This is a genomic window from Achromobacter sp. GQ309 (genome assembly GCF_059759315.1).
In genome coordinates this window covers 1-56,366 of record NZ_JCAXDP010000006.1, presented here as the reverse complement: position 1 = coordinate 56,366, position 56,366 = coordinate 1, and the positions used below count along the sequence as shown (strand labels likewise).

Annotated in this window: 50 protein-coding genes and 1 pseudogene (1 of these 51 running past the window's edge); 23 read left to right on the top strand and 28 right to left on the bottom strand. The window is 64.2% G+C overall.

All coding sequences use genetic code 11. The annotated features are described in order from the left end of the window. The 5 genes in view from AC6CIE_RS19535 to AC6CIE_RS19515 are tightly spaced (at most 15 nt apart) and all read left to right on the top strand, a layout consistent with a single transcriptional unit that may run on beyond the window. On the top strand, positions 1-2,092 hold the 3' portion of the coding sequence (locus tag AC6CIE_RS19535; RefSeq protein ID WP_498093455.1) for a type I restriction endonuclease subunit R. Its footprint begins 707 nt before the window's first position; the window shows 2,092 of its 2,799 coding nt (coding positions 708-2,799); its start codon lies off the left edge, out of view; the stop codon is at positions 2,090-2,092. A gap of 15 nt (positions 2,093-2,107) precedes the next feature. After that, on the top strand, positions 2,108-3,772 hold the full coding sequence (locus AC6CIE_RS19530; RefSeq protein ID WP_498093453.1) for a type I restriction-modification system subunit M: 1,665 nt from the start codon (positions 2,108-2,110) through the stop codon (positions 3,770-3,772). Continuing rightward, positions 3,769-5,364, top strand: coding sequence for a restriction endonuclease subunit S (locus tag AC6CIE_RS19525; protein ID WP_498093451.1), 1,596 nt, complete (start codon positions 3,769-3,771; stop codon positions 5,362-5,364). The genes AC6CIE_RS19530 and AC6CIE_RS19525 overlap by 4 nt, the downstream gene beginning before the upstream one ends. Continuing rightward, the gene (locus AC6CIE_RS19520; RefSeq protein WP_498093449.1) at positions 5,361-7,217 is read left to right on the top strand and encodes a restriction system-associated AAA family ATPase; all 1,857 of its coding nucleotides are present in this window, start codon (positions 5,361-5,363) and stop codon (positions 7,215-7,217) included. The genes AC6CIE_RS19525 and AC6CIE_RS19520 overlap by 4 nt, the downstream gene beginning before the upstream one ends. After that, positions 7,217-8,281, top strand: coding sequence for a hypothetical protein (locus AC6CIE_RS19515; protein WP_498093447.1), 1,065 nt, complete (start codon positions 7,217-7,219; stop codon positions 8,279-8,281). Before AC6CIE_RS19520 ends, AC6CIE_RS19515 begins: the two co-directional genes overlap by 1 nt. 83 nt (positions 8,282-8,364) lie before the next feature. Here the strand turns inward: AC6CIE_RS19515 and AC6CIE_RS19510 are convergent. The 5 genes and pseudogenes from AC6CIE_RS19510 to AC6CIE_RS19490 form a co-directional block, all read right to left on the bottom strand. Beyond that, positions 8,365-9,225: pseudogene (locus AC6CIE_RS19510) on the bottom strand (phage integrase N-terminal domain-containing protein). A 558-nt stretch (positions 9,226-9,783) separates the two neighbouring features. Then, the gene (locus AC6CIE_RS19505; protein WP_498093445.1) at positions 9,784-10,620 is read right to left on the bottom strand and encodes a hypothetical protein; all 837 of its coding nucleotides are present in this window, start codon (positions 10,618-10,620) and stop codon (positions 9,784-9,786) included. A 545-nt stretch (positions 10,621-11,165) separates the two neighbouring features. Beyond that, a complete protein-coding gene (locus AC6CIE_RS19500) occupies positions 11,166-12,221 on the bottom strand; it encodes a PDDEXK nuclease domain-containing protein (protein ID WP_498093804.1) in 1,056 nt (351 codons plus the stop codon). A gap of 447 nt (positions 12,222-12,668) precedes the next feature. Continuing rightward, complete coding sequence (locus AC6CIE_RS19495) at positions 12,669-13,112, bottom strand: MarR family winged helix-turn-helix transcriptional regulator (RefSeq protein WP_280019884.1); 444 nt, start codon at positions 13,110-13,112, stop codon at positions 12,669-12,671. Positions 13,113-13,115: 3 nt separating this feature from the next. Beyond that, the gene (locus tag AC6CIE_RS19490; RefSeq protein WP_239211699.1) at positions 13,116-14,714 is read right to left on the bottom strand and encodes an MDR family MFS transporter; all 1,599 of its coding nucleotides are present in this window, start codon (positions 14,712-14,714) and stop codon (positions 13,116-13,118) included. Positions 14,715-15,126: 412 nt separating this feature from the next. On the opposite strand from AC6CIE_RS19490, the gene AC6CIE_RS19485 reads away from it, so the two are divergent. Both AC6CIE_RS19485 and AC6CIE_RS19480 read left to right on the top strand, forming a co-directional pair. Beyond that, positions 15,127-17,625 (top strand): AsmA family protein, encoded by a 2,499-nt coding sequence (locus AC6CIE_RS19485; RefSeq protein WP_498093443.1) that lies wholly within the window; start codon positions 15,127-15,129, stop codon positions 17,623-17,625. Beyond that, positions 17,622-18,008 (top strand): MOSC N-terminal beta barrel domain-containing protein, encoded by a 387-nt coding sequence (locus AC6CIE_RS19480; protein ID WP_498093441.1) that lies wholly within the window; start codon positions 17,622-17,624, stop codon positions 18,006-18,008. Before AC6CIE_RS19485 ends, AC6CIE_RS19480 begins: the two co-directional genes overlap by 4 nt. Before the next feature lie 19 nt (positions 18,009-18,027). On the opposite strand, the gene AC6CIE_RS19475 is transcribed toward AC6CIE_RS19480, so the two are convergent. The 4 genes from AC6CIE_RS19475 to rsmD all read right to left on the bottom strand — a co-directional run bounded on the left by AC6CIE_RS19475 (position 18,028) and on the right by rsmD (position 20,739). Continuing rightward, the gene (locus AC6CIE_RS19475) at positions 18,028-19,251 is read right to left on the bottom strand and encodes a benzoate/H(+) symporter BenE family transporter (protein ID WP_498093439.1); all 1,224 of its coding nucleotides are present in this window, start codon (positions 19,249-19,251) and stop codon (positions 18,028-18,030) included. Beyond that, positions 19,248-19,499: a YfhL family 4Fe-4S dicluster ferredoxin gene (locus tag AC6CIE_RS19470; RefSeq protein ID WP_006391351.1), complete on the bottom strand. Its 252-nt coding sequence runs from the start codon at positions 19,497-19,499 to the stop codon at positions 19,248-19,250. Before AC6CIE_RS19470 ends, AC6CIE_RS19475 begins: the two co-directional genes overlap by 4 nt. 112 nt (positions 19,500-19,611) lie before the next feature. After that, a complete protein-coding gene (gene coaD / locus AC6CIE_RS19465) occupies positions 19,612-20,115 on the bottom strand; it encodes a pantetheine-phosphate adenylyltransferase (protein ID WP_056325406.1) in 504 nt (167 codons plus the stop codon). A gap of 18 nt (positions 20,116-20,133) precedes the next feature. After that, positions 20,134-20,739 (bottom strand): 16S rRNA (guanine(966)-N(2))-methyltransferase RsmD, encoded by a 606-nt coding sequence (gene rsmD, locus AC6CIE_RS19460; protein ID WP_175122810.1) that lies wholly within the window; start codon positions 20,737-20,739, stop codon positions 20,134-20,136. A 457-nt stretch (positions 20,740-21,196) separates the two neighbouring features. Between rsmD and ftsY the strand changes: the two genes are divergently transcribed. Beyond that, entirely contained in the window at positions 21,197-22,249 is a 1,053-nt protein-coding gene (ftsY, locus tag AC6CIE_RS19455; RefSeq protein ID WP_498093437.1) for a signal recognition particle-docking protein FtsY, read from the top strand. A gap of 210 nt (positions 22,250-22,459) precedes the next feature. Here the strand turns inward: ftsY and AC6CIE_RS19450 are convergent, their stop codons facing one another. From AC6CIE_RS19450 to AC6CIE_RS19410, 9 genes are all read right to left on the bottom strand, one after another. Further along, positions 22,460-24,655: a phosphocholine-specific phospholipase C gene (locus tag AC6CIE_RS19450; RefSeq protein WP_313066815.1), complete on the bottom strand. Its 2,196-nt coding sequence runs from the start codon at positions 24,653-24,655 to the stop codon at positions 22,460-22,462. Positions 24,656-24,701: 46 nt separating this feature from the next. Continuing rightward, the gene (locus AC6CIE_RS19445; protein WP_343737069.1) at positions 24,702-24,899 is read right to left on the bottom strand and encodes a hypothetical protein; all 198 of its coding nucleotides are present in this window, start codon (positions 24,897-24,899) and stop codon (positions 24,702-24,704) included. A gap of 275 nt (positions 24,900-25,174) precedes the next feature. Next, positions 25,175-26,833 (bottom strand): CYTH and CHAD domain-containing protein, encoded by a 1,659-nt coding sequence (locus AC6CIE_RS19440; RefSeq protein WP_498093435.1) that lies wholly within the window; start codon positions 26,831-26,833, stop codon positions 25,175-25,177. A 249-nt stretch (positions 26,834-27,082) separates the two neighbouring features. Further along, positions 27,083-27,907 carry a phosphonate ABC transporter, permease protein PhnE gene (gene phnE, locus AC6CIE_RS19435; protein WP_175122559.1) on the bottom strand — a complete coding sequence of 275 codons (825 nt, stop codon included), beginning with the start codon at positions 27,905-27,907 and terminating at the stop codon, positions 27,083-27,085. Beyond that, positions 27,904-28,791, bottom strand: coding sequence for a phosphonate ABC transporter, permease protein PhnE (phnE, locus tag AC6CIE_RS19430; RefSeq protein WP_498093433.1), 888 nt, complete (start codon positions 28,789-28,791; stop codon positions 27,904-27,906). The genes phnE (AC6CIE_RS19435) and phnE (AC6CIE_RS19430) overlap by 4 nt, the downstream gene beginning before the upstream one ends. Next, positions 28,788-29,558, bottom strand: coding sequence for a phosphonate ABC transporter ATP-binding protein (gene phnC / locus AC6CIE_RS19425; protein WP_175122561.1), 771 nt, complete (start codon positions 29,556-29,558; stop codon positions 28,788-28,790). The genes phnE (AC6CIE_RS19430) and phnC overlap by 4 nt, the downstream gene beginning before the upstream one ends. A 6-nt stretch (positions 29,559-29,564) precedes the next feature. Then, complete coding sequence (gene phnD / locus AC6CIE_RS19420) at positions 29,565-30,563, bottom strand: phosphate/phosphite/phosphonate ABC transporter substrate-binding protein (protein ID WP_056558855.1); 999 nt, start codon at positions 30,561-30,563, stop codon at positions 29,565-29,567. A 147-nt stretch (positions 30,564-30,710) separates the two neighbouring features. Then, positions 30,711-31,526, bottom strand: a complete 816-nt coding sequence (locus tag AC6CIE_RS19415; RefSeq protein WP_105240545.1) for an IclR family transcriptional regulator — start codon at positions 31,524-31,526, stop codon at positions 30,711-30,713. A gap of 20 nt (positions 31,527-31,546) precedes the next feature. Beyond that, on the bottom strand, positions 31,547-32,365 hold the full coding sequence (locus tag AC6CIE_RS19410; RefSeq protein WP_175122562.1) for an HAD-IIB family hydrolase: 819 nt from the start codon (positions 32,363-32,365) through the stop codon (positions 31,547-31,549). Between the two features lie 148 nt (positions 32,366-32,513). Here AC6CIE_RS19410 and ribBA point away from each other — a divergent pair, with 148 nt between their 5' ends. From ribBA to AC6CIE_RS19380, 6 genes are all read left to right on the top strand, one after another. After that, a complete protein-coding gene (gene ribBA, locus AC6CIE_RS19405; protein ID WP_175137536.1) occupies positions 32,514-33,689 on the top strand; it encodes a bifunctional 3,4-dihydroxy-2-butanone-4-phosphate synthase/GTP cyclohydrolase II in 1,176 nt (391 codons plus the stop codon). Between the two features lie 10 nt (positions 33,690-33,699). Then, positions 33,700-34,230, top strand: a complete 531-nt coding sequence (ribH, locus tag AC6CIE_RS19400) for a 6,7-dimethyl-8-ribityllumazine synthase (RefSeq protein ID WP_175122564.1) — start codon at positions 33,700-33,702, stop codon at positions 34,228-34,230. Next, entirely contained in the window at positions 34,199-34,708 is a 510-nt protein-coding gene (nusB, locus tag AC6CIE_RS19395) for a transcription antitermination factor NusB (protein ID WP_175122565.1), read from the top strand. Before ribH ends, nusB begins: the two co-directional genes overlap by 32 nt. Positions 34,709-34,857: 149 nt before the next feature. Further along, a complete protein-coding gene (gene thiL / locus AC6CIE_RS19390; protein WP_498093430.1) occupies positions 34,858-35,823 on the top strand; it encodes a thiamine-phosphate kinase in 966 nt (321 codons plus the stop codon). Positions 35,824-35,886: 63 nt separating this feature from the next. Then, positions 35,887-36,393, top strand: a complete 507-nt coding sequence (locus AC6CIE_RS19385; RefSeq protein WP_498093802.1) for a phosphatidylglycerophosphatase A family protein — start codon at positions 35,887-35,889, stop codon at positions 36,391-36,393. Continuing rightward, positions 36,390-36,956: a CinA family protein gene (locus AC6CIE_RS19380; RefSeq protein WP_498093428.1), complete on the top strand. Its 567-nt coding sequence runs from the start codon at positions 36,390-36,392 to the stop codon at positions 36,954-36,956. Before AC6CIE_RS19385 ends, AC6CIE_RS19380 begins: the two co-directional genes overlap by 4 nt. A gap of 140 nt (positions 36,957-37,096) precedes the next feature. Here AC6CIE_RS19380 and pyrF read toward each other — a convergent pair whose 3' ends face one another. The 3 genes from pyrF to AC6CIE_RS19365 are packed head-to-tail and all read right to left on the bottom strand — an operon-like array spanning position 37,097 to position 39,688. Continuing rightward, a complete protein-coding gene (gene pyrF / locus AC6CIE_RS19375) occupies positions 37,097-37,915 on the bottom strand; it encodes an orotidine-5'-phosphate decarboxylase (protein ID WP_175122568.1) in 819 nt (272 codons plus the stop codon). Positions 37,916-37,920: 5 nt separating this feature from the next. Next, on the bottom strand, positions 37,921-39,240 hold the full coding sequence (locus AC6CIE_RS19370) for an NAD(P)/FAD-dependent oxidoreductase (RefSeq protein WP_343737341.1): 1,320 nt from the start codon (positions 39,238-39,240) through the stop codon (positions 37,921-37,923). A gap of 49 nt (positions 39,241-39,289) precedes the next feature. Continuing rightward, positions 39,290-39,688: a diacylglycerol kinase gene (locus tag AC6CIE_RS19365; RefSeq protein WP_056325453.1), complete on the bottom strand. Its 399-nt coding sequence runs from the start codon at positions 39,686-39,688 to the stop codon at positions 39,290-39,292. A 173-nt stretch (positions 39,689-39,861) separates the two neighbouring features. Between AC6CIE_RS19365 and AC6CIE_RS19360 the strand changes: the two genes are divergently transcribed. The 9 genes from AC6CIE_RS19360 to AC6CIE_RS19320 all read left to right on the top strand — a co-directional run bounded on the left by AC6CIE_RS19360 (position 39,862) and on the right by AC6CIE_RS19320 (position 49,790). Continuing rightward, positions 39,862-40,575 (top strand): FadR/GntR family transcriptional regulator, encoded by a 714-nt coding sequence (locus AC6CIE_RS19360; RefSeq protein WP_175122570.1) that lies wholly within the window; start codon positions 39,862-39,864, stop codon positions 40,573-40,575. Between the two features lie 139 nt (positions 40,576-40,714). Continuing rightward, positions 40,715-41,689, top strand: coding sequence for a sialic acid TRAP transporter substrate-binding protein SiaP (locus AC6CIE_RS19355; protein WP_175122571.1), 975 nt, complete (start codon positions 40,715-40,717; stop codon positions 41,687-41,689). A gap of 130 nt (positions 41,690-41,819) precedes the next feature. Beyond that, complete coding sequence (locus AC6CIE_RS19350; protein ID WP_498093426.1) at positions 41,820-42,446, top strand: TRAP transporter small permease; 627 nt, start codon at positions 41,820-41,822, stop codon at positions 42,444-42,446. Between the two features lie 64 nt (positions 42,447-42,510). Next, positions 42,511-43,920 (top strand): TRAP transporter large permease, encoded by a 1,410-nt coding sequence (locus AC6CIE_RS19345; protein WP_175122573.1) that lies wholly within the window; start codon positions 42,511-42,513, stop codon positions 43,918-43,920. Between the two features lie 12 nt (positions 43,921-43,932). Continuing rightward, a complete protein-coding gene (locus AC6CIE_RS19340; RefSeq protein WP_498093424.1) occupies positions 43,933-44,679 on the top strand; it encodes an SDR family oxidoreductase in 747 nt (248 codons plus the stop codon). A gap of 31 nt (positions 44,680-44,710) precedes the next feature. Then, positions 44,711-45,577: a fumarylacetoacetate hydrolase family protein gene (locus tag AC6CIE_RS19335; protein ID WP_498093422.1), complete on the top strand. Its 867-nt coding sequence runs from the start codon at positions 44,711-44,713 to the stop codon at positions 45,575-45,577. Positions 45,578-45,609: 32 nt separating this feature from the next. Beyond that, entirely contained in the window at positions 45,610-47,145 is a 1,536-nt protein-coding gene (locus tag AC6CIE_RS19330) for a UxaA family hydrolase (protein ID WP_175137541.1), read from the top strand. Positions 47,146-47,204: 59 nt separating this feature from the next. Then, the gene (locus tag AC6CIE_RS19325) at positions 47,205-48,725 is read left to right on the top strand and encodes a mannitol dehydrogenase family protein (protein ID WP_498093420.1); all 1,521 of its coding nucleotides are present in this window, start codon (positions 47,205-47,207) and stop codon (positions 48,723-48,725) included. A gap of 9 nt (positions 48,726-48,734) precedes the next feature. Continuing rightward, on the top strand, positions 48,735-49,790 hold the full coding sequence (locus AC6CIE_RS19320) for an Ldh family oxidoreductase (protein WP_498093418.1): 1,056 nt from the start codon (positions 48,735-48,737) through the stop codon (positions 49,788-49,790). A 23-nt stretch (positions 49,791-49,813) separates the two neighbouring features. Here the strand turns inward: AC6CIE_RS19320 and AC6CIE_RS19315 are convergent, their stop codons facing one another. The 7 genes from AC6CIE_RS19315 to AC6CIE_RS19285 all read right to left on the bottom strand — a co-directional run bounded on the left by AC6CIE_RS19315 (position 49,814) and on the right by AC6CIE_RS19285 (position 56,118). Further along, complete coding sequence (locus AC6CIE_RS19315) at positions 49,814-50,524, bottom strand: ABC transporter ATP-binding protein (RefSeq protein WP_498093416.1); 711 nt, start codon at positions 50,522-50,524, stop codon at positions 49,814-49,816. Then, the gene (locus tag AC6CIE_RS19310) at positions 50,521-51,288 is read right to left on the bottom strand and encodes an ABC transporter ATP-binding protein (RefSeq protein WP_498093414.1); all 768 of its coding nucleotides are present in this window, start codon (positions 51,286-51,288) and stop codon (positions 50,521-50,523) included. The genes AC6CIE_RS19315 and AC6CIE_RS19310 overlap by 4 nt, the downstream gene beginning before the upstream one ends. Next, positions 51,285-52,268 (bottom strand): branched-chain amino acid ABC transporter permease, encoded by a 984-nt coding sequence (locus AC6CIE_RS19305; protein ID WP_498093412.1) that lies wholly within the window; start codon positions 52,266-52,268, stop codon positions 51,285-51,287. The genes AC6CIE_RS19310 and AC6CIE_RS19305 overlap by 4 nt, the downstream gene beginning before the upstream one ends. A 13-nt stretch (positions 52,269-52,281) precedes the next feature. Beyond that, positions 52,282-53,202 carry a branched-chain amino acid ABC transporter permease gene (locus AC6CIE_RS19300; RefSeq protein WP_498093410.1) on the bottom strand — a complete coding sequence of 307 codons (921 nt, stop codon included), beginning with the start codon at positions 53,200-53,202 and terminating at the stop codon, positions 52,282-52,284. A 40-nt stretch (positions 53,203-53,242) separates the two neighbouring features. Next, positions 53,243-54,418, bottom strand: a complete 1,176-nt coding sequence (locus tag AC6CIE_RS19295) for an ABC transporter substrate-binding protein (protein WP_498093408.1) — start codon at positions 54,416-54,418, stop codon at positions 53,243-53,245. A 127-nt stretch (positions 54,419-54,545) separates the two neighbouring features. Further along, on the bottom strand, positions 54,546-55,553 hold the full coding sequence (locus tag AC6CIE_RS19290) for an amidohydrolase family protein (protein WP_498093406.1): 1,008 nt from the start codon (positions 55,551-55,553) through the stop codon (positions 54,546-54,548). 1 nt (position 55,554) lies between these two features. Then, on the bottom strand, positions 55,555-56,118 hold the full coding sequence (locus tag AC6CIE_RS19285; RefSeq protein WP_175122585.1) for a 3-hydroxyanthranilate 3,4-dioxygenase: 564 nt from the start codon (positions 56,116-56,118) through the stop codon (positions 55,555-55,557). Positions 56,119-56,366: the final 248 nt, after the last annotated feature.

The following is a 56,366-nucleotide window of genomic DNA, read 5'->3' as shown; positions in this document are numbered from 1 at the left end:
GCCGCGCTGGCCCAATGTGGGTGAAAAGCTGATCGCGACGGATCGTCGTGTGTATGTTGCCACCTACCCGACGATGCTCAACATTATCCGGGACGAGGCACAGCACCTGTCGCCGCACTTCTTCGATTTCATCGTCGTCGATGAAAGCCATCGCTCCATCTACAACACCTTTGGCGAAGTGCTGGGCTACTTCAAGACCATCACGCTGGGCCTCACGGCCACGCCGACCGACATCATCGACCACAACACCTTCCAGCTTTTTCATTGCGAAGATGGCATTCCCACGTTTGCCTACACCTATGAAGAAGCCGTGAACAACGTGCCGCCCTACCTCTGCAACTTCCAGGTCATGAAGATTCAGACCAAGTTCCAGATGGAGGGCATCAGCAAGCGCACCATTTCGCTGGAAGACCAGAAGAAGCTGATCCTCCAGGGCAAGGAAGTTGAAGACATCAACTTCGAGGGCACTCAGCTTGAAAAGCAGGTGATCAATAAGGGCACCAACACCCTGATCGTCCGCGAGTTCATGGAAGAGGCCATCAAGGACGCCAACGGTGTGCTGCCTGGCAAGACTATCTTCTTTTGCGCCACCAAGGCCCACGCCCGGCGCATGGAAGAAATCTTCGACAAGCTCTACCCGCAACACCACGGTGAGCTGGCCAAGGTGCTGGTGTCAGACGATCCGCGCGTCTACGGCAAAGGTGGCCTGCTCGATCAGTTCACCAACAACGACATGCCTCGCATTGCCATCAGCGTGGACATGCTCGATACCGGCATCGACGTGCGTGAAATCGTCAACCTCGTGTTCGCCAAGCCGGTCTACTCCTACACCAAGTTCTGGCAGATGGTCGGGCGCGGCACACGCCTGCTGGAAACCAGCAAGCCCAAGCCCTGGTGCCTTGAGAAGGATGTGTTCCTGATCCTCGACTGCTGGGACAACTTCGAATACTTCAAGCTCAACCCCAAGGGCAAAGAGCTTAAACCACAGTTGTCGCTCCCGGTGCGGCTGGTGGGCCTGCGCCTCGACAAGATCGAAAAGGCCAATGACGGCGGCCATGCCGACATCGCCACGCGTGAAGTCGCCAAGCTCCGCCTGCAGATTGCCGCGCTACCCAAAGAGTCGGTGGTGATCAAGGAAGCCGCCGCCGCGCTGGCGCGGCTGGACGATGACAACTTCTGGATCAGCCTGAGCCACGACCGGCTGGAGTTCCTCCGTGCTGACATCAAGCCGCTGTTCCGCACTGTGTCCGAGGCCGACTTCAAAGCCATGCGCTTCGAGCGCGACCTGCTGGAGTACTCGCTGGCCGTTTTGAGTGACGAAAAGGAACAAGCCGACACCCTCAAAGAAGGCATCGTCGAGCAGATCGGCGAATTGCCACTCTCGGTCGGCTTCGTCAAGCAGGAAGAGGCCCTGATCCGCGCCGCGCAAACCAGTCACTACTGGGCCAAGGCGGATGAAGACGCCTTCGACGAGCTGATCGCCAAGCTCGGCCCGCTGATGAAATTCCGCGAGCAATCCAGCGGCCAGGAGCAAACCCACCTCGATCTGGCCGATGAACTGCACAAGAAGGAATGGGTGGAGTTCGGCCCACAGCACGAGGCGGTCAGCATCACCCGCTACCGCGAAATGGTGGAAAACCTGATTGCCGAACTCACCGCGCACAACCCGGTGCTGCAGAAGATTAAGAATGGCGAGGCAGTGAGTGGTGAAGAGGCCAACGAACTGGCGGAACTGCTGCACGAAGAACATCCGCACATCACCGAAGACCTGCTGCGTCAGGTCTACAAGAACCGCAAGGCGCGCTTCATCCAGTTCATCCGCCACATCCTGGGTATTGAAGTGCTCAGGAGCTTCCCAGACGAGGTCAGCGCCGCCTTCGACCAATTCATTCGGGCCCACGCCACTCTCAGCAGCCGGCAGATGGAATTCCTCAATCTGCTGAAGGGTTTCATCATCGAGCGCGAAAAGGTGGAGAAGAAGGACCTGATCAATGCCCCCTTCACAGTCATCCATCCACAAGGCATCCGTGGCGTGTTCAGCCCACCAGAAATCAACGCGATCCTGCAACTGACCGAACGGTTGGCAGCCTAAATAGCAGAGCACACCATGCTTCAAAATAATCCCGAACTCAAAAGCAAGATCGACCAGCTCTGGAACAAGTTCTGGAGCGGCGGCATCAGCAACCCGCTCACCGCCATCGAGCAGATCACCTACCTGCTGTTCATGAAGCGGCTGGACGAACTGGATCAAAAGAGACAGGCCGATGCCGAGTGGACCGGCGAGAGATACATCTCCAAGTTTGAAGGCTCCTGGATTCCACCCGAGGAGCGCAACTGGCCTGTGGCGGAACAGCGTCCCATCGACAAACGCACGCTACGCTGGAATGAGTTTAAGCGCATGCAAGCCGAAGAGATGCTGCAGCACGTGCAGGGCAAAGTGTTCCCTTTTCTCAAGGACCTGAACGGTGCCGAATCCAACTTCACCCACCATATGAAGAACGCGGTCTTCGTCATCCCCAAGCCCGCCCTGCTGGTCGAAGCGGTGAAGACCATCGACGAAATCTTTGAGGTGATGGAGAAGGACTCACGGGAAAACGGCCAGGCCTTTCAGGACATCCAGGGCGATGTCTATGAAATGTTGCTGGCAGAAATCGCTACCGCTGGCAAGAATGGCCAGTTCCGTACCCCGCGCCACATCATCAAGCTGATGGCCGAACTGGTGCAGCCCCAACTGGGTCACAAGATCGCCGACCCGGCGTGCGGTACTGGTGGCTTCCTGCTGGGGGCTTATCAGTACATCGTTACACAGTTGGCTATTAACGCCGGTGCCAAGAACCTCAATCCCGATGAAGACGGTTTTATCCGCACCTCAGTCGCTGCAACATTCGATGAAAAGCGTCAATTCGTCCTGCAAGAAAGCCTGTACGGCTACGATATCGATGCCACCATGGTCCGCCTGGGGTTAATGAATCTGATGATGCACGGCATTGACGAGCCGCGCATCGACTACAAGGACACCCTTAGCAAGAGCTACACCGAGGAGGCCGAATACGACATCGTGCTGGCCAACCCGCCCTTCACCGGCAGCATCGATAAGGGTGATATCAACGACAACCTTCAACTGGCCACGACCAAGACCGAGCTGCTGTTTGTTGAGAACATCTATCGCCTTCTCAAGAAGGGCGGCACTGCATGCGTGATCGTGCCGCAGGGCGTTCTGTTCGGCTCTGGCGGGGCATTCAGGACGCTGCGTCAGTTGCTGGTGGAGCGCTGCGACCTCAAGGCCGTCGTCACCCTGCCCAGCGGGGTGTTCAAACCCTATGCCGGGGTCAGCACCGCCATTCTGCTGTTCACCAAGGTCTGGGGGGCGAAGGACAAGTTTGCCAAACCCGCTACCGAACATGTCTGGTTCTACGAAATGGCCACCGATGGCTATTCGCTGGACGACAAGCGCAGCAAGCAGGAAGGCTTTGGCGACCTGCAAGACATCATCGACCAATTCCACGCCCGCGACGCGGCGACCGACACCATCCGCACCGCCAAGTGCTTCATGGTGCCGCGCAGCGAGATTGCCGACGAGAAGAACAACTATGACCTCTCGCTCTCCCGCTACAAGCAGGATGTTTTCGAGGAAGTTAACTACGACGCGCCGGGCGTGATTCTGGATCGGTTGATTCTGGCGGAGGTGGGCGATGTCGATGAAGCGGAACTCGCCAAGGTGCAGAGCGGTATCGTGCGCGAGCTGCTGGACTTGAAGGGGATGGTGGGATGAGGCAGGAAAGGCTGTCCAAGCTTTTGGATATCTCCATTGGCAGAACACCGTCGAGAAACGAGCCGAGCTATTGGGGCAAGGGGCATCGCTGGGTTTCAATTCGCGATTTGGACGCGAAAGTCGTTACAGAGACAAAAGAGCAAATCACGGATCGAGCTGTCACACACGCCCGCTGTAAAGTCGTCAAGAAGGGGACTTTGCTTTTCAGCTTCAAACTAACCATCGGCAAGATGGCATTTGCTGGTTGTGATCTCTTCACAAACGAAGCGATTGCAGCCTTTGCAATCAAAGATGAGAAAGAGCTGCGCCCCGAATTTCTTTACTACGCATTGCAGTCGGCAACCTATGGCGGTTCAAACCAAGCCGTGATGGGCAAGACACTCAATTCAAAATCACTGGCCGAAATTGAGATACCGGTCCCGCCGCTTGACGACCAAATCCGCATTGCCCATCTGCTCAGCAAAGTGGAAGGGCTGATCGCCCAATACAAGCAGCACCTGCAACAACTCGACGACCTGCTCAAGAGTGTGTTTCTGGAGACGTTTGGCGACCCCGTGCGGAATGAGAGGGGGTGGAAGATCGGCTCCCTTGGTTCATATGGCTCGTTCAAGAATGGCCTTAACTTCGGCAAGGGCGAGAGTGGCGTGACTGTTCGCTATCTGGGCGTGGGCGATTTCAAATCCAAGGCGGCGTTAGATGATTTTGATAGCCTCGGATTCATTGAACTCAATGAACCGCCTGCAGAGGACTATTTCCTCCATGACGGCGATCTCCTCTTTGTTCGATCCAATGGAAACAGGGAGCTTGTAGGCCGCTGCATGGCGGTGTATCCCGGGAAGGAGCGAGCGACTTACAGTGGCTTTTGCATTCGGTACCGCATTACTGATGTTTCTCTGCTCGCAGTTTACGTGGCTCACCTTTTCCGCTCCGCAGTATTTCGCCGTGTTCTTTTTTACGGCGGGCAAGGGGCGAACATTCAGAATATCAATCAACAGATTCTTTCTGGCCTACCTATCCCAATTCCAGACGAAGCTCTGCAGAACCAGTTCGCCGCGATCGTCGAAAAGGTCGAAGCCCTCAAATCCCGCTACCGACAAAGCCTCACCGATCTCGAAGCCCTCTTCGGTGCCCTGAGCCAGCAGGCCTTCAAGGGTGAACTGGATTTGTCGCGGGTGGCCGTGCCTGCCGCCCCCATCAAAGGAGAAAGCCCGGTGGCTGCTGCCGGGCATGCGCCCGTCACCACGCAGGTGATTGCACTGCCCGAAACCGATTTACTGCTGCCCGCACTGAAAGACCGCACGCACCTTGCGCCGCTACTGCGTTTCTGGCTGGAGGCTTATCGCGCGCAGTTGGGCAGTGCGGCTTTCTCCCTCGAACGCTTCATCGCCGCCGCGCAAACCCGGCTGGGCAAACAGCACCCGGACCATGATTTCGCACTTAGTGCCGACGACTACGAAGCCATCAAGGCCTGGGTGTTCGATGAAATTAAAAATAGAAAGCTCAAACAAACTCGGGACATAATTTATATTGACGGCAGGCGGCAGTTCGGTAATCAGATATTGTTGCGTGCCAGGAGGCTTGCTCAGCAATGAAGTTGCTACGCCTGAAGATCACTGATCCAATCGGTTTTCGCAGCCTGGCCTGTGGCTTCGAGCATCACTTCCGAACCGAATGGAACTTGCAAAATGAGCTGGCGCAAGCGAATAATTTTGGGCCCTTCGTCTGCGCCGGGCCCAATGGCAGCGGCAAGTCCAACTTGCTCGAAGTGCTGGCGGCGATTTTCTATCATATGGAGTGCATTTATCTAGAAAATCTTCCCGATAGTTTTCGCTACGATGAAGAGCACAGTCCCAATGGCTTTAGAGGAAGCAAAGGCCTGCCTGATGGCTTCGATATTGAGTATCTAACAGAACCACAAGAATATTTTAAAGTAAGAGGCCACGGCAATAAAGCAAGGGTTCTCATCCAAAAGGTGCCCGGCGAATCGCCAAAATGGTGGCTGCTAAATGATGCAGATTCTGATAAGCCCATCGAGATAAAGCTGGGACGCACTGATTTGCGTCGCTTGCTGCCCGATTTTGTGTTGAGTTATTCCTCTGGCGAAAACGAAATCCTCAGCCTGCCCTTCTTCAAGATGCGCTTCGTGCAGTTCGACGAGTACTGGAATGCATTAACTCGGCAACTGAGTTACCCCGGCCACCCGGAGACACGGCTGGTCTACTTGGACAGCGGATTCAGCCAGGCCATCCTACTGTGCAACCTGCTGTTTCAGGACGAGGCCGCACTGCAGCCATTCCGCGAGGATGTGGGTATCGATGCATTACGGGAATTTCGCATAGTTTTACGCCGCAGCATCGAGTTGCGGTCGGACCAATTGGTCGCCCTCGCCAGCGAGGACGAAAACGCGCCCCAGTCGCTGGAGAATATTGTCAAAAACAATCCAGCCCTATATGCCGAAACTGATGAACTGGGCAACACGCGATATCGACTAAATTTGCTACACGCGTTAGAAGCAAATGAAAAACTTCAACAGGAATTGAAATCGGAGCAAAACTCGTCGGTGGCGCAATATCAGAATTTTGATCCTGCGATTACGCGACTTAAACGATGCGCAACGCTAGTTTATGAAGATGAGAGCGCCGACACGCTGGTGCTCGACTACTGGGTGAATGAGGCAACCCGGCAGGCATTCCGCGAGAACTTCGATGGTTCGGCACTGGCGCTGTTCCAGGCATTTCAAGTACTGTTGACGCTCAACCTGTATGCCGTCAGCGATGCTCTGAAGGCTGATCTCTACACCTCGACCAGCCACTACGTCAGCGAGACGGTGCCAACACTGGCATCCGACCAGCGCATCATGCGCTTCAAGTTCGTGCGCTTCACCAAGCAGGGGGTGGCCGAGCCGATGATGCTCAAGGAATTGTCGGACGGTGAGCATCAGTTGCTGCATAGCCTTGGCCTGTGCCTGCTGTTTCGGACGACTAACAGCCTGTTCCTTCTAGATGAGCCAGAAACGCACTTCAATCCCGACTGGCGCGCAAACTTCATCAGCCGCTTGCGCCAGTGCCTGTCGGGCCCGGGTGAATTCGTGCAGGAAATGCTGGTCACCACCCACACACCATTTCTGATCTCCGACAGCAAGCCGGACAAGGTGCTGGTGTTTGCCAAGGACAAAGCCAGCAGTAAGGTCAGTATCAGCCACCCGCCGTACAACACGCTGGGTGCTTCGATCAACAAAATCACACATGAAACTTTCGGTAAGCGCGAAACTATCGGAGGTGGGGCTCAACAAGTGCTGGAGCAACTACTGGCTGACCCTATATCGAAAGCCGACCCCCATGGCCTTGCTCGCAAGATTATGGATACCATGGGCGACTCTGTGGAACGCACGTTAGCCGTGCATGCCTTGCTACAGACGCCAAGAGCCGACAAGGAGCCGGGCTGATGTTATTTCCCTATAAACGGCCTCGTCACCCGATGCGGGCCATGCACGGTTTTGTCACTTATGTCTTTGCCAAGGTCTGGTGCCGTGCGCCAAATGAGGAATACAGCCTCGAACTGTTCAAGGGGTTGCCGCCCCTATATGCCATCATGGATGAATTACGTCGGGCGGATTTGGCTGGCACAGAGAAGGGAGCTGGAGCGTTCTTTTATCGCTACGTCAACCAAATATTCCAAGAGTTCAAACAGCTTAGTCCCGAGGACATCCAGTTTTATCGAAAAATGTTCAGGGACAACAATAATATCCAGGCGCTTTGCGAGGGAAAAAAGGAACCCAGCCGCTACATCGCGGGCACTCAGAATGCACTGATGAAAATGATAGAAGCCTTTTTCAGCAAGCTCTACAGCTGCGGATTCTTTGAGCTGGCAATAGTCAAGGAACACATTAGTGCCGGCTTGAAAGAGCACTACAAGGAATTTGCCTCTCTGAACGACATGCCTTGCTGCCCGTTTTGCGGCCTTTTGCCGATGGATTCCGAATATGACCCAACTCGGGAGGCTTATGATCATTATTTGCCCGCTAGCAAGTATCCATTTAATTCTGTGAATTTAAGAAATCTGGCACCTGCATGCTATAAATGCAACTCGCAAACTAAAGGTGCAAAAGACCCCCTGCAAGACGAAGCTGGGATCAAGAGAAAAGCTTTTTATCCATATGCCGCTGACGGCTATCAAATCCAAGTGTCCGTGCATTTCAAATCAGCTGCTCAGTTCCCGGAAAAGGAGCAGAATATTCGCATTTCTCTAAAATGCGCAGGGTACGATGAGGAAATCGAAACCTGGGATCGGCTTTACAAAATACGCGAGCGTTATACGGCCAAATGCTTGTCTTCTTCCGGTGCGAAATACTGGCTGCAGCGTATACTCGATGAAAATAAAAATTACCAGCAGTTTTCTCAGGATGCTTTAAATAAAGAGCTGGAACAATGTGAGAGCTTTCCTTGGCATGAGAGCAATTTTCTTAAAGGCGCCTTTTTCGCCACCTGCCGACAGGTCGGTATGGTTTGATGGCTTATTCGCTCGCTGACAAGCGGGCGGCTGATTCTAGAGTCGCGAGGTTGGATACAGTGGCAGGTCCGGCAAAGTAAACCTTAACTTCCCAGATATATCGCCGTCACCTTGACTCGCCCGTGCCCAAGTTCGCGACTGATTTGCTGCCGACATGTTGGTCGGTAAGGCGTTGTGATAGGTCGAGTTGTGCCGTGCCAGCACCGCCTGTTGCCGGTGACCTCCACCCCGTCAATGTTTCATATCGCATCTGTGCATACCGATGCCGCAGCCCATGCATGTGGCTTGGACCTGCCGCCTTGCACTGTCCATCGTAGACGCCCGCTGCTGGGTGAAGGTCTTGTCTCCCGGGATCAGTGACCCTGTGCCCGCCAGGCGGTGCACTGCGTGGAGCACGTCGCGTTGCTCGGCGGTGGTGATGGGCACAATGCGTTCACGCCCGCCGTTCCTCCACGATCCTTTGAGGGCAATGTGGTCACCCCGATCCGCATAACTGGGCTGGAACTTGATCGCTTCCTCTCGGCGCAATCCGAAGGAGGCTTGTATCTGAAGGCTCATGCGCACGTGGGGATCGGTGACTCGCTCAAGGTTCACGCCCAGCTCACGGGCCGTGTTGATGTTGGTCACATAGCGGCGCTCGGCCATGCCGAGTTGCGTGTTGTCCGCCGGCAGGATGCCGGCCTTGCCGATCTTCTCGGCCCACCAGCGCAAGTGAGAGAGCCGATTCTTGATGGTTCCGGACGACAAGCCTTCTTCCTGCCAGCGATCCAGCAGCGCCTGGGCATGCTTGCCCTTGAGTGACGACGCCTTCATCTGCCGGAAACGGCCTCGCGCAGTTGCCGCGCGGCCAGCGACAGCGAACGCATCCGGTCGGCCCGTGTGTTGTGACTGCCGTCACGGTTGCGTTGGCAAAGCTGCCGCAGGGTATAGGTCAAGTCGTCCATCTTCCGGCCTCCAAGCAAAGCGCCGTGATGCGTTGTCCTGAAAATCAATGATTAGTGTTGGTGCCAACTCGCTGAGGCGAGATCCCGTGAGGGCAAGGGCATAGTGTTCAGGAGACACCAGAGCCTCGGATGAGGCGTCCGTCTTGCTCCCTGTTGTAAGCCCGGACGGAGGTACAACGAGACTAAAGTTATGCGAACGTGGACGAGTCCTCCTATGACGTGAGTGAGATTAGAAATGCAGCGGGAGCCCTGTGCGTTGCACACAAGGAATTGCTGCAAAAGACTGCGCGCCAGGTGGCGTGATAGGGATGAGTTCAAACAGACGAAGAGGGCTCCGCCCTTGGGTAGGGCCGGTATGCGGTCGGAGCCTGGGCATACCGGGGTGGTTCCGCCCTGACGGGCCAGCGCTTGCAGGAATCTGCGCTGTTGGGGTTGCCGATGTATGAGGCCCATCGGTCTTGGCAACTGCCCGGTCAGTGTAGGGCGGCCATCATCATGTCTGCCGCACGCAATAGGAGTCGGCATGCGCCCGCATTGTTGCTGGCGTGGGCGAGGTCGTCACTGCGCCGCGCAGTGACGACCCATCTCGCGGCAGCATTTGCTAAGCAGAATGCGGCTGCCATCCCCTGGCCTGCATTGCCTGTGCTGCGATGTCCCCAGCGTTCGTCGCGGGGCATTCAACATCTCGCGGATGTTGGCGATGTGCGCCAGGGCGGTTTCACGCGATGCCGGTGGCGCAGTCGGTTCTGGGCGGTGTTCGGTGCGTGGCACCCCAGCAGGCCGATTTGCGGCAGCCTGTGGTGCGGCAGATGTCTCCTTACGACCTGCCCACAAGCGGAACTCGCCCGCAAAGACGCGCTTCACCAAGGCGAAGAAGTAGGCCACGACATTGCGCACGGTGCCGCTTTGGCTGCGTGCCTGCAACTCGTCGAGTACTTCCTGGCGATGCGGTGGCGGCAGCCGCCGCAAGGCGGCCTGCACGTCCCTTTGCTGATCTGCCTGGGCATTGCTCAGGCAGGGCGGCAAGCTCACCGACTGCGATGCCGGATCGCCGTCACCTTCGCGCGCGCGGTACGTACGTTCTTTTCTATACATATACGTCTTATACATACTGCCCTGCTCAGCCGTCATGTGGCGAGCGTGTCCGGTCTGTTGCGGAACAAGCGTGCTGCCAGCGGAATCGCCAGACAATGGCAGTGGGTCGGCTGCCTCGCTTGAACGCAACTGCCCAAGGCTCGCCAGCGGGCTGATGCCCTCGGCAGAGCGCAGCATGCGCAGCACCTGCCAGCCATTGCGCTCCAGCGGCGTGAGGCGAGCATCGAGCATGAGCGAGGCGGGCGTGGTGAACAGGATGTCTTGCCCCAGCGGGTTGGGGCCGGTGTGGTGGTCTGCCATGAGAGTTCTCCAAGGTATGGCCACGGCGGCCCGTTCCCTTGCATCTCATCGCGTACCGTTTCAGGCGTCAGCCAACAATGCGGTCTGCGCCATAACCGTTTTATCCGGCAGGCGCAGCGCTGGCACCCACATCCAGACTGATCTATCATCCCGATAACCCCCTTGGGGGTACAACTGGGGGTACTCCCAGCGATTCCCGCAAAGGCCATGGCCTGATTTCCCCGCGAAACCTAGCATTCACGATACTTTGCCAACCGATCAACGTCTAAACGTTTGTTCAACTTCTGATCTTTCTTCGTACGTTTGGATGTGCTGTTAAGCGCATGGCAGTCGCTCGGGCCGCCCCCGTGCGGGTGCCTCCGAAGTTGGAAATGGGTTGCCGTTGCCCACATCAACCGGGCTGGGCCCAGTCGATCAACTGCGCTGTCGCATGCGATTGGCCCGCCGCGATCTGCGCCGGCACGCCATGGCGCAGCAACTGTTAGGTGCTTAGGTTGGCCTGATAGGTAGTGAGGCCGATGACATCCACCGCGAGGGTCAGCACATCATTCCTCGGCACCATCATCCAGCGGCTTTCCCAGTTCTCGCTCGATCTGTTCGATCGTCGGCAGGCCAGTTTGCAGCTCTTGCGGCAGGGACTCCACCAGCTTGTATTCGGCGATGCCCATTGGCTGCGACTTGTCACCCAGGGCGTACTCGGCCACCACCTTGTTCTTGCTCTTGCACAGCAGCAGGCCAATGCTCGGATTGTCCTGCGCGTGCTTCACCTGCCGATCCACCGCCGTCAGGTAAAAGCCCAATTGCCCCAGGTGTTCGGGCCGGAACTTGCCCGCCTTCAGTTCGATCACCACATAGCAGCGCAGCTTGAGGTGGTAGAACAACAGGTCGATGAAGAACTCCTCGCCACCCACGTCCAGCAACACCTGCCGCCCGACGAAAGCGAAGCCCGCGCCCAACTCCAGCAGGAAATCGGTGACGTGCTGCACCAGCGCCTTTTCGATCTCGTGTTCCTGTGCTTTCTCCCCCAGCCCAAGGAAATCGAAGCGGTACGGGTCTTTCAGCGACTCGATAGCCAGATCGGACTGCGGTGCAGGCAGGCGCTGATCGAAATTGGTGACGGCTTTGCCGGTGCGCTCCAGCAGGCGGGTTTCGATATGGATGTTCAACACGTTGCGCGACCAACCATATTCGATGGCCGCGCGGGCATACGCTAGGCGCTCTGTCGGCGCTTTCAGGCGATCCAGCAATACCAGGTTGTGCCCCCAGGGCAATTGTGCAGCAACCTGCTGCACAATTTCGGCGTCCGGCCAGGCCCCGGCAAACGCCCGCATGTACTTGAGATTGCGCGGCGAGAAGCCTTTCACCTCCGGGAAGGCGGTGCGTAAGTCATGCGCCAACCGATCGATCACCTTGGCTCCCCAACCCTGTTCTGCCTGTCGCGCCAGAATGTCGTGGCCGATTTGCCAGTACAGGCTTACCAGTTCCCGGTTGACCGCCAGCGCCGCACGTTGCTGTGCGGTGTGGATGCGCCCCTTCAGGTCGGCCAGCCAGTCGGCGTAGCCTTGTGGAGCAGGGGTGAGCGAGGTTGGTCTGTCGGCCATCGGCTTTCCATCTTCCGTGTTATCCGTACGTCTCGACTTCTTCATGCGGTAGAACTCCTCAACGAGAAAATTCTACTTCTGACTCCATCGTTTCTACCGGGGGAGTGGCGATTATGAACACTCTCGGGACCGGGCCGGAGACACTTGCAGTATTCGTCCGCGTGTCATCGCCGGTGCTACTGATGTTGATGACTGCCGCCGCATTTTCGCTTGTGCAGCCTTTTTCCGCAGAGAAGAAGAACACGGTACGGTGCGACGCCGCACGACGATTTCGCGCAGTCGGAATGTTCACCGGGGTGGTCACGGTGGCGTCGCTTCTAAGGAATCTAGCGCTTGGCGCTGAAGTGCTCGCGCCCCAGCGATCTGCACGAGGCTTGTCGTCAAGACCTGATAACCAATGGAAGGGACTTATGAATAAAGTGCTGCGCGCCAGGAGGGGGGCGTCCGTCAGGTGTTCCTATCCCCCGCCGCCCTTACAAAATTCTCCTCCAACACACTCAACACCCGATTCAACGTATCCACATCCGCGGCTGACAGCCCTTTAAGCGACTCCTCAAAAAACTGAGCCCGCTTCGGCAATGCCTCATTCACCACCGCCTGCCCGGCAGCCGTCAACGTCGCATTCGTCAGCCTGTTATCGTCCGCATCCACCGCCCGCGAAATCCACCCCAGCTTCTGCATCGCCTGCAACTGCCGCGTCAATGAAGCCGGATCCAGCCGGCAGCGCTCGGCCAGATGCTTTTGCGAGCACTGCCCGTTCTCATGCAGCGCCAGCAATATCCGCCACCGCGGCAACGCGTGACCCACCTTGCTGCTGAAGGCGCTCTGCATCACGCGATACGTTTGGCCCATGTGCTGGATGACTTGAAGGCCTTGTTGTTGTTTGGGCAAAAGCTACTCTCCGACGCCGGCGGGCTCCGGTTTGGATGGCCGGACCAGTTGCACCAGGGGCACGCGCCGCACGCACCAGAGTGCGAAGACGGCGACGGCGAGGGCGATGAGTTGCCCTTCGTGGATGGCGCCCACCAGCGCGATGCGCGCGATTTCGATGAGCGACGTTCCGTCCTGGCCTTGATGGGCCAATTGTGCCAGGAACTCGGTCTGGGCCGCCGGGTTGACCAGCATCTGCGGGTCGTTGAGCTTGGGCAGCCACTGCGCGGAAGCGCCGCGCAGGGTAGATTCGACGCCGCTGAAGTAGCTGTGGCTGACCATGGTGCCGACGACGGCGGTGCCCAGCATGCCGCCGATCATGCGCAGGGATTGCAGCAGCGCCGTGGCGATGCCCAGGTGGCTTCGGCCCGCGGTCTGCTGGGCGAAGACGGTGAGGTTGGGCATGATGAAGCCCATGCCCAGGCCGGCCATCGTCATGTAGGCGCCGATCAGCAAATGCGACGTGTAGCTGTGGGTCGTGACGATGCCCAGGCACGAGAACGCCATGAGGATGAAGCCGGCGTACAGCATGCGGTTGGGATTGCGGATGCGCGTGATGATGCGGCCGTTGACGATGCTGCCGACGGTGATGAACACGACCATGGGCGTGATGAGCAGGCCCGCCTGCTGGGGCGACAGCCCGAAGCCGCCTTGCAGAAGCAGGGGCGCGTAGAAAAGCAGGGAATACATCGTCACGCCGACTAGCAGGGCCAGGGTGAAGAGCATGGCCAGGCCGCGGTTGCGGAACATGTCCAGGGGCAGGAGCGGATGCGGGCAGCGGCGTTCCCACCAGATCAGGGCAGCGAAGGCGGCGATGCTGCCGGCGCCCAGCATCACGAGGGAAGGCGTGAAGCCGTCCTTGGGCAGGAGTTCCACGAGCAGCTGCATGGTCCCCAGCGCCACGGCGATCAAGATCGCACCCTGCCAGTCCAGCCGGACCTTGCCCGGACTCTGGTTGCGCAGGTGCGGCAGGTAGCGGGCGACGAACCACAGGCCCAGGATGCCGATGGGCAGGTTGACGTAGAAGACGGAGCGCCAGCCGTAGTGTTCCGTCAGGGCGCCGCCGAGCGTGGGACCGACCGCATTGGCGATGCCGAAGGCGGCGCTGAGCATGACCTGCCAGCGTAGACGTACGTGGGGATCCGGGAATAGATCGGGAATACAGGCGAAAGCGGTGCCGACGAGCATGCCCCCGCCGATGCCTTGCAGCGCCCGCGCCAGCACCAGTTCGAGCATCGTGTCGGCCGCGCCGCACAGGACCGATGCCAGGGTGAACAGGACGATGGCGGCCACGACGAAAGGTTTGCGGCCGTAGTAGTCGCCCAGCCGCCCGAAGATCGGCACGGTGATGACGGACGTCAGCAGGTAAGACGTCGCTACCCATGCATACAGTTCGAAGCCGCGAAGTTCCGCCACAATGGTGGGCAGCGCGGTGCCCACCACGGTCTGGTCGATAGCGACCAGCATCATCACGAAGCACATGCCCAGCATGGCCAGCAGGGTTTGCCGGAAGGGCAGGATCTGGCCGGGCGAGTGTGGAGAGGTTGGGGCGGGGGCGGTCATTGTTGGACGCATCAATAATTGATCGATCAATTATTCTAGTCCTACAATCCGCCGGTCAGGAAGCCGTCAGCTTGGCCGATCCCGCGGATCGGCCTGATTTGTTACGATAGCGGTTATCTGCACGCTGGGTTACCGGCGTCTTCAGCAGGCCTTCCTCGGTAGCACCTTCCTTTGGCGCCCATGCCGCAGGCTCGGCAGGAGCGAGGACACGCCCTGAAAGGCAAGCCTCTGAATGGCAAGTCCGTCAAGGCAAGTCGGTCCGGGCAAGCCCGGCAAGGCAAGCCAGACAGGCAAGCCCAGGAATGCAGACAGTTCAATAGGCCAGCGGTCTTCCGCCGGCAACGCACCTTCCCCGCGCGTGGCGCGGTGGGCGGTATCAAGGATTTCCAGTCGAGGTACCGACGGGGCAGCAATGAAAACGTGGTTCAAGCGCATTTTGATAGGCCTGGTAGTGTTGGTTGTCGTGGCCGTCGTCGGCCTGGCCATCTTCTTGCTGACATTCGACCCCAACGCGTACAAGTACAAGCTGGAAGAGCTTGTCCAGGAACGCTATCAACGCACGTTGACGATCGACGGCGAGATCGAGCTATCGCTCTTCCCGCGGATCGGCCTGTATGTACAGGGCGTCTCCCTGTCCGAACCCAATAGCACGGACACGTTTGCCTCCATCGAGAGCACGCGCCTTGCCGTGGCCGTGTGGCCGCTGCTGTCCAACAGCTTTGTCGTGGACCACGTTGCCATCAGCGGGCTGAAAGCGCGCGTCGTGCGGGACAAGCAGGGCCAATTCAATTTCAGCAATCTGGTGGGCGGTACGCAGCCGGTCACCGATGCGCCCAGCAATCCGGCCGAAGCCTTGGTGGGCGCGGCCCAGACCGCCGCGCAGGCGATCACCAGCGGCAACATGCCGCCGTCGCGCAACAACATGCAGATCGACATCGCCGGCCTGGACCTGAAGGACGGCGAAGTGCAGATGCAGGACGCGATAACGGGCATGGCGGTCGCGGTGACGCGCATCAACGCCAACACCGGCCGCGTCACGTTCAATCAGCCGTTCGATGTGCGCATGACGGCGCGCGTCGAAGGCGGCTATCCGCGCGTGGATGCCAACCTGACCGGCCAGGCGCTGCTGACGCTGGACCCTTCCGCCAAGCGCTATGCCGCACAGCGGCTGGACCTGCGCATGGATGGCAAGCTGCCCGGCGCCGAGGCCAAGAGCCTGGTGATGCGCGGCAACCTGGCGTTCAACGGCCAGAAGTCCGCGTTGGACGTCGGGGGTTTGGAACTGCTGTTCCAGGGCGACGTGACCGAACCCTCGGTCAAGGCGACCAATGTGGAAGCCAGCGTGGCGATCCCCAAACTGGCGATCGATCCGCACAAGAGCCAACTCCAGATCGAAAAGCTTGCCGTGCGCGCCAAGGGCGGCGTGGTTGATGGCCCATTCGAACTGGCCGTCGATGCGCCGGCGCTCAATATTTCCCCCGCGTCGGCTACCGGCGAGGCCCTGACGGGCCGGGTGCGGATCAGCGGCCTGGATGCCAGCTTCGGTCTGAACGGCATCAGCGGAAACGCCGGCGAACTGGATATCAAGGAAGCCAAGCTGGACAGCACGTCCAAGAAGGGCGACCGTGTGGTGAAGCTGAATTTCGCGTCGCCGCTCAGCCTGAACCTGCTGATGCGCAGCGGCGCCATGTCGGCGCTGCGTGGCGACGTGAACATCACCGATCCTGGCCTGCCCAAGGGCAGCCTGCAGATTCCGGTGATCGGCAGCCTGACGGTGGACCTGCTCAAGGATCAGGCCACCAGCAAGATCAATGCGGTGCTGGAAGGCGGCAAGTTCGACCTCAGCGCCGACATCACGAAACTGACCGACACGCCGCAGATGAAGTTCGCGCTGGTCGTGGACACGCTGGATCTGGACAAGCTTGTTCCGCCCGTGGTGGCCGCGCCGCCCAAGCCGCCCGCGGACGGCAAGAAGGATGACAGCAAGCCCGCGCCGGCCCCGGCCCCCGCCGCACCGGTCGATGACACGATCAACCTGTCGGCGCTGGTCGGCCCCAGCGTCAACGGCACGCTGAAGGTCGGCAAGCTGGTCGTGCGCGGCTTGAAGGCCGACGAAGTCTCGGCCTCGGTCAAGCTGGACAAGGGCAAGCTCGACATCTCCGACCTCGCGGCAGGCCTCTACGGCGGCAAGCTGGCGGGGGCGCTGTCCGTGGACGCGGCGCAGGGCAATCAGATCGCCACCAAGATGACGCTGGCCGGCATCGCGATCGAACCGCTGCTGGTGGATCTGGCCAAGCGCAATGTGCTGAGCGGCACGGGCAACCTGTCGCTGGACCTGAAGACCGGCGGCGCCAACGTCTACGCGATGAAGAGCGGCCTGGGTGGCACGCTGCAATTGAAGCTGCGGGATGGTGCCGTGAAGGGCATCGATCTGACGCAGACGTTGCGCGACCTGAAAGCCCGCTTCTCGCCGGATGCGCAGAACGAAACGGTGGCTGCGGACACGGGCAAGCAGACGCAGTTCTCGGAACTGGACGCGGACTTCGCCATCGCCAAGGGCATTGCCACCGTGAAGCGCCTGAATTTCGTGTCGCCGCTGCTGCGGGTCACGCAGGGCGAGCCGGCCAGCATCGACTTCGTCAAGAGCGAGCTGGATCTGGTGGCGCGCGCGCGGGTCATCAACCCGGCGGCGAATCCCGATGGCAAGGAACTGATCGACCTGAAGGACGTGACCATTCCCGTCCATTTCAAGGGCCCGTTCGACAACCCTTCGTACACGCTGCTCTGGAAGGACGCCATCGGCGGTATTCTGAAGCGCAGCCTGGAGAACAAGCTCAAGGAAGCGGTCTCCGGCAAGGGCAAGAGCGGCGCCGCGGTGGACAAGGCCTTGAAAGGATTGCTGGGCAAATGAGCGCAGAACAGTTCCAGCCGATCGCCGAATGCGGCGTGACGACGCAGGTCCAGGCGGCCGGCTATCACCGCCAGTGGCTGGTGGCCAATGACTCGGGGCAGTGGTTGAACCGCGAGCTGTGCCCCCGCCTGGCCGAGGTGTCGGTGGAATTGCGTTTGGGCTACCTGGTGTTGAAGGCGCCAGGCATGCTGCGCATGGACATCCCGCTGGACGTGATCGAAGACGACGACAGCGTGCGCTACAGCATGATGGTGGGCGAGCAGACCATTGACGTCATTGACGAAGGCGAGCTGGCCGCGGCCTGGATCTCGAACTTCGTACAGGTGCCTTGCCGCATCATGAAGGTGCACCCGGACACGCCCGTGTCCGCCTGGCCGGCCTGAACGCAGCCAGCCCCGGTTTTCAAGCGCCCGCTCGGGCGCGCCTGTATTCGAAAGCGGTGTGAGCCACGAGGCCCGCCGCGAGGCCCCAGAAGGCCGACCCAATCCCCCAGAAACTGAATCCCGACGCGGTCGCAAGCAGCGTGATGAGCGCGGCTTCGCGCCGTTGCGGATTGGCCATGGCGGCGGCCATGCCGCCCATGATGGTGCCCAGCAGCGCCAGTCCGGCCAGCGCCGCCAGCAGCGCGGCGGGCAGCGCCTGGAAGAAGACTGCAACCGCGCCCGCGACGATGCTGAGCGCGACGTAGCTGACGCCGTAGGTGGCGGCGGCGATGTAGCGCTTGCCCGGATCGGGATGCGCTTCGGGTCCGGTGCAGATGGCCGCGCTGATCGCGCCCATGGTGACGCTGTGCGCGCCAAAGGGGGCGGCCACCAGGCCCAGCAGGCCGGTGGCGGCGACCAAGCGCGATGCGGGCGGACGGTAGCCTGCGGCCTGCAGGATGGCCAGGCCGGGCAGGTTCTGCGACGCCATGGCCACGACAAAGAGCGGAATGCCCAGGCTGACCGCGGCCTGCGCGCTGAATGCGGGCGTGGTCCATACGAATTGGGTCAGGCGCCAATCCAGCTGGTCGACCTGCATGAGGCCCATTCCGGCCGCCATGGCCACCGCCACGGCCATCACCACCAGCACCGCGTAACGCGGCGCCCAGCGGCGGCACAGCAGGTAGGCGGCGCACATGGCCAACACCAGCGCGGGCTGCTTGTTGATGTTGCTGAAGATGCCCATGCCGAAATTGAGCAGCACGCCGGCCAGCATGGCGGCGGCGACCTCGCCGGGAATGCGGCGCAGGATGGGATCGATCCAGCCGAACAGCCCGCAGGCCAGCGTCAGGCCGGCTGCCAGCACGAAGGCGCCGACGGCTTCATTGAAGGGGACGCCTGCCAGCGCGGTGACGAGCAGCGCCGCGCCGGGCGTGGACCACGCCATGACCACGGGCAGGCCCGTGCGCAGGCTGTAGAACGCGCCGCCCAGGCCTAGCACCAGACTTAGCGAGCCGATCCACGAGCCGATGCGTGCGGCATCCAGGCCCGCGGCATGACCCGCCTGCACCATCAGCACGGCAGTGCCGCCAAAACTGACCAGGACGGCGACCAGCCCGGCAGCGACCGCGGACGCGGAAATGTCGCGTCGGGCGTGGTGCGGGGAGGGGGAAAGGTTGATGCTGGGCGGCGCCGCGTCGCTCATGCGGCACCGGTCAGGCGGCGGTACTTGGCCATGAGTTGCTCCTGGCCTTCATTCCATTGCGGGTGCAGCTCGATGCACTCCACGGGACAGACCACCTTGCACTGGGGCTCGTCGTGATGGCCGACGCATTCCGTGCACCGGTCGGGGTCGATGACGTAGTAGTCCTCGCCCATGGAGATCGCGTCGTTCGGGCACTGGGGCTCGCAAACGTCGCAATTGATGCATTCTTCGGTGATGGTCAGGGCCATGATGGGCAACGGAAAGGCGATTGGCCCGGCCATTGTAGCGCCGGGCGGCCGGGGCCCGGAAAGCGCGAAAAGGGCGCTTGCGCGCCCCTTCGGGGATGTTGCAGACGGGGCTTCAGCCCGGCCAGGACTGTTCGCGGCGTTCCTTGGCCTTTTCCTGCAGCCAGCGCTCGACCGACGGGAACACGAACTTGCTGACGTCGCCGCCAAGCTGGGCGATTTCGCGGACGATGGTGCCCGAGATGAACTGGTACTGGTCGGACGGCGTCATGAAGAGCGTCTCGACGTCCGGCAGCAGATGGCGGTTCATGCCGGCCATCTGGAATTCGTATTCGAAGTCGGACACGGCGCGCAGCCCGCGCACGATGACGCGCCCATTCTGTTCGCGCACGAAGTCCTTGAGCAGGCCGCCAAAGCTTTGCACTTCCACGTTGGGATAGTGTCCCAGCACTTCGCGCGCGATATCCACGCGCTCGTCGATGCTGAAGAAGGGCTTCTTGTTGCGGCTAGTGGCGATCCCCACCACGACTTTGTCGAAAAGCGTGGCTGCACGGCGAACCAGGTCCTCGTGGCCCCTGGTCAGCGGGTCGAAAGTGCCGGGATAAACAGCGATGATCATGCGAGCTCCGTACCGTTATTAGTGGTGTACACCATCCTCCGAAGCCGGATTATTGATCGATTTGCGCAATGCAGCAAATTCCAGAAGATGGAAGTGCACGGCGCCGGCCTTGTCCTGCCGCAGAATCTCGAATCCTTCGGGGGCTTCGATGGCGGATTCCGCCTCGACATAGACTAGTCCATGATCGGTCAGAATGCCCGGCAGGATCGGCCACAGGCGCGGCAGCCAGCCCTGTCCAAAGGGCGGATCCAGCAGGATGAGGTCAAACCGGGACGCATCCATCCGTTCGGCGACCTGCATCGCATCGCCCACATGGATGCGTATCATGTCGGCTTTGAGCTTGTCGCGCAGTGTCCGCAGCGCGGACGCGGCGGTCCTGTCCCGCTCGACCATCTGCACATGCGCCACGCCGCGCGAGGCCGCCTCGAAGCCCAGGGCGCCGCTGCCGGCAAAAAGATCCAGCACCTGCTTGTCGGCGAACTCGCCGCCCCACAGGTGTGTAAGCCAGTTGAAAAGCGTTTCGCGGACCCGGTCGGGCGTGGGACGCAGCGTCTCCACGTCGGGCACGGCGATGGGGGTGCGCCTGTATTGGCCCCCGACGATACGAATATACTTGTTACCCATGTTTAGCCGCTTCTTCAAGAAAAAATCCCCTCCGCCCGCCACGCCGGCTCAGCCCGCGTCGCCGCCGGAGGTTATCGACGCGCCAGTCGCGCCCGCGGAGCCGTCTTCGGCTCCGTCCAGCCCGGCGCCTGCGTCGCCTGTTCCCGAGCTTCGTCAGGAACCGGTTGCGCCGGGTGCAGCGCCGGTCACTGCGCCTGTTCCGGCGCCAGTGACCCCGCCGGTCCCGGCGGCGCCTACGCCAGCGCCGTCCGTCTCGGCAACGCCTGCGCCGGTCACGACGTCTGCACAGCCTGCGCCGACTCCGACTCCGACTCCGGCCGCGCCGTCCCTCACCCGTACCGCGCCGGCTTCCGCACCGGTTGCGGCGTCTGCAGCAGCCGCTGGCGCCACGCCCGCCACTGAGCCGTTCCGCGCACCGCAGCCGCCCGTCCCGGCGCCTGCACCCGTCGTCGCGCCCGTGCCGGCACCTGCGCCTGTAGTCCCGGCACCTGCGCCTGCCGCCCCGGCCCCTGCGCCGGTATCAACGCTTGCGCCTGTCGCGGCGCCTGCGCCGGTTGTCCCAGCCGTCCCGGAACCCGCACCCGCCGAGGCGCCCAAAAAGGCCTCCTGGCTGTCGCGCCTGAAGCAAGGGCTTTCGCGTACCGGCCAAAGCATCGGCGGCATTTTTGTCGGCGTGAAGGTCGACGAGAACCTGTTCGAGGAACTCGAATCGGCCCTCATTATGGCTGATGCCGGCCTTGAGGCCACCGAGAAGCTTCTGACCGCGCTGCGCGCGCGCGTCAAGAAGGAACGGATCGAAGACCCGGCCAAGGTGAAGACGGCGTTGCGCCAACTGCTGGCCGATCATCTGCGTCCGCTGGAGCGCGCCTTTGATCTGAAGCGCACGCAACCGCTGGTGGTCATGATTGCCGGCGTGAACGGCGCGGGCAAGACCACGTCCATCGGCAAGCTGGCGCATACGTTCCAGCGCCAGGGCGCCAGCGTGCTGCTGGCCGCCGGCGACACGTTCCGCGCCGCCGCACGCGAGCAGTTGGTGGAATGGGGCAGCCGCAACAACGTCAGCGTGATTTCGCAGGATGGCGGCGATCCGGCCGCCGTGGCGTTCGACTCGGTTAATGCCGGTCGCGCGCGCGGCATGGGCGTGGTGATGGTGGATACGGCCGGCCGTCTGCCCACGCAGCTGCACCTGATGGAAGAACTGAAGAAGATCCGACGCGTCATCGGCAAGGCGGACGCCAGCGCGCCGCACGAGGTGCTGCTGGTGGTGGACGGCAACACGGGTCAGAATGCGCTGGCGCAGATCCGTGCGTTTGACGCCGCGATCAACCTGACCGGCCTGGTCGTGACCAAGCTGGACGGCACCGCCAAGGGCGGCACGCTGGCCGCCGTCGCAGCCGGCAGCCAGGGCGTGCGCCCGGTGCCGGTGTACTGGATCGGCGTCGGCGAAAGCCTGGAAGACCTGCAGCCCTTCGTGGCGGACGAGTTCGCGGCGGCGTTGCTGGCCGACTGAGTCGGTTCATTCGGGACTCATCGCTGTCTTGCAAGAGGCCGTAAAGGCCCAGGAAGACCTATCTGACGGGACGACGCGAAAGCGCCGTCCCGTTGTCGTTTCCGGGGCAGGCGCAGCCACGAATCGCGCTGTGAACGGCGCGGTCAGCGGCTTCCGCCAACGGCGCCAGGCGTAGCGCCGCCAGCGCCACCCGCAGCGCCGGCGTAGGCCTTACCCGACCTGGCCCATCGCCGGATCGCTGATCAGATCCTTGCCCGTCTCCATCCGACCGGCAAAGCGCCGCTGGAACGCCGCATACCCCTCGCAAGCAACCGCGAAGTCATACCACTGGCCGCTGTCGCTGACCGGCCACGCAAGCTCGCCGGTCTGTCCAGGTTCGACCGTCGCGGTCCAAGGCCCGTCGCCGCGGTACGCCATCGCCTTGACGGTGAACGTGCAAGCCGTCGCGCCATTGTTGTGCAGCTTGACCTGCACCTGCGGATCATCACAAGGCACGTAGCACACCTGTATCTCCGGCTGAGCGCCGCCCGCCTGCATCAGATCGCCTGCGAACGCGCGGTGAAAACCGTTCGGCCCCAGCACCCACAGGTCGTACTTGCCCGCGTCGCCTGACACGTCCCACGCGTCGTCCAGCGACTTGCCCGCTTCAACCACATAACGGCGCGGAATGCGGTCCAGATGCAGCTTGTCGTACACATGAAAGACAGCGGCGGTCTTGGCCGAGCTGGCGTTGGCGAACAGCAGCCGGACCCGGTTCTCACGCACGTCCTCGCGGGCGCTGGTGTGCAGTTCATACGGCAATGCACGCGAGGGCCGTGTGCCTTGCGCCTGCGGAGCCAGCGTCTGTTGCGCCGGGATGGCGATGGCCGGTTGCGCTTCCTGCCAGGTCGTCAGGCCGTCGGCGTCCGTCTTGGTGCTGCGGCCGGACAGCGTGGGCAGCGGCGCGCTGTTGGGCGACACGAAGTTCAGCGTGGACGTGAGGTCGCCGCACACGGCGCGGCGGAATGCGCTGATGTTGGGTTCCATGACGCCGAAGCGCTGTTCGAGAAAGCGCAACGCCGATGTGTGGTCGAACACCTGCGAATTGACCCAGCCGCCACGGCTCCACGGCGAGATCACCCACATCGGCACGCGCATGCCGGGACCGTAGGGTTTGCCATCGGCGGTCAACTGCTTGGGCGTGGCGGGCGTGTAGGTGTTGTACTCGAAGGCCATCTCGGCGTCCGTCAGCGTGGACTTGCCGGCCAGCGTGCCGTCGTCGTTGCGGGACGGCGCGCTGGGTGTGGGCATGTGGTCGAAGAAGCCGTCGTTCTCGTCGTACGTGACCAGGAACACGGTCTTGCTCCAGACCTCGGGCGACTGCGTCAGCGCGTCCAGCGCGGCCTGGATGTACCACGCACCCTTTGCGGGGCTCGACGGGCCGGGGTGCTCGCTATACGCCGCCGGCGGGATGATCCACGACACCTCGGGCAGCGTGCCGTTCATCACGTCGTCGCGCAGGCTTTGCAGCAGGCCGCCGTCCGGCATGGTGTTGCCAAAGCCCTTGGCAAATGGGCTGAACTGGTCGTCGATGGCCGGGTTGTACGCGGGACCGCCCTGGTTCGTGACCTGGCGGTCCGCCGGCATCTTTTCGATCTCGGCGCGCCAGTGGCGAAAGCTCATCATCTCGTTGCAGCCGAAGTTGTCGGGGATGTTCTGGTAGACCTTCCAACTCACGCCGGCCTGCTGCAGGCGGTCGGCGTACGTCGTCCAGGTCCAGCCCTCGGTCGAAGGCCCCACGTCGGCGCCGTCGTTCATTTCGTTCATCACGACCGACACGTTGTCGCCGCTGGGGCCGTTGGTGCCCGTCCAGAAGAAGAGGCGGTTGGGGATCGTGCCCGCGTGCATCGCACAGTGGTAGCTGTCGCACAGCGTGAAGGCGTCGGCCAGCGCGCGGTGGAACGGCACTTCTGCGGTCTCGTAGTAGCCCATCGACAACGGCTGCTTGGCGCTGGGCCAGCGGTTCATGCGGCCGTGGTCCCAGGCGGCCTGACAGTTGGGCCACGAGTGCGGCGTGCTGCCCGCGCGCTGCGCGTTGCCCAGCCGCGCGTCCAGGTGATAAGGCAGTTCCAGCGTGCCGTCGCTGCGCGTTTGATGGAATACCGACTTGCCGTTGGCGAGCGGAATGGGGAAGCGGTCGCCGAAGCCGCGCACGCCCGGGAAGGTGCCGAAGTAGCCGTCGAATGAGCGGTTTTCCAGCATCAGCATCACGACGTGCTTGACGTCCTGGATGGTGCCGGTGGGGCTGTCGGCTTCAATCGCGAGGGCGCGGCGGATGCTGGGCGGAAACATCGACAACGCGCTCATCGCCGCGGTGGCGCCGAGCGTGGTCGTGAAGAACTTTCTCTTGGAGGCGTCGATCGTCATTGGCTGTTCTGTCTGGAGTTTGCAGGAAACGGCAGCACTGCCGGCATCATGGCGCACAATGCGCCGCGCAGGTAGCCGGGGCGGGCGTCGTGGGCGTGGTGGGCGTCGTGGTTGGGGGCGGCGGCGCCGGTTCGTCCGTGTCGTCGTCGCCGCCGCAGGCGGCAAGCGTGAACACCAGCGAAAGCGCGCAGCAGGCCGCGAGGCCGCGTCTGGCAATGACCAGCAAGGGAGAAGTGGTTTGCATGAGTCCGTGTGCGTGGATGGGCGGACGGCCCGCGCTGGCCGTTGCGCCGTCACACAGGACGAGTGTCGGGCGGAAGCTGCGGGCCACGAATGCGCCCGGCAGTGTGTCCGGACGACAGCCAATGAGTATTGGCACGCCGGATGTCGACGAATTGACAGGGGCCTGACGCGAAGCTGTCAGGCGCCCCTTTTTTGAAACGCCATGCTAGATGCGTGTCCAGGTGAAATCGAATTCAACGCGGGACTTTCGCATGGGTTAAACGCGCGCGATGCGCGCTACTTCCAGAACGGTTTGCTGCGCGCGAGGTCGTCGAAGGCCTGCTGCGCTTCGACGACCAACTCTTCCAGGCGTGCGCTGATCCAACCCAGCGCGAACCAGGCTTGCGGATGCGTTGCCGTACACGACTGGTAGTAGTCCTTTGCCATCGCCAGGTCGTTGATTTCACCCAGCACGTCCTGCACGCGGGACAGCAGCTTGCGATAGCCGCGCAGCTTGCTGGCGGGCAGCAGCGATTCAGCGAACGACAGGCCATAGCGCAGGCGCTTGCCGCGCTTGCGCAGATCGTGGCGGGCGGGGATGTCCAGGGCTGCGAAATGCGTGCCCTGGTCGGCCACCTTGTCGTGCCAGCGGTGCAGGCGGCGGGCGAGCAGCTTGTGCAGGTGCTGCGGCTCGGGTTCCGGCGTCAGCATCGGGATGATGGTGGGCTTGACGATGGGACCGGCCACACCGCCTTCCAGCCGGATGGCGGGCTCGGGCGCGGCGTCGCTGGGCGTGCCGTTGGCGATGGTCTGGCTGTCCGTGTCGGGTTGCACGGGCGGCACGTCGAGCGACCATTCCAGCAGCGTGAGCAACCATGCCTGGAAGGCCTGGCCGCCCGCGATGGTCTGCGCGTCTTCGTCGGGCGGCGCGGCTTCCATGGGGATCACGGGCATGCCGGCGCGCAGCAGCGCGGGGGCGACGGTCTCGTTCAGCACGTCCTGATCGCGGTTGGCGCCGAACGCCGCGAAGTGCGTGCGCACCCCCTGCAGCAGCGCGTCGGGCACCGGGGCGATCCAGCCGTCAAAGAGCTTCCAGGCCGACCGCAACCGGCGCACGCCGACGCGCAGTTGATGCACGTGTTCGGAGTTGCCGGCGCGGTAGACGCCTTCGGTGTCGACCTCGGCCAGCACCGCCGCATTGCGGCAGATCTGGTCCAGACATTCGGCCGCGATCGCGCCCATGGCCTGCGGCGGCGTCATGTCGTCGCGCAGCTTCACGGACGACGCACCGCGCGGGGCCCAGAACTGGGCGATGGCCTGCGCGCGGCGCGCTTCGTGGTCATCGCCGGCAGCAGCGTCGACCTCGGCCAGGCGATTCGCCAACTGGGCCAGCGCGTCGCCGCGTTCGGATTTGCTGCGGGGGTCCAGGATCAGCGCATGACGCTGTTGCCAGCCGCGCGCCGCCGCGAAGATGGCGGCGGGACGGCCCGACACCAGTTCGAATTCCAGTTCGGAGATCGGCAATTCCAGCGCGCCGGCGCGCAGGATGCCGGTGTCGTAGGCCAGCTCGACCGTGCCGAAGCGCGTGCGGATCTTGCGCAAGAGACGCTGCACGTCGGTTTCGTAGCGCAGGCCGAGTTCGCCCTTGATGGCGGACAGCGGGCCCTCGACGTCGGTGCCGGCATAGACGGACAGGTCGAGCACGGGACCGGGCCGCGGGTGGTTCATCTCGATGCGCGAGATCGCATCGGCGCCCGGCATCTTCAGCGTCTGCACCCAATCGGAGCCTTCCTGCCGCAGCCGGATGGCGATGCGCGCCCGCGCAAGCTCGCGTTCCGGCGTGTCGAAATACATGGCATGCAAGCGAATGCGCGTGGCCTCGCGTTGCTTGACTTCACGCAGCACGGCCTGGCGCGAAGCCGTGGGCACGTGCAGTTTCAATTCCTGTTCCGACATGGCAGCGGGTGTCCAACGGCAAAAGCCAAGATGTTAATCAAGGCGGGGGTGCGTTTTGATGACCGTTCATATTTTGTTCACATTGAGCATAGACGTGATCGCGGCGCAAAAACAAGGCGGCCCATCAAGGGCGACGAGGCGCTTTTGCGTTGCTTGCGAACAGAAAGGAAAGAAAACGCCGCCCCATGTGGGGCGGCGAAGGGAGCGCGAGTCAGGGGAAACCGACAGGCGTAAAGCGGTGCGGCGGCGCTACAGGATGCGTTTGCGCGCCTGGGTGATGATGACTTCGGCCAGCACGACAACTACGAAGATCGCGGCCAGCACCAGCGCGACGCGGTCCCACTGGAACAGGTTCAGCGCGGTATCCAGCGCCATGCCGATGCCGCCGGCGCCGACCAGTCCCAGCACCGCGGATTCGCGCACGTTGATGTCCCAGCGCAGCAGCACGATGGACCAGAACGCCGGGCGGATCTGCGGCCAGTAGGCGTACCAGATCACCGAGGCCTTGCTGGCGCCGGTGGCCGTGACGGCTTCGATGGGGCCGCGCTGGGCTTCCTCGATGGCTTCGCCGACCAGCTTGCCGACAAAGCCGATCGAGCGGAAGGCGATGGCCAGCGTGCCGGCCAGGGCGCCCGGTCCGAAGATGGCGATGAACAGCAGCGCCCACACCAGCGAATTGACCGACCGGCTGGACACCAGGATCAGCCGGGCCAGCATGTTGATGGTCTTGCTGGGCGTGAGGTTGTTGGCCGCCAGCAGACCCACCGGCACGGCCATGAACACCGAAAGAATGGTGCCCAAGGTGGCGATGTGCAGCGTTTCGATCAGGGCTGCGTGTACGCCATCCGGGTAGTAGGCCCAATCGATCGGCCACATCCGGCGGAAGAGGTCGGCCATCTGTTCCGGTGCGTCGTACAGGAACTCGGGGATGACTTCCACGCCGCGTATTGCTTGCACGACCGCCGCCACCAGCAGCAGGTACAGCGCAAAGCGCAGCAGGCGCTGGCCCATGCTGTAGCGCTGCCAGACACGCGGCTGGCCGGCGGGGTTCAAGGGGGAGACGTGGGCGTTCATTCTTCCACCTCCGCCTTGCGCGCGGCCGTCGGCTTGCTGCTGCCCAGACCGCGGGCGCCAGCGAAGCGGCTTTGCAGGATGCGGTCAAAGCCCAGGTTGTCCAGGAACACCGCCCGCACGAAGCCGGCCAGGATTTCACCCAGCATGATGATCGCGATCAGGGTCAGCAGGATGGCGCTGACGAAGTCGTAATCGAAGCGCTGGAAGGCCGAGAACAACGTGCCGCCCACGCCGCCCGCGCCCACGATCCCCACCATGGTGGAGTTGCGCAGGTTGGAGTCGAACTGATAGGTGGCAAAGCCGATGAAACGCGCGAACACCTGCGGCAGCACGCCGAACACGATGACGTTGGAGAACGACGCGCCGGTCGCGCGAACCGCTTCGACCTGCTTGAGCGAGATTTCCTCGATGGCTTCGGTGAAAAGCTTGCCGATGAAGCCGATGGACGCGACGGTCAGCGCCAGGATGCCGGCCAGCGCGCCAAAGCCCACGGCCTTGACGAACAGGATGGCGACGATGACCGGGTGCAGCGCGCGGCACAGCGCGACGATCGAACGCGCAGGCCACGAAATCCAGGCGGGCATCAGGTTGCGCGCGCCCAGGAGGCCCACGGGCAGGGCAAGGAAGATGCCCAGCATCGACGCCAGGACCGCGATTTCAAGACTTTCGGCGATGCCCTTCCACAAGGTGGCGGGCTTTTCGAAATTGGGCGGGAACATGCGCGCCAGGAACGTCGACGCATGGCCCATGCCGGCTTCGAAGCGCGACCAGCTGAAGTCCAGCTGCGCGGCGGCATAGATGGTGTAGAGCACCAGCAGCAGCACGCCTGCCTTGGCGCGCCCCGACATGGCGAAGGGGCGGATGCCGCCCCGGGGTTGCGTCATTCCAGCCAAGACTCGCCTCCGTAGATGGTCTTGAGCATGGTCGCGTCCAGGCCCTGGCCGTCGCCGTCGTAGACCACGTGGCCGCCCGACATGCCCACGATGCGCGTGGCATAGCGGCGCGCCAGTTCGACGTCGTGGATGTTGACGATGACGGGGATGCCCGAGGCGCTGCCCTGCGCGGACAGCAGTTCCATGATTTCGACGGAGGTCTTGGGATCCAGCGACGACGTCGGCTCGTCGGCCAGCAGCACCTGCGGGCGCTGCATCAGCGCGCGGGCAATGCCCACGCGCTGGCGCTGGCCGCCCGACAGCGCATCGGCGCGCTGGTCGGCAAACCCGGCCAGGCCCACGGTGTCGAGCAGCTTGTAGGCGTGCTCGATGTCCTCGGGCTCGAAGCGGCGCATCCAGGCCTTCATGGCCGAGGTGTACCCCAGCCGGCCGGTCAGCAGGTTTTCCATCACGGTCAGGCGTTCGACCAGGTTGTATTCCTGGAACACCATGCCGATGCGGCGGCGCGCGCGGCGCAGCGACGCGCCGCGCACTTGCGCCAGGTCCACGGTGCCGTCCTGGGACTGCAGGATGATCTCGCCCTTGGTGGGTTCGATCAGCCGGTTGATGCAGCGCAGGAGCGTGCTTTTGCCGGTGCCCGAAGGACCGATGATGGCGGTGAGCCCCTGACCGGCGATCTGCAGGTCAATGCCGTTCAGTACCGGCCGGCCGGCCCGGTATTCCTTGACCAGGCCGGAAATGCGTAGCGACGTCGTCATGCTGGATTACTTCTTGCTCTTTGCGGATTCGCGGTCGTAGGCCGCGCGGTTGAAGCTTTCGCCACCGGATTCAGCGACCTGGCGGACGATGGCCCAGTCCTTCTCGTACGTCACCGGGTAGAAGCGGTCGGCGTTGTCGAAGGCCTTGGACATCTCCGGCGGGAAGCGGTAGTCGTAGAAGCACTTGAGCATCTGGTCGCGGAACTTCGGTTCCAGGTCATGCGCGTAGGCGAACGACGAGGTCGGGAATTTTTCGCTGGTGTAGATGATGCGGAAATCGGCTTCCTTGACCTGGCCGCGTTCGACCATGCGCTTGAAGACGTCCGATGCCACGGCGGCGGCGTCGTAGTCGCCGGAGTTCACGCCCATGACGGACTGGTCGTGCTTGCCGGAGAAGATGACCTTGTAGTCTTTGTCGGGCGTCAGGCCTTCCTTCGGGAACAGGGCGACGGGCGCCATGTGGCCGGAGTTCGACGAGGGCGCGGTGTGCGCGAGCTTCTTGCCCTTCAGGTCGGTCAGCTTCTGGTAGGGGCTGTCCTTCTTGACGATGACGATCAGGTTGTAGCCCTGGAAGCCGTCGGCATAGCCCTTCACGGCAAACGGCACGGCGCCGGCAATGTTCACGGCAAAGGCGGTGGGCCCGGTCGAGAAGCCGCCGACGTGCAGGCGGCCCGAGCGCATGGCTTCGATTTCAGCCGCGTTGCTCTGCACCTGATAGAACACGACGCGCTTGCCCGTGCATTCGGACAGGTGCTTGGTGAAGGGCTTGAAGATGTCTTCGTACACGGCCGGATCTTCGACCGGCGTGTAGGTGAACACCAGCGTGGAAGGCGTCTTGAGCTTGGACGCGTCGGTGGGGGTGTCGGCCACCAGGTCCTTGTTCGAGTCGCAATACATCTGGTCGAGATCGCCGCGGTTCGAGCAGGTGTCGGCGGCCTGGGCGGCGGAAGCTCCAAAAGCGAATGCGGCCAGCGCGGCCGCCTGCATAAGACGCAAGGCTTGCATCGTGTGTCTCCTCGTGTAGGTATGAATTGAATCTTTGCTGAATTCAAACACACAACGGGGGACGGCACACTCGGGAAAGTCCCTGCCTTTCTTTTCGTCTTTTGTTCGTTTTGTTCGCTTTGTGTTCGTTATTGCGCGAAAACGCGCTCAGCCGCGAAAGCCCAGCTTGCGGGAGATTTCCTGGGCGCACGCGATAAGCGGACGCGCGATCGCGCCGTCCCACGACACGTCGAACAGACCGGTGGGGCCCAGGCTGGTCAGCGCCAGCACGATGCTGCCCGTGTTGTCGAACACCGGCACCGACAGCGCGTCCACGCCCGGCAGCGGATTGCCGAGCGCGCGGGCCATGCCGTGCACGCGGATGTCGGCCAGTTGCGCCTCGATGTTGGCGCGGGAGGCCTTGCGGGGCGGCGGCACGCTGGCGATGACGGCGGTGTCGCCTTCTTCGCGCGCGATGTAGTGCTCGCTGACCTTGGGCGGCAGCCACGCCGCAAACACCAGGCCGGTGGCGGTGTGCAGCATGGACATCACGGTGCCCTTGCGCATGTTCACGTGGACCGGATAGCTGGCTTCGGTCATGTGGATCATGGTGGGGCCGTGCGAACCCAGCACCGCGATGCCCAGCGTGTGGCCGATGTCGGACTGCAGCTTGGCGATTTCCGGCATGGCGACGCGCACCGGGTCCAGGCGCTGCAGGCTGACCAGCCCCATCTGCAGGGCGAACGGGCCCAACTCGTACTGGCCGGTGACGGCGTCCTGCTGCACCAGTCCGACGCGGATGAAGCTCACGAGGTACGGGTGCGCCTTGGCGGACGTCATGCCCGCGCCGGCCGCCAGGTCGCGTAGCGTCAGGGGCTTGCCCGCGTCGACCAGCGCGGCCAGGAGCGGCACGCCGACCTCGATGGACTGGATGCTGCGGCGGCCGTCGTTGGCGGCGGGCGCCGCGGTCTTGGAAGTTGCCACGGTGTGCTGACCTTAAGCCGTTAGGCCGGCTGGACTTGGGAGGACTGACGGGCGGCAAGCAGCCGGTCGGCCATTTCGACGAAGCCGCCGCCGCCATGAAAGGCGGCGACAAAGGCGGGGCGGTGCGTCAGGCGGTGCAACTGGGCCTGGATGTTGGCCACGCCGACCGAGATCGGGAAATAGGCGAACATCGGCTCGTCGTTGGGCGAATCGCCAATGAACAGCGTGCTGTCCAGGGCGCCGGCCACGTCCATGCCGAACTCGCGCTGGAACATCGTGCGCGTCATGGTGAGCTTGTCGTAGTCGCCAAACCAGCCGTTGACGTGGATGGAGCTGACCTTGGCCTGCGCGCCGGCGTCCTGGAAGATCTGGACGATGCGGCTGATGGCGGCGTCGGGCAGGGCGGGTACGTCTTCGCAGAAATCGATGGCCAGGTCCGCCACGCGGTAGTCCTGGTCGCTGGCGACGGCGCTGCCCGGCACCTCGGCCAGTACGCGGTCGCGGATGGCGTCCAGCCGCTTGCGGCTTTCCTGGCGCGAGGCGGCGTCGGTCCAGTAATGCGTGGTCATGCGGCGGGCCTGGCGGTCGTAGGCGTAATAGAACGCGCCGTTCTCGCCGACCACGGCGCGCACCGGCCACATGCGGGCGATGTGGTCGCACCAGCCGGCCGGGCGGCCGGTGATCGGCACGACCTGGATGCCGGCCTGTTCCAGGCGTTCAAGTGCGGCGTACGCGTCGGCCGGCAGGCGGCCTTCGGTGGTCAGCGTGTCGTCGATGTCGGTCAAGACGACGCGGACGGCTGCCGCGACGTTCAAAGGCATGGCCGCAAGGGCTTGCATGAGGTTTTTCCTTCGTTTTTCTGGGGGATCTCCGGGCGAAAGTTTAACCGGATGCCCCTGTCCGGACGGGGCGGCAAGACGCCAATAGGGGTTCGGCCCGCGAGGGCGGTAAAATCCGGGCTTTCCCGCCTGGTTTACGTGTCACGCCATGTCCGTCCAGTTGTCCTCCTTGTCCGGCTCCGAGCCGGAATCCTTCGGCATCGCTTCGGTTGCCGAGATCATCGCCGAGCTGCGCGCCGGCCGCATCGTCATTCTGGTTGATGAAGAAGACCGCGAAAACGAGGGCGACCTCGTCATGGCCGCCGAATTCGTCACGCCTGAAGCCATCAACTTCATGGTTACCCACGGCCGCGGCCTGGTGTGCCTGACGCTGACCGAAGAACGCTGCCGCCAGCTTGAGCTGCCGATGATGGCCGCCCGCAACGGCACCCGTTACGGCACCAATTTCACGCAGTCCATCGAAGCCGCCGAGGGCGTCGAGACCGGCATTTCGGCCGCCGACCGCGCCCGCACCATCCAGGTGGCCGTGGCGCGCGACGCCAAGCCGGCCGATCTGGTCCAGCCCGGCCACATCTTCCCGGTGCGCGCCGTGCCCGGCGGCGTGCTGGTGCGCGCCGGCCACACCGAGGCCGGCTGCGACCTGACCGCCATGGCGGGCCTGACGCCCGCCGCCGTCATCTGCGAAATCCTCAAACCCGATGGCACGATGGCCCGCCTGCCGGACCTGGTGGAATTCGCCCGCCAGCACGACCTGAAGATCGGCACCATCGCCGACCTGATCCAATACCGCAGCGAGCACGAGTCCATCGTCAAGCGCGTGGGCAAGCGCACCATGCAGACGGCCTGGGGCACGTTCGAGGCCGTGGCCTACGAAGACGCCGCCACCGGCTCCGCCCATTTGGCGTTGGTGCATGGTAATGTGACTCCCGACGCCGAGACGCTGGTGCGCGTGCACGAGCCCGCGTCCGTGCTGGATGTGCTGGATACCGGCGCCAGCCCGCATAGCTGGGGCGTGGCCCAGGCGCTCGAGGCCATCGCCGCCGCCCCGGCCGGCGTGCTGGTGCTGATGAACTGCCAGTCTTCCACGGAACATCTGTTTGGCCAGATTGCAGGTTGGAACGACCCGAAGGCGCAGGCCAATCCTGCGAACGCCGACCGCTTCGGTCTGCGCACCTACGGGATCGGCGCCCAGATTCTGCGCGACCTGAACGTGGGGCAAATGAGGCTCCTGGCCCGGCCGCGCAAGATGCCCAGCATGGCGGGCTTCTCGCTCACCATTACGGGTTACGATTGCGACCCGCAGAACACTCCCGCAACACACTGAAGGCCGACACATGAACCCTTACATCCTTACCCCCGACCTGAACGGCGAAGGGCTGCACATCGGCATCGTACGCGCCCGCTTCAATGAAGAAATCGGCCAGGCCGAACTCGAAGCGTGCCTGAAGGAACTGGCCGAACTGGGCGTGGACGAGCGCGACGTCATGGTCGCCACCGTGCCCGGCGCCCTGGAGCTGGGCGTGGCCCTGTCCCACATGGCCGAAACGTTCGAGTTCGACGCCCTGATCGCGCTGGGCGCGGTCATCCGCGGCGAAACCTATCACTTTGAAGTGGTCAGCAATGAAATGGCCACGGCAATCACCCGTATCTCCCTCGAAACCGGCGTCCCCGTCGCGAACGGCGTGCTGACCGTCGACACCGACGAGCAGGCGCAGGCCCGCGCGGCCGGCAAGGGCCGCGACTGCGCCCAGGTGGCCGTCGAAATGGCCAATCTGGTGGCAGCGCTGGAACCCGAGGAAGAAGACGAAGACGAAGACGACGAGGACGAAGATTTTGACGACGAAGAAGACGACGACCAGCGCTGATAGCGCGGCGCAGGCCCGCGCCAACGCGCGCAGCGCGCGCCGCCGTGCGCGCGAATTCGCGCTGCAGGGCGTGTACGCGTGGCTGCTGCGCGGCGGCGAAGGCACGCAGGACGCCGGCGAGATCGACGCCCATCTGCGCGACACCGAGGACTTCTCCGAGGCCGACGCGCAATGGTTCAAGACCTTGCTGCACGGCGTGCTGCGCGAGGCGCCCACCCTGCGCGAACGCTTCACGCCCTACGTCGACCGCCCGCTGGCCGAGCTGTCGCCCGTTGAGCATGGCATCCTGCTGATCGGCAGCTTCGAACTGATTCATCACGTCGAAGTCCCGTACAAGGTCGCCATCAACGAGGCCGTGGAACTGGCCAAGTCGTTTGGCGGCACCGACGGCTTCAAGTTCGTCAACGGCGTGCTCGACAAGCTGGCCGCCGACGTTCGCGCGCACGAAGTCCAGGCTGCGGCGCAACAACGCCGATAGGGGGGGCGGAGTCCCCCCCCCCCGCAGCGCTTCGCGCTTCCCCCCAGGGGGCGCCGCTGCGGACCGGCGGAGCCCGGATCCGCGCGGCCCCGCTGCGGGGCACCCGTTAGAAGTCGACGGCGATTCTTGAACGCCGCTTAGGAGGCGCGGTGGCGTCTGAATTTGATCTGATTGCGCGCTACTTCACGCGTGCCGCGCCGGCCGACCTGTTAGGTGTTGGCGACGACTGCGCGCTGTTTCCTGTTCCGCCCGGTGAACAGGTGGCCACCAGCACGGATCTGCTGCTGGAAGGCCGGCATTTCTTTCCCGATGTTGATCCCAAAGCGCTGGGCCACAAGGCGCTGGCGGTGAATCTGTCCGACTTGGCTGCCATGGGCGCGCGCCCGATTGGCTGCGTGCTGGGCCTGGCGTTGCCCCACTTGCGTGAACCATGGCTGGCGGCGTTTGCCGACGGCTTTCACGCGTTGGCGGCGGCCCACGGTTGTCCGCTCATTGGTGGCGATACCACGCGCAGCGCGCATGATCTGGCGATCAGCGTGACGGTGTTCGGCTCGGTGCCGGTCGGACAGGCGCTGCGTCGCGACGGGGCGCAGGCGGGCGACGACATCTGGGTGTCCGGGGAACTGGGTGCGGCCGACGTGGCCTACCGGCTTCTGGACGGGCAGTACCCGGCCGACGCCACACTGCTGGCCGCCACGCGCGCCGCGCTGGAGTGGCCCGAGCCGCAAGTGGCGCTGGGCCTTGCGCTGCGCGGTCTAGCGAACGCAGCTATCGACCTGTCCGACGGCCTGTTGCAGGATTTGGGGCACATTCTGACCGCCAGCCGAGTCGGCGCCCGCCTGCAATTCGCGGATCTGCCGATGGCGCCCGCGCTGGCCGTTCTGGATGCGGCACCGCTGCAACGCGCGCTGCTGGGAGGTGGCGACGTCTACCAACTGTGTTTCACCGCGCCAGCGTCTCGGCGCGAAGCCGTGCTGGCGGCCGCCGCGTCTGCCGGCTCCCGGGTGACCCGCGTGGGCGAGATTTTGCCGCAGCCCGGCATGGCCGTCGTAGATGCGCACGGCCAGCCGCTGGCGGACCTGCCCGCCGGTTTCGATCACTTTCCCGCGGACTGATCCGCGGCCTCCTGTCGTTCTGACCCAACTCCCATGTCTTCCACTGATAAGCACTCCACCTCCATGCGCGATCGCAGCCGGGCCGCGTACCCGGCCGTGTCCTGGGTCTGCCGTGATCCCGGCCGGCTGATCGCGTTCGGCTTTGGCAGCGGACTGATCCGCCCTGCCTCCGGTACGTGGGGCACGCTGCTTGCTTGGGGCATCTGGGTGGCGGCGGCGCCTGCGGCGTCGGACCTGGCCATCGGCGTGTTCCTGACCTTGGCATTTCTGTATGGATGCTGGGCCTGCCATCGCGTCGGCCGAGAACTCCAGCAGCCGGATCATGTCGGAATGGTCTGGGATGAGATGGTGGCGTTCTGGCTGGTGCTGTGGCTGACGCCGGCCGGTTGGTTGTCGCAGGCGCTGGCGTTCGTGCTGTTCCGCACGTTCGACATCGTCAAGCCGCCACCCATCAAGTTCTTCGACGCCCATATCAAGGGCGGCTTCGGAGTCATGTGGGACGATATCGTGGCTGCCGGCTACGCCTTGCTGGTGATGGCGCTGGTGGCCCGCACAGGAGTCTTGGGATGAACGATCAGCTTGAAGGCGCGCGGACCAATCTGTCGGCCGCGCAGTTGTCGGAAGCGACGATACTCGGCCTGTCCGAACGATTGGGCGACGTGCTGCGGCAGCAGGGGTGGATGCTGGGCACCGCCGAATCCTGCACCGGCGGCCTGTTGGCCGGCGCTATTACCGCGGTGGCCGGTTCCAGCGAATGGTTCGAGCGCGGCTTCGTCACTTACAGCAACGACGCCAAGGTTACCGAACTGGAGGTGTCGCCTGAAACGCTGCATCACTTTGGCGCGGTCAGCGAACCCATCGCGCTGGAAATGGCCAACGGCGTGCTGCTGTCCGTGCCCAATGCGCACGTCGCGATGTCGACCACCGGCATCGCCGGTCCGGGCGGCGCCACGCCGGGCAAACCGGTGGGCATGGTGTGCTTCGGCTTTGCCATGCGGGTGGGCGACGGCATCAGCAGCCGCGCGGTGACGCATGTGTTCCAGGGCGACCGGGGGCAGGTGCGCCAGGCGGCGGTGGAGTTCGCGCTGCGGGCGGTGTTGGAATTTGCCGGCGTGCCAATCAACCGGCGCTGAAATCCCGCGCCGGTTTTACCGGCGCAGAATCCTGGCGTTAAAAAGCCAGCGCAGAAATTCCCGGCGCTGAAATGAAAAAAGCCGCTGCACCGTGCGTTTACGCACCGTGCAGCGGCTTTTGCCGCTTGTGGTCTGGCGAATCAGCGGACCGCGTTGATCGCGTCGCGCAGGCCCTTGGCGGCTTCAGCGGAGGCCTCGCGCCAATCGTCGCCGCCGCTGGCGTAGATGATGGCGCGCGACGAGTTGATCATCATGCCGTTGCGCGCCGCGTTGGCGCCGGCGTTCACCGTGGCGGTGATGTCACCGCCCTGTGCGCCGATGCCCGGCACCAGCAGGGGCAGGGCGTCGCCGATGCGCTGACGCACGGCGGCCAGTTCATTCGGGAACGTCGCACCCACCACCAGACCGCATTGGCCGTTGGCATTCCATTTGTCGGCCACCAGCCCCGCCACGTGCAGGTACAGCGGCTCGCCATTGTCCATCTTCAGGAATTGCAGGTCCGAGCCGCCGGGATTGGACGTGCGGCACAGGACGATCACACCGCGATCGCGCCACGCCAGGTAGGGTTCCACCGAGTCCAGACCCATGTACGGGCTGACGGTCAGCGCGTGCGCCTGGTAGCGCTCGTAGGCTTCGCGGGCGTAGTTTTCCGCGGTGGAGCCGATGTCGCCGCGCTTGGCGTCCAGCACGATGGGCAGGTCGGGGTGCTTGTCGCGGATGTGCTGGCACAGCGCTTCGAGCTGATCTTCGGCGCGGTGCGCGGCAAAGTACGCGATCTGCGGCTTGAAGCTGCAGGCATACGGCGCGGTGGCGTCGACGATGTCGCGGCAGAACTGGAAGATGGCGTCCGGCTTGTCCTGCAATTCGCGCGGAAAGCGCTGCGGGTCGGGATCCAGCCCGACTTGCAGGAGCGAGTTGCTGGTGGTCCAGGCGTGTTCGAGTTTTTGCAGGAAATTCATGGGATTCAGTGCAGTTTGACCCGCGGGCGCGTACGCCGCATCAGCAGGCGGGCCAGGGCGAGGGAGACGGTACGCGAGGCGCCCAGCACCGCGCGGTGGTGCATCAGGTGCAGGCTCATGTACATCAGGCGCGCCAGTGTACCGCTTACGAACAGTCCCCGTCCGGCGAGCTTGCCCATCAGGCTGCCCACGCCGGCGTCCTGGCCCAGCGACACCAGCGACCCGTGATCCTGGTAGACGTAAGGCTCGGTGGGCTCGGGGTTGTTGCGCAGCCGGGCCGTCAGTTTCTTGGCCAGGTAGTCGGCCTGCTGGTGCGCGGCCTGCGCGCGGGCCGGCACGGTGCGGCCGTCGCGCCACGGCGCCGCGCAGCAATCGCCCAGCGCCACGATGTGCGGGTCGGGCGATTCGAGCCGCTCGTTGACTTCGATCTGCCCCAGCTTGTTCAGCGGCAGTCCCAGGTCGGCCAGGAGCGCCGGACCCTTGATGCCCGCGGCCCACATGCACAATTGCGCCGGAAATTCGCGGCCGTCGGCCGTGCGCACGGTGTTGTCCGTTACCTCGGACACCCGGCAGGAGGTCTCGACGCGGATGCCCAGTTCGGTCAGGCGTTTGGTCGCCGCGACCGAAATCTTTTCGGGCAGCGCGGAAAGGATGCGCGGCGCGCCTTCGACCAGCGTGATCGCCAGATCGCGATCCGCGCGGAAGTTCGGCAGGCCATAGGCGCTGACGACGTGGCTGGCTTCGGTCAGTTCCACCGCCAGTTCCACGCCGGTGGCGCCGCCGCCGACGATCACCAGGTCCAGGCGCGCGGACGGATTGCGCACCTTGGCCTGGTCCACCAGCGCCATGGCCTTGAGCATGGTCAGGCGGAATTGCTCGGCGTTTTCGGTGGTGTCCAGCGTGACCGCATGTTCAGCCGCGCCTGGCGTGTTGAAGAAGTTGGACGTGCTGCCCAGCGCCAGCACCAGCGTGTCGTACGCCAGTTCGCGGCGCGGCAGGACTTCCTGGCCTTGCGCGTCGTTGACGGCGTCCACCGTGATCAACCGGCGTTCGCGGTCGATGCTTTCAAGACGGCCCTGGGTGAACGAGAAGCCGTCCAGGTGAGCCAGCATCAGGTACGAAAGGCCTTCCTGGTGGATGTCCAGCGTGCCCGCCGCCGCTTCATGCAGCGAAGGCTTCCAGATATGGAAGGGGCGGCTGTCGACCAGAGTGATGTGTTCGCGGCCGTGTGTACGGCCCAGTTTGGCGGCCAGTTCGAGGCCGCCTGCGCCACCGCCGACGATGACGATGCGCTTGGAGGGTGCTGACGTCGATTGAGGCATCATGGCTCCCAGTATAAATAGAGTCGCATCCCCGTCGCGGTGCGAACCCGTGTCAATGCATGACGAAACGGCTGATGGCCACCCCCACCCAGACCGTTCCGGCGAATATAAGCAGCAGCATCACCGCCGCGCTGCCCAGGTCCTTGGCCCGCCCCAGAAGGGGATGGCGTTCGACGGACAGCGCATCGGCAAGCGCTTCGATGGCGGAATTGAGCAGTTCCGCCGCCAGCACCATGACCACCACGCCCACCAGGAAGAACACTTCGACCGTGGTGCGGCCCAGAAAGAACGCCGCCGGAATCATCAGCACGGCCAGGGCCAGTTCCTGCCGGAAGGCCGCCTCGTATTTGACGGCCGCCTTCAGGCCCTGCCAGGAATAGCGCAGCGCATTGAGGATGCGGCGCGCGCCGCCGGTGCTCTTGAAGGGCGAGTGTTGCGGATCGTGGGTCATGGAATCGGAAGAAAGCCGTGGTGGCGGCTTTTTAACAGATAAGGGTTGCCCGCGTGGCACACCGCGTGCCTATGGGCAAACCCTAATTGTGACCCAACGGCAGCAGGCGCAGGATTCTGGTCAATTGGTAAGGCCACTTTACCGTTTCGTCCTGTCATCGAGCTGTCTTCCTCATGCCGATTCAGACTATCGAACCTCGCCGCCTGTATCGCCAGATCGCCGATCAGCTTCGCCTGCTGATCGAGGCCGGCGAGTTTCCGGCTGGTGCGCGGCTGCCGCCCGAGCGCGACCTGGCGCTGAAGCTGGGCGTGTCGCGGCCGTCGGTGCGTGAGGCGCTGATTGCGCTGGAGGTCGAAGGCTGGGTGGAGGTGCGCATGGGTTCGGGCGTGTACGTGCAAAGCCCGGGCGTCGCACCGCGCGCCAGCCTCACCGCCGAAAGCCCCCTTGAAACCATCCGCGCCCGCCGCACCATCGAAAGCGAGCTGGCCGCGCAGGCCGCACTGAATCCGGTGCCCGCGCTGGTGGAGGGCCTGCGCGAAGCCGTCGACGCCATGGAAGACGAGGCACGGGCCGGCAGCGTGCCCATCCGCGGCGACCGGCTGTTTCACCTGCGCGTGGCCGAAATGGCCAACAACGCCGTGCTGGTGCGCGTCGTGGGCGAACTCTTCGACGAACGCCACAACCCGCTTTCCGTGAAGCTGGGCGATTACTTCGAGAATTCCGACAGCTGGGCCGTCGCCATCACCGAACACCGCCGCGTCATCGACGCCATCGCGGCCGGTGACGAACAGGGCGCGCGGGCCGCCATGCGTGACCATCTTTCCTGCTCGTACGACCGCCTGATGGCCAGCTGGCCCGGCGCGGCCGAAGCGTTGCGCGCTGAATAGCAATGGCTGCCGGCGCCCTTTATGGGCGCCGATGGCAGATCGCAGTCGCAGTACGAAGGTGCAGCTCCAGTAGGTGAACTCCATATGTAAAACATGACGCGTGGCCGCCGAGCCCGCCACCTCAAAGAGAGGAGACAACATGAAGCCGAGCAACGCTATCAAAGTGCTGTTTGCCGCCGTCGCGCTAGCCGTCAGCGGCTCTGCACTGGCGCAGACCAAACTGAAGTGGGCGCACGTGTACGAGACTTCCGAACCGTTCCATACCTCGTCGGTGTGGGCCGCCCAGGAAATCGAGAAGCGCACCAACGGCCGCTATCACATCGATGTCTATCCGGCCTCGCAACTGGGCAAGGAAAACGACATCAACCAGGGCCTGACGCTCGGCACGGTGGATATGATCATTTCCGGGTCCAGCTTCGCGGCCAAGAGTTTTCCGCGCATCGGCGTCACCTACTATCCCTACACGTTCCGCAGCCCCGAGCACCTGATCGCCTACACCAAGAGCGACATCTACAAAGAGCTCACGCGCGGCTACGACGAAAAGAGCGGCAACCACATCGTCGCGACCACGTATTACGGCACGCGCCAGACGACGTCCAACAAGCCGTTCACCAAGTGCAGCGAGATGAAGGGCCTGAAGATCCGCGTGCCGGACGTGGCCGCGTACCTGGCCATGCCGCGTGCCTGTGGCGCCAACACCGCGCCCATTGCGTTTGCCGAGGTTTACCTGGCCCTGCAGAACGGCACGGTCGAGGCGCAGGAAAATCCCCTGACCACGATCGAGGCCAAGAAGTTCTACGAGGTGCAGAAGAACATCATCCTCACGGGCCACATCGTCGATCACCTGAACACGGTGATCTCCGGCAAGCTCTGGAAGAGCCTGTCGGACGAGGACAAGAAGATCTTTGCGGAAGTCGCGCAGCAGGCAGCGGAAAAGGCGTCGGCCGAGGTGGCGGCGTCCGAGAAAAAGATGGTCGACGTGTTCAAGCAGCGTGGCCTGACGGTGGCCGAGGTCAATATCGACGACTTCCGCAATACCGTGCTGGAGAAGGTGCCGTTCAAGCAGTACGGCTACGAGAAGTCGGACTGGGAAAAAATCCAGGCGGTGAAGTGAACCACGGCGGGCGGGCCGTTGCCGCGGCCCGCTGTGCCTGAATGCAGCGCCTGAATGCATCGCCTGACCGCATCGCTTCCGGCAATCGCCTGACGCGATAGCTTGACCGATCCCGCACGAGGGGAATTCCATGCACTCCAACGCGAAGGCCGCGCCGATGGCGGCCGTCAGCCATCCGCCGGAACAGCCGCCCGGCCCGCATCACGTCTCCTCGGTGGACGAGATCGTCCAGAGTTTCGAGGAAGCCGATCATCACGACGTCAGCCTGGCCGGCTACCAGCCGGAAGACTGGGTCTGTCTGGCGATGTTCTGGGCGATGGCGCTCTTGGTCTTCCTGCAGTTCTTTTCGCGCTACGTGCTGAACGATTCGTACGCCTGGACCGAGGAGCTGGCGGTGTACTGCCTGATCGGCGTGGTGTTTCTGGGATCGGCGATGTGCGTGCGCGCGTGCCGCCACATCCAGGTGGACTTTCTTTACCGCTACCTGCCCAAGCCCGCCGGCCGCGTGCTGTCCACGCTGATCGACATCCTGCGCACGGCCTTTTTTGGCTATGCGGTGTGGCTGACGTACCGCTACATCGTGCTGGTGGGCGACGAGCCCATGACCACGCTGTTCTGGAACAAGGCCTTCGTGTACTGGGTGGCGCTGGCCGGGTTCGCCATGATGTTCCTGCGATCGTTGCAGGTGTCTTGGCAGAACTGGCGGCAGGGCTATTCGATCCTGGAGAATCCCGCGGCCTATGAGTCGTTGGATTGAATTGCTGCACTGAATCGCTGGACAGAACCTCCCCCAATCCGCAGTGCCTTGCCAGGAGCGACACATGGGCACCCTGATAGGAAGCTTTCTGCTGTTGATGATCATGGGGCTGCCGGTGGCGGTCTCGATGGCGGGGGCCTCCCTGCTGTTTATCCTGATCTCCGGCAGCGTGCCGGACGTCGTCATTGCCCAACGCATGATCGCGGGCGTCGAGTCGTTTCCGCTGCTGGCCGTGCCGTTCTTCATCCTGGCCGGCAACCTGATGAACATCGCCGGCATCACGGGCCGCATCTACAACTTCGCGGTGGCGCTGGTGGGCTGGATGCGTGGCGGGCTGGGGCAGGTGAACATCATCGGCTCGGTGGTGTTTGCGGGCATGTCGGGCACCGCCATCGCCGACGCTGCCGGCCTGGGCACCATCGAGATCAAGGCTATGAAGGACCACGGCTACCAGACCGAATTCGCGGTCGGGGTGACGGCCGCGTCGGCCACGCTGGGTCCCATCATTCCGCCGTCGCTGCCGTTCGTCATCTACGGCATGATGGCCAACGTGTCGATCGGGTCGCTGTTTCTGGCAGGCCTGATCCCCGGCCTGGTGCTGACCATCCTGATGATGCTCACCGTCGCCTACTACGCGCGCCGCAACAACTGGGGCGGCGACGTGGCGTTCAACTGGAAGCGGCTGGGCGGCGCGGGGCTGGAAGTGCTGATCGTGCTGGCGTTTCCGCTGTCGATCTGGCTGATGACGCTGGCGGGCGTGTCGCCCAACATCGCCACCGGCATCTCGTTCGCGGCCCTGCTGCTGCTGGACTGGAAGTTCAACTTCTCGGCGGTCATGGCGCTGATGGCGCCGGTGATCCTGATCGGCGGCATGACGCTGGGCTGGTTCACGCCCACGGAAGCCGCGGTGGCCGCCGTGATCTGGGCGCTGTTCCTGGGGCTGGTGCGCTATCGCTCCATGACGTTCAAGACGCTGGCCAAGGCCTCGTTCGACACCATCGAGACCACCGCGTCCGTCCTGTTCATCGTGACGGCCGCGTCGGTGTTTGCATGGCTGCTGACCACCACGCAGGCGGCGCAGGCGCTGACGGACGCGATCCTGAGCGTGACGCAAAACAAGTGGGTGTTCCTGCTGATGGCGAACATCCTGATTTTGATCGTCGGGTGCTTCATCGACACCATCGCGGCCATCACCATCCTGGTGCCGATCCTGCTGCCCATCGTGCTGAAGCTGGGCATCGATCCGATCCACTTCGGGCTCATCATGACGCTGAACCTGATGATCGGGTTGCTGCATCCGCCCATGGGCATGGTGCTGTTCGTGCTGGCGCGGGTGGCCAAGCTGTCGGTCGAGCGCACCACGATGGCCATCCTGCCGTGGCTGGTGCCGCTGTTCGTGGCCCTGATCGCCATCACCTACGTCCCCCAGATCACCCTGTGGCTGCCCACCGCGATGGGCATGGCCGGCAAATAAGGAACCGCGAACATGTCAGGAAGACTGCAAGGCAAGACCGCCATCGTCACCGCCGCCGGGCAGGGTATTGGCCGCGCCGTGGCAATGGCCTACGCGAATGAGGGCGCCGACGTGCTGGCCGTGGACCTGAACGGGGCCGCGCTGGAAACCCTGTCCGGCTGCCGCACGCAGGTGCTGGACGTGACCGATGCGCGCGCGGTGCGCGCGCTGGCGCACGACGCGGGGGCGGTCGATGTGCTGTTCAATGGCGCGGGCTTCGTGCACGCCGGCACCATCCTGGACTGCGACGAAGACGCCTGGGATTTTTCGTTCAACCTGAATGTGCGCTCGATGTATCTGCTGATCCGCGCCTGCCTGCCGGCGATGCTGGCGCGTGGCTCGGGGTCCATCGTCAACATGGCGTCGGTGGCCGGCAGCATCAAGGGCGCGCCCAACCGCTGCGCCTACGGCGCCACCAAGGCGGCCGTCATCGGCCTGACCAAGGCGGTCGCCGCCGACTACGTGGGCCAGGGCATCCGCTGCAACGCGATCTGCCCGGGCACGGTCGAGTCGCCGTCCTTGCGCCAACGCATCGACGCGCAGGCGCTGGCCAGCGGCCAGCCTGTCGCGGCGGTCGAGGCCGCCTTCACCGCGCGCCAGCCGATGGGCCGCATCGGCCGCGCCGAAGAGATCGCCGCGCTGGCGGTGTATCTTGCCAGCGACGAATCCGCCTTCACCACCGGCACCGCACAAGTGATTGACGGCGGCTGGTCCAACTGACTTCTCTTTTTCCAGCAACAAGGAAACCGCTATGAAACTGATGCGATATGGCGCCAAGGGCGCAGAAAAGCCCGCGCTGATCGACGCCCAGGGCCAGGTCCGCGACCTGTCGTCCGTCGTTGCCGACATCACCGCCCAGACGCTCGTGCCCGCCAAGCTGGCGGAACTGCGCGCGCTGGATCCGGCATCGCTGCCGCTGGTGTCGCAACCGGGCCGCGTGGCGCCGCCGTGGAGCGGCATGGGCAAGTTCATCTGCATCGGCCTGAACTACGCGGACCACGCCGCCGAGTCCGGACTGCCGGTGCCGGCCGAGCCCGTCATCTTCATGAAGACGACGTCGGCCGTGGTGGGCTGCAACGATGCGGTCGTGCTGCCGCAGGATTCGGTCAAGACCGACTGGGAGGTCGAGCTGGGCGTGGTGATCGGCGAGAAGGCCCGCTATGTCAGCGAGGCCGACGCCATGAAGCACGTGGCCGGCTACTGCGTGGTCAACGACGTGTCCGAGCGCGAATACCAGATCGAACGCGGCGGCACCTGGGACAAGGGCAAGGGCTGCGACACGTTCGGCCCCATCGGCCCGTGGTTGGCGACGGCCGATGAAATCCCGAATCCGCAGGACCTGGAGATGTGGCTGGAGGTCAACGGCAAACGCTACCAGAACGGCAGTACCCGCACCATGGTGTTCGGCGTCGCGCAGTTGGTGTCGTACGTCAGCCGCTTCATGACGCTGTATCCCGGAGACCTCATCAGCACCGGCACGCCGCCCGGCGTGGGCATGGGCCAGAAGCCCGCGCCCGTCTACCTGAAGGCGGGCGACGAGATGAAACTGGGCATCGCCGGCCTGGGTGAACAGCGCCAGCGCGTCCACGCCTGGGATCCCGCGCTGATCGACGGCTGATCCGCTTCACCCTCTTGCCTTCCGGAGTCCTCATGTCGCAGACCGATACCGCAGTCATACGCATCCACCCGGCGGACAACGTGGTGATCGCCCGGCGCCAGCTAGTCAGTGGCACGCGGCTGGAAGGCGAGGGCGTGACGGTCGTGGGGCTGGTGCCGCCCGGCCACAAGGTGGCGGTGCGCGCCATCGCGGCCGGCGAGCCGGTGCGCCGCTACAACCAGATCATCGGCGTGGCGCGGCAGGATATCGCGCCCGGTCAGCACGTCCACACGCAGAACCTGGAGTTCTCGGATTTCGAGCGTGACTACGCGGTCGGGCAGGATGCGCATCCGACGGACTTTGTGGACGCGCCGGCCATGTTTGACGGCATCGTGCGCGCCGACGGCCGCATCGCCACCCGCAACTACATCGGCATCCTGACCAGCGTGAACTGCTCGGCCACGGTGGCCCGCGCCATCGCCGACCACTTCCGCCGCGACATCCGGCCCGAGGCGTTGGCCGCCTGTCCGAACGTGGACGGCGTCGTGGCGCTGACGCACGGCGCGGGCTGTGCCACCGGCAGCGACGGCGAACCGCTGCGCGTGCTGCGGCGCACGCTGGGCGGCTACGCGCGGCATGCCAACTTTGGCGGGCTGATGGTCGTGGGGCTGGGCTGCGAGACCAACCAGATCGGCGGGCTGATGGAGCAGGAGCACCTGCGCGAAAGCGGCATGCTGCATACGTTCAACATCCAGGATACGGGTGGCACGCGCAAGACGGTGGCGCGCGGGATCGAACTGGTCGAACGCATGCTGGAGCAGGCCAACCGTGTCGAGCGCCAGGCCGTGCCCGCCAGCCATTTGACCGTGGGCCTGCAATGCGGCGGGTCGGACGGCTATTCGGGCATCAGCGCCAACCCGGCGCTGGGTGCGGCGGTGGACCTGCTGGTGCGCCACGGCGGCACGGCGATCCTGTCCGAGACGCCCGAGATCTACGGTGGCGAACACCTGTTGACGCGCCGGGCGCAGACCCCCGCCGTGGCGGACAAGCTGCTGGCGCGCGTGCGATGGTGGGAAGACTACTGCGCCCGCAACGACGCCGAGATGGACAACAACCCCTCGGCCGGCAACAAGGCGGGCGGCCTGACCACCATCCTGGAAAAATCGCTGGGCGCCATCGCCAAGAGCGGCACGACCAACCTCACTGACGTCTATGAATACGCCGAGCCCGTGCACACCCGCGGACTGGTTTTCATGGACACCCCGGGCTACGACCCGGTCTCGGCCACCGGCCAGGTGGCCGGTGGCGCCAACCTGATCTGCTTCACGACCGGCCGCGGGTCCGCCTATGGCTGCGCGCCCGCACCATCGCTCAAGCTGTCCACCAACACGGCGCTGTGGCAGCGCCAGGCCGACGACATCGACATCAACTGCGGCGAAGTGGTCGACGGCGCGCAAAGCGTGGCGCAGATGGGCGAGCGAATTTTTCAGCTCATGCTGCAGACGGCGTCGGGCCGTCGCACCCGCAGCGAGACGCATGGCTACGGGCAAAACGAATTCGTTCCGTGGCAACTTGGCGCGGTGATGTAGCGAAGACGGCTCGGGGCGTGCTATACCCTGGCGTCGCCCCTTTTAGACATTGCGCACCCATGCTTGAACGTCTGAATTCCGAGTCATTGCCGCGTCTGCCCGCCGACGTGGAAAAGCCCAGCTACGACCGCAGCCGGCTGACGCCGGGCATCGTCCATCTGGGATTGGGCGCCTTTCACCGGGCGCATCAGGCGGTGGTCACGGACCAGGCCATGCAGGCCAGCGGCGACCTGAGCTGGGGCATCCTGGGCGTGTCCCTGCGCCATCCCGCCACGCGCGATGCGCTGACGCCGCAGGACGGCCTGTATACCCTTGCCGTGCGCGACGCCGGCCCGGACGGGCAGGACCGGGAACACCTGCGCATTGTGGGGTCCGTGCTGCGCGTGATGGTGGCCGACGAAGACCCCAACGCGGTCCTCGAACGCATCGCGTACCCGCAGACCCGCATCGTCAGCCTGACCGTGACGGAAAAGGGCTACAGCCACGAACCCGCCACCGGCCACCTGCGCTGGGACGATCCCGACATCCTGCACGACCTGGAAGACCCCATCCGGCCCCGCAGCACCATCGGCATTCTGGTGCACGGCTTGGCCTTGCGCCGCGAACGCGGCCTGCCGCCGATAACGCTGATGTCATGCGACAACCTGCGCGGCAACGGCGATACGCTGCGCAGCCTGGTGCTGGCGTTTGCGCTGCGGGTGGACGTGACGCTGGCCGACTGGATCGACCGCAATTGCACGTTCCCGAATTCCATGGTCGACCGCATCGTGCCGGCCACCGAAGACCAGGACCGCCAGCGGATCGCCGGCCGCCTGGGCGTCGAGGACGCCTGGCCCGTGCTGGGCGAGCCCTACCTGAACTGGGTCATCGAAGACAAGTTCGCCGCCGGCCGCCCGGCGTGGGACGCGCAGGGCGGCGCGACCTTCGTGAGCAACGCGGCGCCCTATGAACGGCTGAAGCTGCGCATGGTCAGCGGGCCGCATTCGGCGCTGGCCTACCTGGGCGCGACCCTGGGCCTGCACACCATGGCCGACGCCGCCAACACCCCGGCGCTGCGCGCGTTCATCGAGGCCATGATGCGCGAAGAGATCGCGCCCACCCTGCGCGGCATTCCCGAGGCGGGGCTGGTCGAGTACCGTCTGCGCTTCCTGAACCGGGTTTCCAATCCGGCGCTGCCGCATCCGCTGGCGCAGATCGTCATGGACGGTTCGCAAAAGCTGCCCCAACGCCTGCTGGACACGATCCGCGACCGCCTGCGCGCCGGCCACGGCATTGATCGCCTGTGCCTGGCGGTGGCCGCGTGGCTGAACTACCTGCGCGGCGAAGACGAGCAGGGCGGCGTTTACGCCATTCAGGATCCGATCGCGGCACGGCTGGACCGCCTGCTGTCGCGCGCCGAGGTGGCCGCGCACGCCGCCAAGCCGTCGCAGGCGGCGCAGCGGCGCGCAACGGTGCTGGCGCGCTTCAAACCCGTGTTCGGCGACCTGGGCGATTCGGCCGTGTTCGTTGAGTGCCTGACCAAGCATCTTGAAACGCTGCGCGAACACGGCGTCCTCCACGCCGTGAAAGCAGCCACTTAGGAGACCCGCATGGACGCCGACAGCCGCGTGACCGCCGATGATTGGGAACGCTGGGCCGAGGCGTGCCTGCTGGCGCAGGACTTTCCCGCCGACGACGCGCGGTACCTGGCCCACAGCCTGGCGCAGACCAGTCTGTGGGGCATCGATTCGCACGGCATCGCGCGGCTGCCGCATTACCTGAATCGCGTGGCGCACGGCTCGATCCTGGCCCGGCCCGACGTCCGCATCGCGCGCACTGGGCCGGGAACTGCGCAGGTGCATGGCGGCCGGGGGCAGGGCATCGTGGTGGCGCATCGGGCCAATGCGTTGGCCATCGAGATGGCCCGTGAGACCGGCGTGGCGGCGGTCGGCGTCAGCGATTCCTCGCACTGCGGGGCGATCGGGCTGTACAGCCGTGCGGCGGCCCGGGAGGGCTTGATCGGCATTGCCTTCACGCATTCGGATTCGATCGCCGCGCCCTATGGCGGGCGTGCAGCCTTCTTCGGCACCAATCCCATCTCGCTGGCCTTTCCGCGCGCGGACGGCGCGCCGCTATGCCTGGACATGGCCACGACCGCCATTCCGTGGAACCGCGTCATGAATGCCCGGCGCGACGGTGTCGCGTTGCCGGCGGGCGTGGCGCTGGACGAGAACGGCGCGGACTGCACCGCCGCGCACGCCGCACGCGCCCTGCGACCGCTGGGCGGCGAGGAATACGGCTACAAGGGCTATGGCCTTGCGATGATGGTCGAGCTGCTGTGTGGACCGCTGAACGGCAATCCGTTCGGCCCGCACATCTCGTCGATGTACGAGGCGCTGGACCAGCCGCGCGAACTGGGCGCGTTCTTCATCGTCATTGATCCGGCGCGCTTTGCCGGGGGCGCGGCGCTGGCTGCCGTGGTGGCGGGGATGGCCGTCGAGCTGTCGCAGGCGCCCGGCGCGCCCCGCATGCCCGGTGATCCGGAGGCCGACCACGAGCGGGAACGGCAACAGCTAGGTCTGCCCGTGCCGCCCGCGCTGTGGGACGAGATGCAGGCCTGGAGCAGCCGGCTGGGCGTCGCGCTGCCGGCGACGCGCCAGGCGTAGTGGCGTAACGCGCGGCCCTGTTCCTACACCCCCAGGTACTGCAGCAGCCGCGCTTCGTCGTCCAGGAATTCCTGCGACGTACCCGTCCACGCAACGCGCCCCTTTTCCACGATGGCGTGGCGGTCGGCGGTGGCCAGCAGCGGCTCCAGGTTCTTATCGATGCACAGCACGGCTAGACCGGTCTGCTTCAGCGTCTCCAGCGCGGCCCAGATTTCTTCGCGCACGACGGGCGCGAGCCCTTCGGTCGCTTCATCCAGAATCAGTAGCCGGGGATTGGTCAGCAATGCGCGGCCGATGGCCAGCATCTGCTGTTCGCCGCCCGACAGGTGACTGCCCAAATGTTTGGCGCGTTCAGACAGGCGCGGGAACAGCGCGTACACCCGTTCCAGCGTCCAGGGCTGCGCGACGCCTTGCCGGTTGTGCGCGGTGGCCACCAGGTTCTCGCGCACCGACAGGTTGGGAAAGACGTGACGGCCTTCGGGCACCAGCCCGATGCCGCACTGCGCGACCTTGTAGGGAGGCAGCCGCCCGATGTCCGCGCCATCGAAAGTGATGGCGCCGCGCGAGGCGGAATTCAGGCCCATCACCGCCTTGACGGTGGTGGACTTGCCCATGCCGTTGCGTCCCAGCAGGGTCACAAATTCTCCCGGCGCGATGTCCAGGTCGATGCCGAAGAGCGCCTGGCTGGCGCCGTAATGCGCGGTGACGCCGCGTAGCGAGAGCAGGGCAGTCATGCGCGGGCCTCCCGGGTGCGGCCGCGCTCGCTGCCCAGATAGCATTCGCGAACCTGCGGATCGTCGCGGATCTGGTCGGCGGTGCCGCACGCGAGCGCGCGGCCGTACACCAGCACGGTGATGCGGTCGGACAGGGCGAAGACGGCCTGCATGTCGTGTTCCACCAGCAATATCGTGTAGCGGCCGCGCAGCGACAGCAGCAGTCGCGTCATGGCCTCGGATTCGTGCTGGCTCATGCCCGCCATGGGCTCGTCCAGCAGCAGCAGCGACGGCTGGCACGCCAGCACCATGGCCAGTTCAAGCTGGCGCAGCTCGCCGTGGGCAAGTTCGCTGGCCGGCGTGTTCTCGCGCGCGGACAGGCCTGCCAGTGCCAGCGCCTCGCGGGCCGGTTCGGTCAACGCCGGTGTCGACAGCACGGGCCGCCAGAACCGGAAGCTGTGGCCGCGCCGCGCCTGCACCGCCATCGCCACGTTCTCCAGCGCGGTGAACGGTTTGAAGACCGAGGTGATCTGATACGAACGCGCCAGGCCGTGTCGCACGCGTTTTTCCACCGGCATGCGCGTGACATCCTTGCCGTCGAGCAGCACGCGACCGGCGTCGGGCCGAAGCTCGCCGCTCAGCTGCCCGATCAGCGTGGTCTTGCCGGCGCCGTTGGGGCCGATCACGGCGTGCAGCTCGCCGCTGGCCACGTCCAGCGACAGCTTGTCGGTGACCGTCAGCCCACCGTAGCGCTTTTCCAGGTTCTCGATGCGCAAGGCGCTCATTGCGGCTCTCCGGTGGGGTGGGGCGCCGTCTTGCTGGGCAGACGCCACGGCGCGGGCGACAGGCTGCCGTAGACACCGCGCCGCGAGGCAAGCACCACGCCGACGATCAACAGGCCCATGACCAGCATCCAGTGCTCGGTGATGAGCTTCAATCCTTCCTCCAGCAGCAGGAACGCCAGCGCGCCCGCCACCGGGCCGAACAGCGTGCCGATGCCGCCCAGCGCCACCATCACGATCAGTTCGCCGGAGGTCGTCCACGCCAGGTACGACGGCGATACGTACATGGTCAGGTTCGCCAACAACACGCCCGCGACGCCGCAGATGACGGCGGAGATCACATAGGCGGCAAGCCGGTAACGCAGTGTGGGAAAGCCCAGCGCGCGCATGCGGCGCTCGTTGGCCTGGCAGCCGCGCAGGGCCATGCCGAAGGGCGCGTGGATCAACCGGTGCATCAGCCACAGCACCAGCAGCAGCACGCCGAAGGCCGTGCAATACAGCGCGAGCGGCGTGTCCAGCCGGAAGAGGCCAAAGTCGCTGCCGGCAAAGAGCGACATGCCGTCGTCGCCGCCGAAGCCTTCCAGCCCCGTCGCCAGAAAATAGAACATCTGGGCGAAGGCGAGCGTGATCATGATGAACGCGATGCCGTTGGTGCGCATGACCACATACCCGCTGACGATCCCGACGACCGCGCACGCGCCGATGGCGCCAGCAAGATGCCACCAGCCGCTTTCGATGCCGTAGTGCGACAGCACGCCGACGGAGTATGCCCCAAGGCCCAGATACAGCGCATGGCCGAAGCTCACCATGCCGCCGTAGCCCAACAGCAGATTGAGCGCCAGCGCCGCAATGCCATATACAAGCACGCGGCCGAACAGGGCCAGCAAAAACGGCTCGCCCTGCCACTGCGCGTACAGCGGCACCAGGGCGAACAACAGCAGCAGCGCGGCGGCGGCCAGCGTGCGGGGAGATAACTTGAACATGGCGTCGCCGTCCTTATCCGTGCCTGACGGGAAACAGGCCTTGCGGCCGCATCGCAAGCACCAGCGCCATGACGATGTAGATCAGCATCGACGCGATGGCGGGGCCTGCGGCATTGGCCGCGGCCGGGGGCAGGGCGGCGCGCAGCAGGGTCGGCAGCAGCGCGCGGCCCAGCGTGTCGATCAGCCCGACCATCAGCGCGGCCAGGAACGCGCCGCGCACCGAGCCGATGCCGCCGATCACGATGACGACCAGTGTCAGGATCAGAATGGGTTCGCCCATGCCCGTCTGCGCCGACAGAATGGGACCAGCCATCAGTCCGGCCAGGCCCGCCAGCACCGCGCCCAGCACAAACAGCAGCGTGTTCAGGCGCGCGATGTTCACGCCCAGTGCGCCGACCATCATGCGGTCCGTGGACCCGGCGCGGATCAGCATGCCGAGCCGCGTGCGATGGATCAGCAGGTAACACCCCGCCGCAACCAGCAGCCCGACCACGATGATGAGAAACCGGTACAGCGGATACGTGACCCCCAGGATGGCGATGGTGCCGGACAGCCAGGACGGCAGCCCCATGCTGATCGGCGCGGGTCCCCACAGGATGCGGGTCAGTTCATTGAAGAACAGGATGAAGCCGAACGTGGCCAGCACCTGGTCCAGGTGATCGCGCGGATACAGCCGCGCCAGCGCGATCCGGTCCAGCAGCAGCCCGAGCAGCGCCATGCCCGCGACGACCGCGGCGGCGGCCAGCAGGAACGAGCCGGTGTGCCGGAACACGGTGGCCGCGATGAACGCGCCCATCATGTACAGCGACCCGTGCGCCAGGTTGATGAAATTCATGATGCCGAACACCAGCGTCAAGCCGGCGGCCAGCAGGAACAGCAGGATGCCGAGTTGCAGGCCGTTCAAGGCCTGCACCAGCAGCAGCGTCGTGGACATGGCTACACCCCCTTGCTGGCGGCCCTCGGGGCCGCCCGCTTCACTTCATGACGCACTGGGCGGCGTACTGGTCAGAGACCTTGGACAGGTCGGGGAAGATGGGGCCCTTGTTGACGAACGCGACCTTGCCGTCGGCGTTCTCGGCCACGTCGGCTCGGAAGAACCCGGCCACGGGGAAGTGGTTGGGCTGATAGCGGAATTCGCCGCGCACGGATTGGAAGTCGGCGGCTTCCAGCGCCTTGCGCAACGCGTCCTTGTCGTCGGTCTTGCCGCCGGTCTTCTTGAGCGCCGAGCCGATCAACTGGGCGGCGTCATAGGATTGCGCGGCGTAGCTGGACGGCTCGCGTCCATATTTCTGACGGAAGGCTGCGGCAAAGGCCTTGTTGGCGGCGTTGTCCAGGTCGGGCGAATACGGCACGTTGGTGACGGCGCCCAACGCGTCCTTTTGCAACGCGGGCAGCGTGGCGCCGTCGATGGTGTCCACCGACAGCAGGGGGATCTTGCCGAAGAGTCCGGCCTGGCGGTACTGCTTGATGAAGTTCACGCCCATGCCGCCAGGAAAGAAGACGTATGCGGCGTCGGGCTTGGCGTCGGCCAGCGCGGCCAGTTCGACGGAGTAGTCGGGCTGGTTGACCTGCGTGAACACTTCGTTGACGACGTCGCCTTTGTAGAAGCGCTTGAAGCCGGCCATGGCGTCCTTGCCGGCTTGGTAGTTGGGGGCCAGCAGATAGACCTTCTTGAACCCCATCTGGTTGGCCATTTCGCCGCTGCCTTCGTGGCGCTGGGTGTTGTTCCAGGATGTGGAGAAGAAGAACGGCGAACAGTCCTTGCCGGCAAGATTGGTGGGGCCGGCGTTGGAGCCCACGAGGAAGACGCCGGCGCTGGTCACAGGCCGCACGACGGCGAGCATGACGTTGGAGTAGACGACGCCGGTGATGATGGGGACTTTGTCGCTTTGCACGAGCTTGCGGGCGGCCTGGACGCCGACCTCTGGCTTGAACTGATCGTCTTCCTTGATGACCTGCACGGCCACGCCGCCGAGCTTGCCGCCGCCTTGGTCGACGGCGAGCATGAAGCCGTCGAGCTGGTCTTGGCCGAGCACGGAGCCGGGGCCGGTCAGCGTGGTCAGCAGGCCGATCTTGACGTCGGCTTGGGCGGTCGCGTGTAGCGACAGCCCGAGCACCGCGGCGGCGGCCAGCGTATGGATGCGTTTCATGTGATTCCCCTTGCTATGCCGTGTGTCACGGTCGTGGATGTGATGGCGCGCGGGTGCGTGGATTCGCTGGCGCGTGGTTTCACTGCTGCGCTACTGCATTGCTGCCCTAACTCATTGCAGCCCTATTTCATTGCTGCGCCTGCAAGCCAAAGAAGGTCATCGTGTTGCGGAACAGAATCTTCTGCTGCACGCCGGGCACCAGGTCGGCGTGGGTGACGAGCTTGCCGACTTCCTGTTCGCCCAGCGGATAGGGGTAGTCGGAGCCGAGCAGGACGCGGTCTTCGCCCATGACGTCGATGAGCAGGCGTAGCGATCGCGGGTCGAAGACGGCGCTGTCGGTGTAGAAGCGGTCGGTGTAAGACGATGGCGGATGCGGGCAGTCTTCGCGGACGATGTCGCGATGGCGCCAGGCGTTGTCGACCCTTCCGAGCAAGTACGCAAAGCTGCCGCCGCCGTGGGCGAAGCACAACTTGAGGCTGCGGGGAATGCGTTCGAAGGCGCCGGAAAGGATCAGCGACAGAATGCCGAGCTGGGTTTCGGCGGGCATGGCGACAAGCCACGGCAGCATCCATTTCTTCATGCGGCCGTCGGTCATCATGTCCCACGGATGCACGAGGACGGGAATGTCGTCGTTGGCGCAGTGGATGAGGAACCGGACAAGCGTGTCGTCGTCGAGGTCGCGCGGGCCGACGTGGTTGCCGATCTGGACGCCCAGGTGGCCGGCGGCGCGTGATCGGGACGCTTCGCGGCAGGCGAGGTCGAGGTCCTGCAGGGGCACTTGGGCCAGGGATTTGAGGCGCGCGGGGGCGTGGGCGCAGTGTTCGAGCGCCAGGTCGTTCATGCGTGCGGCCCAATCGGCGGCAGCCTGCGCGGGGTAGGTGTAGCCGAACATGATGGGCGTGGCGCACAGGATTTGAACATCGACGCCGTGACGGTCCATCTGCTCGATGCGCAGCGCGGGATCCCAGAGGGTGGCGTCGACGGGGCGGAACGGGCGGTCGCCAGCCATGATCTGGCCGGTCGTGCCGTTGCCGTCGGGACGCAGCCAGGGCGCGTTGACGGGGTCGAGCGCAGCGGCTTCCTGCCGGGTGATCGGCGGGAAGAAGTGCGCGTGCATGTCGATTTTCTGGATCATCTTAGGTGGATGCCTGGGCGGGGGTGGGCTGCGCGGACGGGGCTTGGCCTTTGCCGGGATGTATTTCGCCGCAGCCGGGGCAGGTGCGTTTTTCCTGGCTTTGGTAGAAGGCCTGGAAGAGCGGGGGCAGGTCGGTAACGATGCTCTTGAGCTGGACTTCGACGCGATGCACGAGGTGGCGGCAATGCGGGCAGTACCACTCGAATCCGTCGAGCAGGCCTTCTGGGCGCTGGCGTTCGATGACGAGACAGGCGCTGTCGGTTTCGGGGCGTTGGGGGGAGTGGCGGACGTGCGGGGGCAAGAGGAAGATGTCGCCTTCCTTCAAGTCGACGCGTTCGGGTTTGCCGTCGATCCACAAGGAAAGCCAGGCGTTGCCGCGTATCTGGTAGAAGAACTCTTCCAGCGGGTCGTCGTGGTAGTCGGTGCGATGGTTGGGTCCGCCGACTACGGTGACGATGAAGTCGCTGTCTTGCCAGATCTGCTGGTTGCCGACGGGGGGCTTGAGCAGATGCGCGTGGTCTTGGATCCAGCGCTGGAAATTCAACGGCGGGCCGTAGGCAGGCATGAGGAACTCCGTGGGTGTCGCTTGATGAGGGAGAGTCTAGGCGGGGGAGCGGGGGGCTGCACAATAGAAATTGTGGGGGTGGATATGCGGGTTATCTATCGCGGGGTTTCCCTGGTGGCCTCGGTCGTGTAGCGCAGACGGCCGGCTTCGAAGCGCGAAGCGGTTCACTGGCGAGCGGATTGATCTTGAGAGGAATGGGACGGTCTTGGTGCCTGCGGATTGTTCTTAAGACGCCGGGCGCGTCGTCG

Excerpts from the sequence above, each read along its gene's own strand:
- AC6CIE_RS19385 (WP_498093802.1), top strand. The coding sequence starts at position 35,887 with ATGCGCGATCGCAGCCGGGCCGCGTACCCGGCCGTGTCCTGGGTCTGC.
- AC6CIE_RS19525 (WP_498093451.1), top strand. The coding sequence starts at position 3,769 with ATGAGGCAGGAAAGGCTGTCCAAGCTTTTGGATATCTCCATTGGCAGA.
- AC6CIE_RS19320 (WP_498093418.1), top strand. The coding sequence starts at position 48,735 with ATGGACGCCGACAGCCGCGTGACCGCCGATGATTGGGAACGCTGGGCC.
- AC6CIE_RS19410 (WP_175122562.1), bottom strand. The coding sequence starts at position 32,365 with ATGCAAGCCCTTGCGGCCATGCCTTTGAACGTCGCGGCAGCCGTCCGC.
- AC6CIE_RS19305 (WP_498093412.1), bottom strand. The coding sequence starts at position 52,268 with ATGTTCAAGTTATCTCCCCGCACGCTGGCCGCCGCCGCGCTGCTGCTG.
- AC6CIE_RS19505 (WP_498093445.1), bottom strand. The coding sequence starts at position 10,620 with ATGGCAGACCACCACACCGGCCCCAACCCGCTGGGGCAAGACATCCTG.
- AC6CIE_RS19490 (WP_239211699.1), bottom strand. The coding sequence starts at position 14,714 with ATGACCGCCCCCGCCCCAACCTCTCCACACTCGCCCGGCCAGATCCTG.
- AC6CIE_RS19325 (WP_498093420.1), top strand. The coding sequence starts at position 47,205 with ATGCTTGAACGTCTGAATTCCGAGTCATTGCCGCGTCTGCCCGCCGAC.
- AC6CIE_RS19500 (WP_498093804.1), bottom strand. The coding sequence starts at position 12,221 with ATGGCCGACAGACCAACCTCGCTCACCCCTGCTCCACAAGGCTACGCC.
- ribH (WP_175122564.1), top strand. The coding sequence starts at position 33,700 with ATGAACCCTTACATCCTTACCCCCGACCTGAACGGCGAAGGGCTGCAC.
- AC6CIE_RS19470 (WP_006391351.1), bottom strand. The coding sequence starts at position 19,499 with ATGGCCCTGACCATCACCGAAGAATGCATCAATTGCGACGTTTGCGAG.
- AC6CIE_RS19445 (WP_343737069.1), bottom strand. The coding sequence starts at position 24,899 with ATGCAAACCACTTCTCCCTTGCTGGTCATTGCCAGACGCGGCCTCGCG.
- AC6CIE_RS19295 (WP_498093408.1), bottom strand. The coding sequence starts at position 54,418 with ATGAAACGCATCCATACGCTGGCCGCCGCCGCGGTGCTCGGGCTGTCG.
- AC6CIE_RS19365 (WP_056325453.1), bottom strand. The coding sequence starts at position 39,688 with ATGACCCACGATCCGCAACACTCGCCCTTCAAGAGCACCGGCGGCGCG.
- AC6CIE_RS19530 (WP_498093453.1), top strand. The coding sequence starts at position 2,108 with ATGCTTCAAAATAATCCCGAACTCAAAAGCAAGATCGACCAGCTCTGG.
- AC6CIE_RS19310 (WP_498093414.1), bottom strand. The coding sequence starts at position 51,288 with ATGAGCGCCTTGCGCATCGAGAACCTGGAAAAGCGCTACGGTGGGCTG.
- AC6CIE_RS19350 (WP_498093426.1), top strand. The coding sequence starts at position 41,820 with ATGCACTCCAACGCGAAGGCCGCGCCGATGGCGGCCGTCAGCCATCCG.
- phnD (WP_056558855.1), bottom strand. The coding sequence starts at position 30,563 with ATGCAAGCCTTGCGTCTTATGCAGGCGGCCGCGCTGGCCGCATTCGCT.
- AC6CIE_RS19480 (WP_498093441.1), top strand. The coding sequence starts at position 17,622 with ATGAGCGCAGAACAGTTCCAGCCGATCGCCGAATGCGGCGTGACGACG.
- AC6CIE_RS19290 (WP_498093406.1), bottom strand. The coding sequence starts at position 55,553 with ATGATCCAGAAAATCGACATGCACGCGCACTTCTTCCCGCCGATCACC.
- AC6CIE_RS19345 (WP_175122573.1), top strand. The coding sequence starts at position 42,511 with ATGGGCACCCTGATAGGAAGCTTTCTGCTGTTGATGATCATGGGGCTG.
- pyrF (WP_175122568.1), bottom strand. The coding sequence starts at position 37,915 with ATGAATTTCCTGCAAAAACTCGAACACGCCTGGACCACCAGCAACTCG.
- AC6CIE_RS19330 (WP_175137541.1), top strand. The coding sequence starts at position 45,610 with ATGTCGCAGACCGATACCGCAGTCATACGCATCCACCCGGCGGACAAC.
- phnE (WP_175122559.1), bottom strand. The coding sequence starts at position 27,907 with ATGAACGCCCACGTCTCCCCCTTGAACCCCGCCGGCCAGCCGCGTGTC.
- phnC (WP_175122561.1), bottom strand. The coding sequence starts at position 29,558 with ATGACGACGTCGCTACGCATTTCCGGCCTGGTCAAGGAATACCGGGCC.
- coaD (WP_056325406.1), bottom strand. The coding sequence starts at position 20,115 with ATGATCATCGCTGTTTATCCCGGCACTTTCGACCCGCTGACCAGGGGC.
- AC6CIE_RS19340 (WP_498093424.1), top strand. The coding sequence starts at position 43,933 with ATGTCAGGAAGACTGCAAGGCAAGACCGCCATCGTCACCGCCGCCGGG.
- AC6CIE_RS19355 (WP_175122571.1), top strand. The coding sequence starts at position 40,715 with ATGAAGCCGAGCAACGCTATCAAAGTGCTGTTTGCCGCCGTCGCGCTA.
- ribBA (WP_175137536.1), top strand. The coding sequence starts at position 32,514 with ATGTCCGTCCAGTTGTCCTCCTTGTCCGGCTCCGAGCCGGAATCCTTC.
- rsmD (WP_175122810.1), bottom strand. The coding sequence starts at position 20,739 with ATGGGTAACAAGTATATTCGTATCGTCGGGGGCCAATACAGGCGCACC.
- AC6CIE_RS19485 (WP_498093443.1), top strand. The coding sequence starts at position 15,127 with ATGAAAACGTGGTTCAAGCGCATTTTGATAGGCCTGGTAGTGTTGGTT.
- AC6CIE_RS19520 (WP_498093449.1), top strand. The coding sequence starts at position 5,361 with ATGAAGTTGCTACGCCTGAAGATCACTGATCCAATCGGTTTTCGCAGC.
- AC6CIE_RS19515 (WP_498093447.1), top strand. The coding sequence starts at position 7,217 with ATGTTATTTCCCTATAAACGGCCTCGTCACCCGATGCGGGCCATGCAC.
- AC6CIE_RS19370 (WP_343737341.1), bottom strand. The coding sequence starts at position 39,240 with ATGATGCCTCAATCGACGTCAGCACCCTCCAAGCGCATCGTCATCGTC.
- AC6CIE_RS19300 (WP_498093410.1), bottom strand. The coding sequence starts at position 53,202 with ATGTCCACGACGCTGCTGCTGGTGCAGGCCTTGAACGGCCTGCAACTC.
- AC6CIE_RS19315 (WP_498093416.1), bottom strand. The coding sequence starts at position 50,524 with ATGACTGCCCTGCTCTCGCTACGCGGCGTCACCGCGCATTACGGCGCC.
- AC6CIE_RS19335 (WP_498093422.1), top strand. The coding sequence starts at position 44,711 with ATGAAACTGATGCGATATGGCGCCAAGGGCGCAGAAAAGCCCGCGCTG.
- AC6CIE_RS19440 (WP_498093435.1), bottom strand. The coding sequence starts at position 26,833 with ATGTCGGAACAGGAATTGAAACTGCACGTGCCCACGGCTTCGCGCCAG.
- AC6CIE_RS19360 (WP_175122570.1), top strand. The coding sequence starts at position 39,862 with ATGCCGATTCAGACTATCGAACCTCGCCGCCTGTATCGCCAGATCGCC.
- phnE (WP_498093433.1), bottom strand. The coding sequence starts at position 28,791 with ATGACGCAACCCCGGGGCGGCATCCGCCCCTTCGCCATGTCGGGGCGC.
- AC6CIE_RS19450 (WP_313066815.1), bottom strand. The coding sequence starts at position 24,655 with ATGACGATCGACGCCTCCAAGAGAAAGTTCTTCACGACCACGCTCGGC.
- AC6CIE_RS19285 (WP_175122585.1), bottom strand. The coding sequence starts at position 56,118 with ATGCCTGCCTACGGCCCGCCGTTGAATTTCCAGCGCTGGATCCAAGAC.
- AC6CIE_RS19380 (WP_498093428.1), top strand. The coding sequence starts at position 36,390 with ATGAACGATCAGCTTGAAGGCGCGCGGACCAATCTGTCGGCCGCGCAG.
- AC6CIE_RS19475 (WP_498093439.1), bottom strand. The coding sequence starts at position 19,251 with ATGAGCGACGCGGCGCCGCCCAGCATCAACCTTTCCCCCTCCCCGCAC.